Here is a 56,029-nt window from a genome sequence, read left to right as displayed (position 1 = left end):
GTGCTGGAAGTCGAGCTGCAGGCCGTGTTGACCCAACGCAGCCAAAGGCTCACCTGGCAGACGCTGAAAGACAGCGACGCCTGGCAGCTGGGCTGGAAATAGTGCCCCCAATAGCCTCGATTAAACTTGTACAAAAAAATTGACTTGTACACCTTTGAATCTATGATGAAGTCATGTTGTACAGAATTAACTATCTGTACAGGTTTAGATTCGAGGTGCGCCGATGTCCGACACGACCGTGAAACCAAAAATCGCCATCAGCGCCTGCCTGATGGGGGCCGAGGTGCGTTTCAACGGCGGACACAAGCAATCGGACCTGTGCAGCCGTACCCTGACGGAATACTTCGATTTCGTGCCGGTGTGCCCGGAAGTGGCGATCGGGCTCGGTATTCCCCGGCAACCGATTCGCCTGGTGGGCGATGCCAACCAACCCGAAGCCGTCGGCACCACTCACCCCGAACTGAACGTCACCCGTCCGCTGGCCGATTACGGCATGAAGATGGCCGCCGAGCTCAATGACATCTGCGGCTACATCTTCATGCAGAAATCGCCGTCGTGCGGGCTTGAGCGGGTCAAGGTCTACCACGCCAACGGTGCGCCGGTCGATGGCGGTGGCCGAGGCATCTACGCCCAGGCGTTCTGTGCGCAGCATCCCGACCTGCCGGTGGAAGAAGCGGGCCGGCTGAACGACCCGGTGCTGCGGGAAAACTTCCTCACCCGCGTGTTCGCCTACAGCGACTGGCAGCAGTTGCGACGTGAAGGCCTGACGCGGCGCGCACTGATCGATTTCCACTCGCGCTACAAATACCTGCTGATGGCCCATCACCCGGTGCAGTACAAAACCCTGGGCAACCTGCTGGGCAACATGGGCCACAGCGATCCGCAAGAACTCGGCCCGCGCTATTTCAGCGAGCTGATGACGGCCTTGAAGCAGTGCGCCACGCGCCGAACCCACACCAACGTGCTGCAACACCTCAGCGGTTACCTCAAGCGAGTGATCAGCGCCGAGGACAAGCAGGAAATGCAGCACCTCATCGGCCAGTACCGTCACGGCATCGTGCCGCTGGTGGTGCCGTTGACGCTGCTCAAACACTACTTTAGGCAGCACCCCGACCCCTACATCGCGCAGCAGGTGTACCTGCAACCGCACCCGGAAAAACTCAGCCTGCGAAACGCCATTTGATGAAAAGCGCCATCGACAGCAGCGCCGGCGAAGACCTCGGCGCCGATTTCAAGAAAGCCCTGGACGAAGGCTGGTTGCCGATCCGCGAGGTCGCCCGGCAGACCGGGGTCAACGCCATCACGCTGCGCGCCTGGGAACGGCGCTACGGCCTGATCGTGCCGCAACGCACGCCCAAAGGGCATCGGTTGTTCAGCGCCGACCACGTGCAACGGATACAGATGATTCTCACCTGGCTCAATCGCGGCGTGGCCGTCAGCCAGGTCAAGCATTTGCTCGATACACCCGAGGCGGCCAGCGCTCCGGTGGAAAACGACTGGCAGGTGCTGCGCAATGCCCTGCTGCACGCGATCACACAATTGAACGAGCGCAGCCTGGATGACAGCGTCAATCAGGCCATCGCGCTGTACCCGCCGCAAACCCTGTGCGAACACCTGCTGATGCCGTTACTGGCCGACCTCGAACAGCGCTGGCAAGGCCAGTTCGGCGCGCAGATGGAGCGGGTATTCGTTCACTCCTGGCTACGCAGCAAGTTCGGTGCGCGGGTTTATCACAACAACCGTCAGTTGCGCAGCGCACCGCTGCTGTTGATCAATCACTCGGAGCGGCCACTGGAGCCGGGCCTGTGGCTGACCGCGTGGCTGATCAGCAGCGCCGATTGCCCGGTGGAAGTGTTCGATTGGCCGCTGCCGGCGGGCGAACTGGCGCTGGCTGTCGATCATCTGCAAGCGCGCGGCGTGCTGCTGTATTCGAGTATGGCCATCAACCTGTCGCAGTTGCCGAAGCTATTGAACGGCGTCAACTGCCCGAAAATGATCGCCGGGCCCACGGTGCGCATCCATCACACCGAGCTATCGGCCAAAACCTCCGAGATCGCTGACCTGTCCCTGGCCGAAGATCCATTATCGGCGCATCGGCAATGGGTTCAGCGTGGGCTTTTCTGAAATGAGCGCAGACACCCCCATGCAACTGATCTGGCTGCGCAGTGACCTGCGCCTGCATGACAACACCGCCCTCTCGGCCGCCGCAGGTCGCGGCCCCTGTGTCGCGGTTTATCTGCTGAGCCCTGAACAATGGCAGGTCCATGACGACGCGCCGTGCAAGGTGGATTTCTGGCTGCGCAACCTCGGCGAGTTGAGCCAGGCGCTCGACAAGCTGAACATCCCGTTGCTGATCCGCACAGCGTCCCACTGGGATGACGCACCGGAGGTTCTGCTCAAGCTCTGTCGCCAACTGGATATCAAGACGCTGCACGTCAACGAGGAATACGGCGTCAACGAAAGTCGCCGCGATGCGGCGGTCGCCGAGTTGCTCGAACGTCATGACATCGGCTTTCAGAGCTACCTTGACCAGTTGCTGTTCGCCCCCGGTACCGTGCTGACCAAAACCGGCACCTACTTTCAGGTGTTCACCCAGTTCCGCAAGGTCTGCTACGAGCGTCTGCACCATTCTCTGCCGGGGCGGGTGAACGCGCCCGGGCGGCAATCGAAGCTGAAGATCGACAGCGACGACATTCCCGCGAGCGTCAAAGGCTTCAAGACACCCGGCGACAGCTTGCGTGCCCTCTGGCCTGCCGGAGAGGTCGAGGCAAAACGACGTCTGGACAGCTTCGCCGACGAACAGATCGACTATTACCAGAGCGAGCGCGACTTCCCGGCCAAACCCGGCACCAGCCAACTGTCGGCCTACCTGGCGGCGGGGGTCATTTCGCCCCGCCAATGCCTGCATGCCGCCTTGCAAAGCAACCAGGGCGAATTCGAAAGCGGCAAGGTCGGCGCGGTCACCTGGATCAACGAATTGTTGTGGCGCGAGTTCTACAAACACATTCTGGTGGGCTATCCGCGTGTCTCGCGGCACCGCGCCTTCCGCCCGGAAACCGAAGCACTGGCCTGGCGCAAGGCGCCGGAGGAGTTGCTGGCCTGGCAAGAGGCCCGCACCGGGCTGCCGATCATCGACGCTGCGATGCGCCAACTGCTGGAAACCGGCTGGATGCACAACCGCCTGCGCATGGTCGTGGCGATGTTCCTGACGAAGAACCTGCTGATCGACTGGCGCGAAGGCGAGCGTTTCTTCATGCGTCACCTAATCGATGGCGACCTCGCGGCCAACAATGGCGGCTGGCAATGGAGCGCGTCCACCGGCACCGATTCGGCCCCCTATTTCCGGATTTTCAACCCGCTCAGCCAGTCGGAGAAATTCGACCGCGAAGGCCTGTTCATCAAGCACTGGCTGCCGGAACTGGCAGGGCTGAACAAAAAAGACGTGCACAACCCGGCCAATCTCGGCGGGCTGTTCGGGGTCGCCGACTATCCCTCGCCGATCGTCAACCTCTCGACGTCCCGAACACGTGCGTTGGCCGCGTTCAAGAACCTGCCGTCACGCCAGGAAACCGGAGAGCGCCATGAGTGATTTCCTGCGCCAGTTCGCCCGGCAGTTTGCCGAGCTGAACAAAGACAACCTGCAGCGTCTCGACCAGTTGTACAGCAGCGATGTGCACTTCACCGATCCGCTGCATGACGTGCAGGGGCTCGGTGATCTGCGGCGCTATTTCGAGGCGCTCTATGCCAACGTCAGTGAGCTGCGCTTCGACTTCCATGGCTTCGACCAGATCGCCGAAGGCGAAGGTTATCTGCGTTGGGTCATGAGTTATCGCCATCCGCGCCTGGCCGGTGGCCGGCTGATTCGGGTCGACGGTTGCTCGTACCTGCGCTGGCGGGACAAGGTCTATCGGCATCGGGATTACTTCGATGCCGGCGCCCTGCTTTATGAGCATTTACCCGTGCTGGGCAGGGCCATTGCCTGGCTGAAAAGGAGAATGGGATGAGTCGTACACCTCCGAGACGCTATTGGTTGACCGGTGCCAGCAGCGGGATTGGCGCCGCGCTGGCCGAAGAAATACTGAAGTCCGGTGCTCAACTGGCCGTCAGTGCACGCTCCGTCGCACCGCTGAAAATTCTCTCACAGCGCTATCCGGGGCAAGTGCTGGTAGTGCCCGGCGACCTGACCAACAGCCAGGCCGTGCGCGAAATCGGCGAGGAAATCGCGCAATTCTGGGGTGCGCTGGACAGCGTGATTCTCAACGCCGGGACCTGCGAATATGTCGATGCCCGTCAGTTCGACGCGTCGATCATCGAGCACGTGGTGCGCACCAACCTGCTGGCCAGCAGTTACTGCATAGAGGCGGCCTTGCCCCTGCTGCGTAAAGGTGTCGCGCCGCACCTGGTGGGGGTCGCCAGTTCAGTGACCTATCTGCCGCTGCCCCGGGCCGAAGCCTACGGCGCCTCGAAAGCCGGGCTGCGCTACCTGTTCGAGTCCCTGCGCCTGGACCTGGCGCCGGAAGGCATCGAGGTCACCGTGGTCAGCCCGGGTTTCGTCGACACCCCCCTGACGGCCAAAAACGACTTTCCCATGCCGCTCAGTTGGCCAGTGGGCAAAGCCGCGCGCCACATCTTCAGCAAACTCAAGAATCGGCCTCTGGAGATCGCGTTCCCGGCGCTGTTCATGGCCGCGCTCTGGCCGCTGTCGAAAATGCCCAACGGGGTGAAATACGCCATCGGCAAACGCATGGTCCGCAGCAGCCCGCCGATCAAGGACCCGATATGAACATCGCCATCATCGGCAGCGGGATCTCGGGGCTGACCAGTGCTTATCTGCTCAATCGAAACCACGAGATCACCCTGTTCGAGGCCGATGCCCGGCTCGGCGGCCACACCCATACCGTGGACGTATCCGTCGATGGCCGGAATTATTCTGTGGACACCGGTTTCATCGTGTTCAACGACTGGACTTACCCGAACTTCATTCGCCTGCTGGGGCAAATAGGCGTGGGCTTCAAGCCGACGCAGATGAGCTTTTCGGTCACCGACCCCGAGACCGGCCTGGAATACAACGGCAACAACCTCAACAGCCTGTTCGCGCAACGCCGCAACCTGTTCTCGCCAGGGTTCCTGGGCATGCTGCGGGACATCCTGCGCTTCAACAAGCAAGCGCCGCTGGACCTCGCCGAAGGCCGGATCGCCGCTGATACCAAGCTGGGTGACTACCTGGCCGCCAACGGCTACGGCGAACGCTTCACCCTGCACTACATCGTGCCGATGGGCGCGGCGATCTGGTCCATGTCGATGGCCGACATGCTCGGTTTTCCGCTGCAATTCTTTGTCCGTTTCTTCAAGAACCACGGCTTGCTGTCGGTCAGCAATCGCCCTCAATGGTGTGTGATCGAGGGTGGTTCAAGCGCCTACATCGAGCCCTTGAGCCGGTCGTTCAAAGAGCGGATACGCCTCGATTGCCCGGTAACGCGGGTCGAGCGCTCGGTCGATGGCGTGGTGATCCACAGTGCCGCCGGCAGCGAGCGTTTCGACAAGGTGGTGTTCGCCTGCCACAGCGTCGAGGCGCTGAACCTGCTGGCCGACCCGAGTGCCGCCGAGCAGTCGATCCTCGGTGCCCTGCCCTACGCCAACAACGAAGTGGTGCTGCACACCGACACGCGCTTGCTGCCCTCGAGGAAACTGGCCTGGGCCAGCTGGAATTACCGCCTCGGCGGCAGCGGTCATACCCGGGCCGCCGTGACCTACAACATGAACATTCTCCAGGGCCTCGAGAGCGACACGACGTTCTGCGTCAGTCTCAACCAGAGCGCCGGGATCAGCCCATCGAAAGTGCTGCACAGATTCACCTACGCCCATCCGCAATACAGTGTGACGGCAGTGGCCGCCCAGCAACGCTGGGAAGAATTGAACGGTGCGCTGCATACCTATTACTGCGGGGCCTACTGGGCCAACGGCTTTCATGAAGATGGTGTGGTCAGTGCCTTGCGTGTGGCCGGCTCATTGGGGGAAACCCTGTGAACAGCGCACTCTACAGCGGCTGGATCCGCCATCGGCGATTCGCCCCCCGGCAGCATCAATTCCGTTACCGGATCGGCCTGCTGTACCTGGATCTCGACGAGCAGGAGGCGGTGCTCGGATTATCGCCACTGGCCGGTAATCGGCGCTTTTCAGCGTTTTCCTTTCGTGAAACCGATTACCTCAAGGCCTATACCGGCACCGGCATGCGCCTGATCGATGCAGTGCGCGAACAGGTCCGCCAGGCGATCGGCCATGCACCGCAAGGCTCGATCTGTCTGCTGACCCAACCGCGCAGCTGGGGTTTGGCATTCAACCCGGTGAGTTTTTTCTACTGCTACGAAGTGGATGGCCAGTTGGCGGCGATACTCGCCGAAGTCACCAACACCCCCTGGCGCGAGCGCTATCACTACGTACTGCCGGCCAAGGCTCCTGAAAACCTGCACGATTTCCACCAGCACTTCGCCGTGGCAAAGGCCTTCCATGTGTCGCCCTTTCTGCCGCGTGATCTCGAGCACCACATGAGCTTCAGCCCCGTGGCACGCAAACTCGGCGTGCACATGGCCGACTGGCAGGGTGACCTGAAGCTGTTCGACGCCACGCTCAACCTCAAACGTGAACCGCTGGATCGCGCCCACCTGCACCGCTACCTGAGGCGCTTTCCGTGGATGACCGCGAAAACCGGCCTGGCGATCTATTGGCAAGCCATGCGCCTGCTGTTGAAACGGGTTCCGATCTTTTCCCATCAGGCTGCCGATGGCAGCTTCCAGACCGCCACCGTCACGCCCAAGGATCACCGCCATGAAATCCATTAGCGTCTCGGCCAGAACCAACCTGCTCGCCCTCAACGGTTTGAGTGGCTCGCTGCTGCGCCGCTGTGTCCTGCGCCAACTGGCGCACCTCAGGCATGGACAACTGGTGATCGTCGAAGACGGCGAGCGACTGGTGTTCGGCACTCCAGGCCATTCCCTGCTGGGTGAAATCCAGGTCCTCGACCCTGCCGTCTGGGGGCTGGTGGCGAGCAATGGCTCGATCGGCGCGGGAGAAGCCTATATCCATGGATACTGGAGCTCGCCCGACCTGACCGCCGTGGTCCGGGTATTCGTCAGCAACCTTGAGGTGCTGGACGCCCTGGAAGGTGGCCTGGCCAAGCTCGGTCGGCCGCTGGTTCAGGGGTTGCACTGGCTCAACCGCAATACCCGCGAGGGCTCGCGCAAGAACATTGCCGCCCATTACGACCTGGGCAATGACCTGTTCGAACAGTTTCTCGACCCGACCATGATGTATTCGGCCGCGCAATTTCGCAGCCCCGAGGACAGCCTGGAACAGGCGCAGTTGAACAAGCTGGAGCGGATCTGCCAGAAGCTCGACCTGAAACCGAGCGACCACTTGCTGGAAATCGGCACCGGCTGGGGCAGCATGGCACTGTACGCGGCCCAGCATTATGGCTGCAACGTAACCACCACCACGCTCTCCAGGGAGCAGTACGCCTTTACCGCCCGACGCATCGAGGCGCTGGGGTTGCAGGACCAGGTGACGCTGCTGCTCAAGGATTATCGCGACCTCACCGGGCAATACGACAAGCTGGTGTCGATCGAGATGATCGAAGCCGTGGGGCATCGATTCCTGCCCCTGTACTTCAAGCAATGCGCGCACCTGCTCAAGAGCAATGGCCTGATGCTGTTGCAGGCGATCACCATCCGCGAACAGCGTTATGAACAGGCCAGGAACAACGTGGATTTCATTCAGCGCTACATCTTCCCCGGCGGCGCCCTGCCGTGCGTGCAGAAGATGCTGGAAATCGTCAGTCGCGACACCGACATGAACCTGCTGCACATGGAGGATTTCGGCCTGCACTACGCGCGAACCCTGCGCCTGTGGCATGAGAATTTTCGCCGTGCCCAGGGGCGCTTGCGTGAATTGGGCTACGACGACGGCTTCCTGCGGCTGTGGGAGTTTTACCTGTGTTACTGCGAGGGCGGCTTTCTGGAGCGCACCATCGGAACCGCCCAGTTGCTGCTGGCCAAACCTGCAGCGATGCCGGCACCGCTGCTCGGCCGCTTCGATGCCTGAACGCCTGGCCAATGCCCTGCTGTTCCAGCTCGGCTGGTTTGCCTGCGTGTTGGGGGGCAACAGTTTGTGGTTGTTGGTGGCGCTGGGGATCATGGTGGTTCATCTGTTGTGGATAAGTTGCTGGGCAGATGAAGGCCGGTTGATCCTCAGCGTGGTCCTGCTGGGCACCGCCGTCGACAGTGCATTGCGCTGGCTGGGGGTGTTCGAATTCAACGATGTCGCGCCGCTGATCCCCCTGTGGCTGATGCTGTTGTGGGCACTGCTCGCCACCACCTTGCGCCATTGCCTGCAATGGACCGCCAGCCCTTGGTGGCTGGGGAGCGTGCTGGGTTCCGTGGCGGGCCCGTTGTCGTATTACGCCGGAGGGGAGCTGGCCGGCGTGCAGTTTCCCTATGGGCAGTGGCCGACGCTGATCGGCCTGGGCTTGCTGTGGTCCTTGCTGTTTCCCACCCTGCAGGTGATGGCCCGCCGGCTGGCACCCAGCCTGCCATCGCGCTAAGCGTCCGTCAGAGCTTTCACACAGCAGTGATCGACTGCCTTACACTGCGCGCCATGAAAACCATCCCCCACACGCAAATCGTCGAACCGGCGATCACCTGCTCGACGTGCGCAGCCTGTTGCTGCCAGCTCGAAGTCATGCTGATCACCGACACGGGCGTGCCCGAACGTTTCATCGACACCGATGATTGGGGTGGGGAAGTCATGCGGCGCCTGGACGACGGCTGGTGTGCCGCGCTGGACCGCGACAGCATGATGTGCACGATCTACGAGCAACGCCCGCTGATCTGTCGGGAATTCGAAATGGGTGCACCGGAATGCATCGAGGAGCGCCAGGGGATTGCCACGGCGTATCGCTGATTCTTAAGTCAGCCTACAAGAAATGTGGGAGCGGGCTTGCTCGCGAACGCGGTGTATCAGTCGATACAATGGCGACTGATACGCCGCATTCGCGAGCAAGCCCGCTCCCACTTTGACCACTTAAAGCTTTACAACGGCATCGTGTAGTGCAGCGCGTAGCTTTCCACACCGTCGTTGTTGCTGCTCAGACCGGCGTTGGAATAGTGAGTCGCGCGAATGCCGACCTCATGTCCGCCCGCGAAGCGCAGACCGAACCCCAGACGATCCTCGAACTGGAAAGACTGGCCGATGTTGTTGTCTTCGAGTTTGGTGTCGGAGAAAAACGCGACACCGATCCCCGCCTCGATGTAAGGCTTGACGTTCTGGCCGGCGAACTCATAAACGAACACCGGGGAGAACGACAGGCTGTTGTTGCTGGAGGTCTTGTCGCCGTCCCAGTAGGTGTAGGCGCCGCTCCAGAAACCGGTCAGGCGACCGACGTCACTCTGCAGCCAGCTCTGGTCCCAGTCGAATTGCATGCCCAGTCGGTAGGTCATGGTCGAATCGCTCGTCTGGCCGACCGAAAACTCCACACCTGCCGCCTGTGCGGTAAAGCTTTGCCCCATCAGTGCGGCCGCAATCGCGGCCAAGCAGAATAGTCTCTTCACTAGAAACATCCCTATTGATCATTTCGTTAAAGTTTTTTTTGAAGCCCAAACCGTCAAGCTATAGAAGTCGGCGGTTATTCAGAAGTTCAGCCCTACTACACGTTATTTCACATTTTTTTTACAAACTGAAGCTTCGCACAATTCCGCTCGAATTCCACAGCATGGGTAACACGTTCTGAAATTGCAGCGGATCGGCGCTTGTCCAGAACTGCGCCGCACTGGCCGGGCCATCGGCGAGCAGGTCGCGCTCGGACAACAGCCGCTGCAACTGCCGCGCCACCGCAGCACCGGTGTCGATCAGGCTGATGTCCTCGGGGATCATCTGCCGCAACAACGGCTTGAGGAAGGGGTAATGGGTGCAGCCGAGAATGATCGTGTCGCAACCGGCCGCCAGCAGCGGCCCGACATAACTGGCCAGCAACTGGCGCAGGGCGGGACTGTGCAGGTCACCCTTTTCAATCAGTTCGACCAGCCCCGGGCACGGCTGGGTGATCACCCGCACGTCCGTGGCGAAACGATCGAGCAGCGCGGCGAACCTGGCACTCTGCAAGGTGCCGGTGGTGGCGAGCACGCCCACCACGCCGCTGCGGGTGGCGGCGGCGGCCGGTTTGACGGCGGGCTCCATGCCGACGATGGGCCACTGGGGATAATCACGGCGCAGATCGGCAACGCCAGCGACCGTCGCCGTGTTGCAGGCCAGCACCAGGGCCTTGGCGCCCTGCTCCTGGAAGAATCCAGCCATCACGCTGCAGCGTTGGCGGATGAACTCCGGGGTTTTCTCGCCGTAGGGAACATTGCCGCAATCGGCGACGTACAGCAGCGTTTCATTGGGCAGCAATCGCTGGATTTCGGCCAGCACCGACAGCCCTCCGACGCCGGAGTCGAACACGCCAATCGGCGCTTCACGCATGTTTCGGTCCACAGACGCCACAGCCCGGATCACGCTTGACCCGCAACTCGCGGAAGCGCGAGCCCAGCGCGTCGATCAACAACAACCGTCCCACCAGCGGCTCGCCGAAGCCGGCCAGCAGCTTCAGCGCTTCCAGCGCCTGCAGGCTGCCGACCAGGCCCACCAGCGGCCCGATCACCCCGGCTTCGCTGCAGGTCAACTCGGCTTCACTGCCGTGCCCGTATAGACAGTGGTAGCACGGACTGTCCGGCCGCCGTGGATCGAACACCGACAATTGCCCTTCAAGACGGATTGCCGCGCCGCTGACCAGGGGTTTGCCGGCGGCGACGCAGGCCGCGTTGACCGCCTCGCGGGTAGAAAAATTGTCCGAGCAGTCGAGCACCAGGTCCACTGCCGCCACGACGGCGGCCAGTGAATCCTCGTCCAGGGCCGCCCGATGGGCGATCGACTGGATCTGCGGGTTGATCGCGCTCAGCCGAGCGACCGCCGAGTCGACCTTGGTCTGGCCAATGCTGTCGGTGTCGTGGATGATCTGGCGTTGCAGGTTGGTGAGGTCGACGCTGTCGAAGTCCGCCAGATGCAGCTCGCCGACACCCGCAGCGGCGAGGTACAGCGCCACGGGAGACCCAAGCCCACCCAGGCCGACGATCAATACGCGGCTCTGTTTCAGGCGCAGTTGGCCATCGACATCGACGTGCTGCAGCAGAATCTGCCGACTGTAGCGCAACAATTCCTCATCATTCAGCACGGCAGGCGTCCCAGACTGATGCGTTGATGACCGCCCAGATCGGTGCGGCTGTGGACTTCGTCAAAACCACGGCTGAGCAGCAGATCGCGCACGGCCTCGGCCTGATCGTAACCGTGCTCGAGCATCAGCCAGCCACCCGCTTCGAGGTGATCCGGGGCCTGAGCGACGATCAGGCGCAGATCGTCAAGCCCGTCGAGGCCGGCGACCAGGGCACTGGCGGGTTCGAAACGCACGTCACCTTCCACCAGATGGGGATCGGCCGAGGCGATGTAAGGCGGGTTGCTGATGATCAACTGGAAGCGCTGATCTTGCAGCGCGCTGAACCAATGGCTGCTCAGCACGGTGGCGTTGTTCAACTGCAAACGCTGGCGATTGCGCTCGGCCAGGGCCACGGCCTCGATCACCCGGTCCACCGCCGTGACCTTCCAGGCCGGGCGCTCGCTGGCCAGCGCCAGGGCAATGGCCCCCGTGCCGGTGCCAAGGTCGAGGATTCGGGCGGGTGTGGCCGGCAACAGTTCCAGCGCGGCCTCCACCAGCAATTCGGTGTCCGGGCGCGGAATCAGCGTATGCGGCGCGACTTCCAGGTCGAGCTTCCAGAAACCTTGCTGGCCGAGAATATAGGCCACGGGTTCACCGCCACGGCGGCGTTGCAGGTACTCGGCGAATTTCAACGCCGCGTCGCTGGGAACGATGCGCTCCGGCCAGGTGTGCAGGAAGCTGCGGGACTTGCCCAACGCTGCGGCCAGCAGCAGCTCGGCATCCAGGCGCGCCGTCGGCGAGTCCGGCAGGTCGGCGGCACGCAACAGGCTGGCAATGATCGTCATTCGATGGCCGCCAGTTGATCGGCCTGGTATTCGGCCAGCAAGGGTTCGATCACCGCGTCGACGCCGCCCGCCAGGATCTCGTCGAGGGAATAGAGCGTCAGGTTGATCCGGTGATCGGTCACCCGGCCCTGTGCATAGTTGTAAGTGCGGATGCGCTCGGAGCGGTCCCCCGACCCCACCAGCAATTTACGCTCGCTGGCGATGGCGTTCGCCGCCGCACTGGTCTGCTGGTCATTGAGCTTGGCCGACAGCCAGGCCATCGCCCGGGCGCGGTTCTTGTGCTGGGAGCGTTCTTCCTGGCACTCGACGACGATGCCGGACGGCAAGTGCGTGATGCGAATCGCCGAGTCGGTCTTGTTGACGTGCTGACCCCCGGCGCCGGAAGAGCGGTAGGTGTCGATACGCAAATCCGCCGGGTTGATCTCGATGGCTTCCTGCTCGTCCGGCTCCGGCAAGACCGCAACGGTGCACGCCGAGGTATGGATGCGGCCCTGGGATTCAGTGGCCGGCACCCGCTGTACGCGGTGCGCACCGGATTCGAATTTCAGCTTGCCGTAGACGTTCTCGCCTTCGACCCGGGCGATGACTTCCTTGTAGCCGCCGTGCTCGCCCTCGTTTTCCGAGAGAATCTCCACCCGCCAGCCACGCCGCTCGGCGTAACGCGAATACATGCGGAACAGGTCGCCGGAGAAAATCGCCGCCTCGTCGCCGCCGGTGCCGGCGCGAATTTCGAGAAACACATTGCGCCCGTCATTCGGGTCCTTGGGCAACAGCAGGCGTTGCAGCCGGGCTTCGATCTCGACCAGTTGCTCCTTGGCTTCGCGGACTTCTTCCACGGCCATTTCGCGCATGTCGGCGTCGCTGTCCTTGAGCAGCGCCTGAGCGCCCTCGAGGTCGGCCTGGACCTTGAGCAACTGTTTATAGGTCTCGACGATCGGTTCGACTTCCGCGTATTCCTTGGAATAGGCACGGAATTTGGTCTGATCGGAAATGACCTCGCCATCGCCCAGCAAGGCGGTCAATTCCTCGAAACGGTCCTGGAGCACGTCCAGCTTATTGAGCAGTGACGCTTTCATTGCGGTTTTTTATCCGAAAAGCTGTTCGATGAGCCCTCACCGAGGGCAAAGAGTTCCTGGGCCATGGCCAGTGCATCGAGGCGACCTTCGGCAGAGAGCTTTTTCAATTGAACGCTGGGGGCGTGCAAGAGTTTATTGGTCAGGCCGCGCGCCAGTTGCACCAGCACCTCTTCGGCGCTGCTGCCGTTGGCCAGCAAACGCTGGGCCTTCTGCAATTCTTCGTCGCGCAGGCGCTCGCTCTGTTGACGATAGGCCTTGAGCACATCCACCGCCGCCAGCTCACGCAGGCGCACCATGAAATCCTCGGCGCCCACCGACACCATTTCTTCTGCCGCTTGCGCGGCACCCTGGCGGCTCTTGAGGTTTTCCGCGACCACTTCGTGGAGATCGTCGACGCTGTAGAGGTAAACGTCGTCCAACTCGCCGACTTCAGGCTCGATATCCCGTGGCACGGCAATGTCGACCATGAAAATCGGCTTGTGCTTGCGCAGCTTCAGGGCACTTTCCACCGCGCCCTTGCCGAGGATCGGCAACTGGCTGGCGGTGGAACTGATGACGATGTCGCTGCGCACCAGCTCGGCGGGGATATCCGACAGCAGCACCGCATGGGCGCCGAACTGCTCGGCCAGGATGCTCGCGCGCTCGAGCGTGCGATTGGCAACGACGATGCGCTTGACCCCCAGATCATGCAAATGGCGGGCGACCAGGGTGATGGTCTCGCCGGCGCCGATCAGCAAGGCCTGGCTGCGCTGCAAGTCGCTGAAAATCTGTTTCGCCAGGCTGACCGCGGCAAAGGCCACGGACACCGGATTTTCACCAATCGCAGTGTCGGTGCGCACCTGCTTGGCGGCGTTGAACGTTGCCTGGAACAGGCGCCCGAGCAACGGCCCCACGGTACCGGCCTCCCGGGCCACGGCGTACGCCGACTTCATCTGGCCGAGAATCTGCGGTTCGCCCAGCACCAGCGAATCGAGGCCGGAAGCCACCCGCATCATGTGACGAACTGCCGCATCATCTTCATGCACATAACTGCTCGCCCGCAGCTCATCCAGGCTCAGATGATGATAATCGGCCAGCCAGCGCAGCACGATATCCGCCGACAGCTGATCCTGTTCTATATAGAGTTCACTGCGATTGCAGGTGGAGAGGATCGCAGCTTCGCGGCTGTCGGTGAGTCGGCAGAGCTGCTGCAAGGCCTCAACCAGTTGCTCAGGGGTAAAGGCCACGCGCTCGCGGACGTCTACTGAAGCAGTCTTGTGGTTAATACCGAGTGCAAGGAAGGCCATTCAAAGTCGCTGATGGTGACGTGAAGCCGGCAATTGTCCTACTTCGACACACCGAGAACAACTACTCCATTTCTATTGACCCAGTAGGCCACGTCCCGGTTTGCGAGCGGTTCTCGTTTACACCACGCCTCCACCCGCCAGGTCCCGTGCAAATGGGAAATTGGTCGGGCGGTTATGTTTGCTCGAAGGCTTGTGTCATGATGATCCGACCGCAGGTTAGTCGTCCTCTTCCTATATGAATAGATCTTCCGCGTTGCTCCTCGCTTTTGTCTTCCTCAGCGGCTGCCAGGCCATGGCACCCGTTTCGTCGGACGGTACGCCGCCGGTCGAAGACAGCACTCCGGCTCCTGAAAAGCCCAAGGTCTACGGCTCGTTCAGCGAAGAAACCGTCTTCAGCCTGTTGAGCGCTGAACTGGCTGGCCAGCGCAATCGTTTCGACATTGCCCTGGACAACTACGTGACCCAGGCCATCAACACCCAGGATCCGGGCATCTCCGAGCGGGCATTCCGCATCGCCGAGTACCTGGGCGCCGACCAGGCTGCCCTCGATACGGCGCTTATCTGGGCGAAAAACGCACCCGACGATCTCGAGGCGCAGCGGGCCGCCGCCGTGCAACTGGCGCGCGCCGGACGCTACGACGACTCCATGGTCTATATGGAGAAAGTCCTGCTGGGCAAAGGTGACACGCATTTCGACTTCCTCGCCCTGTCCGCGGCCGATACCGATCAGGAAACCCGCAACGGCCTGATGAAGAGTTTCGACCGCCTGCTGCAGCGTCACCCGAACAACAGCCAGCTGATTTTCGGCAAGGCGCTGCTGATGCAGCAGGACGGTGACAGCAAGGGCGCCCTGGCGCTGCTGGAAGACAATCCGCCGGAAGAAGGCGAGATTGCGCCGATCCTGCTGCGCGCCCGCCTGCTGCAAACCCTGGGTCGTGGCGACGAAGCGCTTCCGCTCCTGAGAAAGAGCATCAAGCAATACCCGGACGACAAACGCCTGCGCCTGACGTACGCACGCATGCTGGTCGAACAGGACCGCATGGACGATGCCAAGGCCGAGTTTTCCAGCCTGGTTCAGCAATACCCGGAAGATGACGAGCTGCGTTACTCCCTGGCGCTGGTCTGCCTGGAAGCCAAGGCCTGGGAAGAAGCCAAGGGTTACCTGGAAGACCTGATCGCCCGGGACAGCCACGTCGATTCAGCCCACCTGAACCTGGGCCGCATCGCTGAAGAGCGCAACGATCCACAGGGCGCGCTGATCGAATACGCCCAGGTCGGGCCAGGCAACGATTACCTGCCGGCGCAGTTGCGCCAGGCCGACATCCTGATGAACAACGGCAAGACCGCCGAAGCGCAAAGCCGCTTGGCCGCCCAGCGCGACGAGCAGCCCGATTACGCGATTCAGCTGTACCTGATCGAGTCCGAAACCCTGTCTGCCAACAAACAGGAGGACAAGGCCTGGGGCGTGTTGCAAAAGGCCCTGCAGCAATACCCGGACGATCCGAACCTGCTGTATACCCGCGCCATGCAGGCGGAAAAACGCAATGACCTGGCGCAGATGGAAAAGGACCTGCGCCTGATCATCAAGCGCGATCCGGACAATGCCATGGCACTGAACGCCCTCGGCTACACCTTGTCCGACCGTACGACGCGCTACTTGGAAGCCAAGGCCCTGATCGAGCAGGCCCACCAGATCAACCCGGAAGACCCGGCGGTACTCGACAGCCTCGGCTGGGTGAATTTCCGCATGGGCAACCTCGACGAGGCCGAAGCGCTGCTGCGCAAGGCACTGGAGCGCTTCCCCGACCAGGAAGTTGCCGCCCACCTGGGTGAAGTCCTGTGGAGCAATGGCAAGCAACGCGAAGCCCGGCAGATCTGGAGCAAGTTCCTTGCCGAGCACCCCGACAGCCCCATCCTGCGCGAGACCATCAAGCGCCTGACCGGATCAGAGACTCTTTAAGATTATGTTTTTGCGCCACTTCATCGTTTTCAGCTTCATCGCCCTGCTCGCCGGTTGCGCGGGCTTCGGCGCCCGTGAGTCGGTTCAGGGCCAGGGCAACCAGGCCCAATGGCGCGATCACAAGGCGCAACTGACCGGTATCGATGGCTGGCAGATCAACGGCAAGATCGGCATTCGCGCCCCGAAAGACTCGGGCAGCGGCACGTTGTTCTGGCTGCAGCGCCAGGATTACTACGACATCCGCCTCTCCGGCCCCCTGGGCCGTGGCGCGGCGCGGTTGACCGGTTCCCCCGGCAAGGTGTCGCTCGAAGTCGCCAACCAGGGCCGCTATGAAGCGCCGACCCCGGAAGTGCTGCTCGAAGAACAACTGGGCTGGAACCTGCCGGTGTCACACCTGAACTGGTGGGTCCGCGGGCTTCCGGCGCCGGACAGCAAGAGTCTCCTGACCCTGGATGCCGACAGCCGCCTGGCCAACCTGGATCAGGATGGCTGGCAAGTCGAATACCTGAGTTACACCGAACAGAACGGCTACTGGCTGCCCGAGCGGATCAAGCTGCATGGCGCCGACCTTGATGTCACCCTGGTGATCAAGGAATGGCAACCGCGCAAGCTGGGGCAATGACATGACGCCCCCGCGCCTGACCCTGCCCTCCCCGGCCAAGCTCAACCTGATGCTGCACATCCTCGGGCGCCGTGAAGACGGTTACCACGAGCTGCAGACGATTTTTCAGTTCCTCGATTACGGCGATGAAATCACCTTTGCCGTACGCGACGATGGCGTGATTCAACTGCACACCGAATTCGAAGGCGTCCCCCACGACAGCAACCTGATCGTTCGTGCGGCGAAAAAACTTCAGGAGCAATCCGGTTGTTCGCTGGGGATCGACATCTGGATCGAAAAAATCCTGCCCATGGGCGGCGGAATCGGCGGCGGCAGTTCAAATGCCGCGACGACTTTGCTCGGCCTCAATCACCTCTGGCAACTGGGCTGGAACGAAGACAGACTGGCCGCGCTGGGCCTGAGCCTGGGCGCCGACGTCCCGGTTTTCGTGCGTGGCCACGCGGCTTTCGCCGAGGGCGTAGGGGAGAAACTCACCCCGGTTGACCCCGAAGAACCGTGGTATCTCGTACTTGTTCCGCAAGTATCTGTAAGTACAGCAGAAATTTTTTCAGATCCACTGTTGACACGTAACTCTCCTCCCATTAAAGTGCGCCCCGTTCCCAAGGGAAACAGTCGAAATGACTGCTTACCGGTGGTAGCGAGGCGTTATCCAGATGTTCGTAACGCTTTGAATTTGTTAGGTAATTTTACCGAAGCAAAACTCACCGGAACTGGAAGTTGTGTGTTTGGGGGCTTCCCAAGCAAAGCTGAAGCTGATAAAGTCTCGGCCCTTCTTACAGAGACCCTTACAGGGTTTGTAGCAAAAGGAAGCAACATTTCGATGTTGCATCGCAAGCTGCAAAGTCTGCTCTAAAGGAACCGAGTACTGGGTACTCGTTGCAACAGATACAGGGGCGTCGCCAAGCGGTAAGGCAGCAGGTTTTGATCCTGCCATGCGTTGGTTCGAATCCAGCCGCCCCTGCCATTTTCCTATACTCATCCAGGTATACCCTCAGCCTTCAGGTACTGCGCGTGTCCAAGATGATGGTCTTTACGGGGAACGCTAACCCCGATCTGGCTCGGCGTGTCGTACGTCAGCTGCATATCCCTCTCGGTGACATCTCTGTCGGAAAATTCTCCGACGGCGAAATTACTGCCGAGATCAATGAAAACGTCCGCGGTAAAGATGTCTTCATTATTCAGCCGACTTGCGCTCCGACCAACGATAACCTGATGGAACTGGTCGTGATGGCTGATGCCTTCCGCCGCTCCTCGGCTACTCGTATCACTGCTGTTATTCCTTACTTTGGTTATGCCCGTCAGGATCGCCGTCCGCGTTCCGCACGTGTGGCTATCAGCGCGAAAGTCGTGGCTGACATGCTGACCGTCGTTGGCATCGATCGTGTTCTCACGGTTGACCTGCACGCTGACCAGATTCAGGGTTTCTTCGATATTCCGGTAGATAACATCTACGGCTCCCCGGTTCTGGTGGATGACATTGAAGATCAGCGCTTCGAAAACCTGATGATCGTGTCCCCGGACATTGGCGGCGTCGTGCGTGCACGTGCCGTTGCCAAATCCCTGGGCGTGGACCTCGGGATCATCGACAAACGCCGTGAGAAAGCCAATCACTCCGAAGTGATGCATATCATTGGTGATGTCGAAGGGCGTACCTGCATCCTGGTCGATGACATGGTCGACACTGCCGGTACCCTGTGCCACGCAGCCAAGGCCTTGAAAGAGCATGGCGCTGCCAAGGTGTTCGCCTATTGCACGCACCCTGTGTTGTCGGGTCGGGCGATCGAGAACATTGAAAATTCCGTGCTGGACGAACTGGTGGTGACCAACACCATCCCGTTGTCCGCTGCAGCACAAGCCTGTGCGCGTATCCGTCAACTGGATATCGCACCGGTCGTTGCCGAAGCGGTCCGCCGCATCAGCAATGAAGAATCGATCAGCGCGATGTTCCGTTAAGGGCCCTGCCCTTCTCGAACCTCCCGTTGACGAAATGCGCCCCGCCCTGGCATTCCTGCCGGGGCGGGGCTTTTTTGCCCATACCGTGTCCGGCGCTGGTCGCAAACGCCAACCGGTAATGGCTATTTTGGAGATACAAAATGACTGACTTTACTCTGAACGCTCAAGCGCGTACTGACCTGGGGAAAGGTGCGAGCCGCCGCCTGCGTCACGCTCTGAACATCCCTGCCGTGGTATACGGTGGCAACAAGCCTGCTGAATCCGTGACCATCCTGGCCAAGGAAATCGCCAAGCTGTTCGAAAACGAAGCGGCCTACAGCCACGTGATCGAGCTGAACGTCGACGGCACCAAGCAAAACGTCATCGTCAAAGCCATGCAGCGTCACCCAGCCAAGCAATTCATCATGCACGCTGACTTCGTGCGTGTTGTTGCTGGCCAGAAACTGACTGCCAAGGTTCCGGTTCACTTCATCAACGAAGAAGCTCCGGTCAAGAAAGGCGGCGAAATCTCTCACGTTGTGAACGAGATCGAAGTGTCCTGCGAAGCCAAGGACCTGCCTGAGTTCATCGAAGTCGACCTGGCCAACGCCGAAGTCGGTTCGATCGTTCACCTGTCCGACCTCAAAGCCCCTAAAGGCGTTGAGTTCGTTGCTCTGGCACACGGTGATGACAAGGCTGTTGCCAACGTTCACGCTCCACGTGTTGCTCCAGAAGCTACCGAAGAAGGCGCTGCAGAGTAATTTCACTCTGTTCGCCGGAGTGACGGAAACATCGCGGACTGGAACGTAGCGAGAAAGCGGGCGGGAACGCGGAGTTTACATTCATGGTAAATGAGCATTGTTCGTCCACTTTCGCCGCTCTCCCGGGTTGCGGCGATGTGATCCACCACTTCAAGGAAGGGCCCCTATCGTGACTGCCATCAAACTGATCGTTGGCCTGGGAAATCCAGGCGCTGAATACGAACAGACCCGGCACAACGCAGGGGCCCTTTTTGTTGAGCGCATCGCGAACGCACAAGGTGTCAACCTCGTGGCTGATCGCAAGTATTTCGGCCTGACCGGGCGCTATTCGCATCAGGGTCAGGATGTTCGTCTGCTCATTCCCACCACCTACATGAACCGCAGCGGCCAGGCTGTCGCGGCACTCGCCGGATTCTTCCGCATCAAGCCTGAAGAAATCCTGGTGGCGCATGACGAACTCGACCTGCCTCCGGGCGTCGCCAAGCTCAAGCAGGGCGGCGGCCATGGCGGTCACAACGGGTTGCGCGACATCATCGCGCAACTGGGCAATCAGAATACCTTCTACCGCTTGCGGCTTGGCATCGGCCACCCGGGCGTAGCCAGTATGGTTTCAAATTTCGTCCTGGGTCGCGCGCCTCGCGCCGAACAGGAAAAACTCGATGCCAGCATCGACTTTGCCCTCGGCGTGCTGCCGGATATCCTCGCCGGGGAATGGAACCGCGCGATGAAAAACCTGCACAGCCAGAAGGCCTGACTCTTATCCGAGGGGAAACACCATGGGATTCAATTGCGGCATCGTCGGCCTGCCTAACGTCGGCAAGTCCACCCTGTTCAACGCCCTGACCAAATCCGGGATCGCGGCCGAGAACTTCCCCTTCTGCACCATCGAGCCCAACAGCGGGATCGTACCGATGCCGGATTCGCGTCTGGATGCCCTGGCAGCCATCGTCAATCCGAAACGCATCCTGCCGACCACCATGGAATTCGTCGACATCGCGGGCCTGGTCGCCGGCGCGTCGAAAGGTGAAGGCCTGGGCAACAAGTTCCTGGCCAACATCCGTGAAACCGACGCCATCGCCCACGTGGTCCGCTGCTTCGAAGACGAGAACGTGATTCACGTCTCCAACAGCGTCGACCCGAAACGCGACATCGAGATCATCGACCTGGAACTGATCTTCGCCGACCTCGACAGCTGCGAGAAGCAACTGCAGAAAGTCGCGCGCAACGCCAAGGGCGGTGACAAGGATGCAGTCGCTCAAAAGGCCCTGCTCGAGCAATTGATCGCGCACTTCACCGAAGGCAAGCCTGCACGCAGCCTGATGAAGAACATGAGCGCCGAGGAAAAGGCGATCATCAAGGGTTTCCACCTGCTGACCACCAAGCCGGTGATGTACATCGCCAACGTCGCTGAAGACGGCTTCGAGAACAACCCGCACCTGGACGTGGTCAAGGCCATCGCAGAAGAAGAAGGCGCGGTGGTTGTACCAGTCTGCAACAAGATCGAAGCGGAAATCGCCGAGCTGGATGATGGCGAAGAAAAAGACATGTTCCTCGAGGCCCTGGGCCTGGAAGAACCTGGCCTGAACCGCGTGATCCGCGCCGGCTACGAAATGCTGCACCTGCAGACCTACTTCACCGCCGGTGTCGAAGAAGTCCGCGCCTGGACTGTCCGCGTCGGTGCCACCGCACCACAAGCCGCTGGCGTGATCCACACCGACTTCGAAAAAGGCTTCATCCGCGCCGAAGTGATCGCCTACAACGACTTCATCCAGTTCAAGGGCGAAGCCGGTGCCAAGGAAGCCGGTAAATGGCGCCTTGAAGGCAAGGACTACATCGTCAAGGACGGCGACGTGATGCACTTCCGTTTCAACGTCTAAACGCTTTACCCATGAAAAAGCCGCGTTCGATACGCGGCTTTTTTGTGCCTGCGTTTTACCCACTGTGGGAGCCGATCAGGCCTTTTGGGTTCTTGGCAGGAAAATCGCCAGCACGCCGAACAACGGCAGGAACGAGCACAGGAAGTACACGTACTCGATGCCGTGGATGTCCGCCAGATGCCCCAGCAATGCCGCGCCAATCCCGCCGAAGCCGAACATCAGGCCGAAGAACACCCCGGCGATCATCCCGACATTGCCCGGCACCAGCTCCTGCGCATAGACCACGATGGCCGAGAACGCCGAAGCCAGGATGAAGCCGATCACCACGCTCAGGACGCTGGTCCAGAACAGGTCGACGTGGGGCAGGAGCAAGGTGAACGGCGCCACGCCCAGGATCGAAAACCAGATCACGGCCTTGCGACCGATCTTGTCACCAATCGGCCCGCCGAAGAACGTCCCTGCCGCCACCGCCCCCAGGAACAGGAAAAGATGCAGTTGCGAACTGGCCACCGAGAGGTCGAACTTTTCGATCAGGTAGAAGGTGAAGTAGCTGGTGAGGCTGGACATGTAAAAATACTTGGAGAACACCAGCAAGCCCAGCACCACCAGTGCACTGATGACCCGGGCTTTCGACAAGCCATGGGTGGCCGCCTGGCCCTGCTTGAGCTTGAACAGGTTCAAGTGATTGGCGTACCAGCGACTGATGCGATAGAGCACGAACAACGCAAACACCGCGAACAGGCCGAACCACGCCACGTGGCCCTGGCCGAATGGAATGATGATTGCCGCCGCCAGCAACGGACCGAAGGCCGAGCCGGCGTTGCCGCCCACCTGGAAGGTCGATTGCGCCAGGCCGAAGCGTCCGCCCGAAGCCAGCCGGGCAATGCGCGATGCTTCCGGGTGGAAGGTCGATGAGCCGATGCCGATCAATCCGGCCGCCAGCAGAATCAACGGGAAGTTGCCGACCACCGACATCATCAGGATGCCGATCAGGGTGCACACCGTCCCGGCCGGCAGCAGCCAGGGCTTGGGATGGCGATCGGTGTGGTAGCCGACCCACGGCTGCAACAGCGACGCCGTCAGTTGGAACGTCAAGGTGATCAGGCCGACCTGGGTGAAGGTCAGGCCGTAGTTTTCCTTGAGCATCGGGTAGATCGACGGCAGCACGGACTGGATCAGGTCGTTGATCAAATGCGCCAGCGCCACGGCGCCGATGATGTGCATGACCAAGGGGCTGCTTTGCGGGGGCGCGGACGCCGGCGTCGCGCCGGTCTGGGCGTTGCTGATAGCCATGGGAATTTCCGAACGACAGATGGGTGCACAGAGGCAGGTGCGTCAATGTGCCATTTTTCGGTGCAGCAGCGCCAGCCTCTGTAGGAGCGAGCATGCTCGCGATGGACTACCAGGCACCGCTGGGCACCTGACTGCCCGCGTTATCGTTCACGACCATCGCGAGCATGCTCGCTCCTATAGACAACACGAGGTTCCGGCAGGTAATAGCGCTTCGCCATGGTCTGAATCTTGCCTTGTTATTCGCTTCAACGCGGTGCCCTTACAAAGGGCACCGAGAATGGGAATTTTCGCTACAGAGCCGGCCTACAGAGCTGACGAGGGTGAATTTCCGAGGCCTTTAAAAGGGGCACGAGTCGCGGCCGTAACGGCTTCGACGCACGCCAATGGTGCGTGGTGACCAAAGGAGTCGTGGGGCATGCAGGCTTTTTTATCTCCGGGGATCGGGTTGTTGGGCCGTTTCGGCTTCGCCCGCAAATTTCAGTTGCTGTTCCTGCTGTTCATTCTGCCGCTGGCGGGCAGCCTGCTGATGATCGGCCAGGACTACCGCGCCAAATTGAGCCTGATCTCCGGTGAACGCGCCGGCGTGCGGCAACTGCTTGCACTCGACACGCTGGATAACCTGCTGTCCGCCCAGCGCGACCGCGCCGCCCGCTGGCGCGCCACCGAAACCAATCGCCAGCCGACACCCGCGACCGTCGCGGCCATGACGGCGTTTGACGCCGTGCAACCCGCCATCGTCCAGGCCACCTCGGACCTGGGCCAGGCCCTGCAAACCGAAGGCGCCGAGGGCGAGACCCTGACCCGTTATCAAGCCCTGCAATCCGCGCTCAACGGCCTCGACTCGAAAAGCCTGAGCAGCGTCGGCTGGTGGCCGGACGGCTATGACCGGTTCACCAATGCCTTGAGCGCCCTGCAAGCTCTGCGCGAACAGATCGCCATGGACAATCGGCTGACCCTCGCGCCCTGGCTGGAAACCTACCTGCTGACGCAAATTTCCACCCAGCACGCGCCGGACCTGATCGAGCGCGTGGGCCGTCTGGCCAGTGTCGGCCAGGCCTCGGTGGTGTCCGGGCAATTCACCCTGCAGAGCCGCCTGCAATTGCGCGACCTGCGCAGCCGCATCGGCGACGCCCGCGAACAGCTTGTTAAAACTGCTGGCCTGTTGGAAGCGCGCCTGCCCAGCGAACTGCAAGCCTGGGCCGGGCAATACCATGACAGCCTGAAAAACCTCGACGCCGAACTCAAAGTGCTCGATGACGGCGTGTTCGGCGGCAGCATCCAGCTCAAGCCCGAGGAGTTCGAGCGTGGTCTGGACGCCCTGCTCGGCGACCTCGCGACGCTGCGCCAGCAATCGCTGGTCTCGCTCGATCAGCGCCTGGATTACTACCACGGTTCGGCGATCCGCCAATTCATTGTGGTCGCCATCATCTTTGGCTGCCTGCTGCTGGCCGCCCTGTACCTGTTCGTCTGCCTGCAAGCCTCGATCCGTCGCAGCGCCAGCGGCATTACGCTGCTGGCCGAGGCCCTGCGCGACGGCAACCTCAGCCTGCAGGTCCCGGTTGAAGGGCGCGACGAGCTGGCGGCGATCAGCACTGCGCTCAACGTCGCCGTGGTGCAGCTGCGCAACAGCCTGCTGGGGGTCGATCACGAAACCCTGCAACTGAGCAATGCGGTACGCACCCTCAATCACCATTCCAGCGGTGCCTTGAGCGAAGTCGAAGCGCAGCAGTTGCAGATCAGCCAGATCGCCGCCGCCGCGACGCAATTGGCCGCGACGTCCCAGGGCGTGGCCCAGAGTTGCGAGCAGGCCTCCGGCAGCGCCCAGCATACCCAGCGCATTGCCGCCGACAGCAGCCGCGACAGCCAGCGCACCACCGCGAGTATCCAGCAGCTCAATCAGCGCTTGAACGATACGGCGGCGGCCCTCGGGCGCGTCAGCGAACAAGGCCAGCAGATCCAGCTGGTGGTCGACACCATTCGCGGGGTCGCCGAACAGACCAACCTGCTCGCGCTCAACGCCGCCATCGAAGCGGCGCGCGCCGGTGAACAGGGCCGGGGGTTTGCGGTGGTCGCCGATGAAGTGCGCAGCCTGTCGCAACGCACCCAGTCCTCCACTGCGCAGATCGCCGGCACCGTCGACAGCCTGCGCAATACCGTGGATGAAGCCGTGAGGTTGATGGAGGCCGCCTGCGGCCAGGCGCAGACCGACGCACAGGCCGTCACCGGCCTCGGCGAGCGCTTGGGCGAAATTGCCAATGCGGTGCAGAGCGTCACCGACACACTGACGCAGATCGCCACAGCGGTGGACGAGCAAGCCAGCACCGCCGATGAAGTCAGCGGCAATATCCAGCAGGTCGACCAGGCCGCGGTGCGTCTGCTCGAAGGGGCACGGGCGGTGAATCTGGCGGCAGACACCTTGAGCCATGGCAGCCAGGTGCTCAGCGAGAACACCGGACGGTTCCGCCTCAACTGAGGCAAGGCGGTTTCAGGCGCGGATCACCGCTTGCGGGAAATCCTGCTCCAGCTCCGTCCTGAGCCACTGAATGAACCACGACACGTCCGCCGAGAGTTCGGCGGATGGCGTCAACACGCGGTAGCTTTCCAGTTTGACTTGCGCGTCCAGCACCCGCACCAGCGCACCACTGCGCAGTTCTTCGCGCACCAGCACTTCGTTGGCCAAGGCGATGCCCTGCCCGCTCTCGGCCACCGACAAGGCGTGATCATTATTGACATACAACATGTCCGAGTTGAGGTGCGCATCCAGATCGTAGGCGGCAAACCACAGGTTCCACCACTCGCCGTCGTCGACATGGATCAGGTTGTGCTTCACCAGGTCGGCCGGCCCCTCGATCGGCCCGACGCTCGCCAGGTAGTCCGGGGTGCAGATCGGAAACACCCGTGGGCAGATCAGGCTGACGCGCGAATGGGCATACTGCCCGTCCAGGCCGTAGACGATCCCGAGGTCGGCGCTCTTGCCATCGACATCGGTGAAGGTGGAGTTGGGCTCGATGGCGAACTTGAGGCCCGGGCGCAAATGACGCATGCCCTCGATTCGCGGCATCAACCAGCGCTTGGCGAACCCCGGCACCACCATGATGCGCAACCAGCGCTCGGCTTCCCTGGGGCGAACCTCCTTGCCGGCCTCGATCATCAGTTGCAGGGCCGCCGCAATCTTGCGGTGATACTTCTCGCCTGCCGACGTCAGGGTCACACCCCGGGAAGTACGCTCGAACAGTTGGACACCCAGCCAGTCCTCCAGCAATTTCACATGGCGGCCGATCGCTGGCTGGGTCACGTGAAGCGCTTTGGATGCCTCGACATAGCTGCCCAGGCGGGCCGCTGCATCAAAAGCACGCACCGCGTTCAAGGGCGGCAAACGATGATCAGCCATGTTCCGGGCGCCCCTGATATTAAATTATTTAACAGCTCGTATAATAAAATTGAAGTTTCGCCCCCGCAACCCCTCACTGATAATCCAGGCACAGCAAAACAAAAAACAGCTGGCTCACGACGCTTTTACACATCTCGATCCTGCCCAAAAAAATAATATCCATGGCCAATGGCATTGCTGGTTCGAGCAGGTCTTGAGGCGATGGGGGAATCGGAGGTAACGCATGAATGCTGTGCATTCGCTGCAAACACTGGCGGTGTCGATCCGCTCGGTGCGCAAAGTCTACGGTGATCCACAGACCGGTCCGGTGGCGCTGAAAAGCATCGACCTGGACATTCGCGACAACGAATTCTTCACCCTCCTTGGCCCTTCCGGCTGCGGCAAAACCACACTCCTGCGGATGATCGCCGGCTTCGAATTCCCGACCCAGGGCGAAATTCTGCTCTATGGCGAAAACATCGCCGACCGCCCGCCGTTCGAGCGTCCGGTCAATACGGTGTTTCAGCACTACGCCTTGTTCCCGCACATGACCATCGCCGAGAACCTGGCCTTCGGGCTCGAATCGCATCCGATGGGCAAGGTCATGAACAAGGCCGGGATTGCCGAGCGCGTACGCGAGATGCTGGCGCTGGTGCAGATGGAGCGCTTCGCGAATCGCAAGCCGGCACAACTGTCTGGCGGCCAGCAACAACGCGTCGCGCTGGGGCGAGCCCTGGCGCCGCATCCCAAGGTGCTCCTGCTCGACGAGCCGCTCTCGGCCCTCGACCTCAAGCTGCGCCAGGCCATGCGTGAAGAACTCAAGGCCATCCAGGCCAAGACCGGCATCACCTTCATCTTCGTCACCCATGACCAGGAAGAAGCGTTGACCATGTCCGACCGCATCGCCGTGCTGTCCGAAGGTGAAGTGCAGCAGGTCGGGCGTCCGGAGGACATCTACGAACGCCCGCGCAATCGCTTTGTCGCCGACTTCATCGGTGAAACAAACTTCATCGAAGGCACGGTCACGCGGGTCGAAGACGGCCAGGCCTGGTTCGCCGGCCCCGCCGGGCATCCGCTGCCGGCGCAACCGTACAGCGAGGTCCAGGTCGGCGCCAACGTCGCGCTGTCCGTACGCCCGGAGCGCCTGCACCTGGTGCCCGTCGCCAGCGAGGGCGCGCTGCCCTGCCGGATCGAGGCGCAGATCTACCTCGGCACCGACCTGCAATATCAGGTCAGCCTGAGCGATGGTTCGCGGCTCACCGTGCGCACCCCCAACAGCGTCGATCGCAGCCTGCGCTTTGCCGTGGGCACCCAGGCCGGTCTGTTGTTCGACAACGGCAGCGCCAGCGTCCTGCACGATTGAGCCCGAGGATTTGCCATGCATGCTTTACCGATCGCCAACACCCTGGAGCGCCGTCGGGCCTTCCAGAGTTTTCTCGGGGTCAGCCCCGCGCTGATCGCCATCGGCCTGTTTCTGATCGTGCCGATCCTGATCGTCATCGGTTACTCGCTGATGGAGGCCAACCCCTACGGCGGGGTCAACAAGGTCTTCAGCAGCGACGCCTACACCTCGTTGCTGTTCGAACGACAACTGGATGACAGCCTGGCGTTCGCCGACTCCTACCTGCTGATTGCCTTGCGTTCCATCGGCATCGCCGGGCTGACGACCGTCATCACCCTGCTGGTGGGTTTTCCAGTGGCGGTGTGGCTGGCGATGCAGCCGCCCCATCGGCGTGGCCTGTTGATCTTCCTGATCACGGTGCCGTTCTGGGCCAACCTGCTGATCCGCACCTACGCCTGGATTCTGCTGCTGCGCAACACCGGGGTGATCAACAACAGCCTGATGGGGCTCGGGCTCATCGACCAGCCGTTGCAACTGCTGTACACCGACGGCGCGGTGTTGCTGGGGTTGGTCTACACCTACGCGCCCTTTGTGGTGCTGCCGATCTACGCGACGCTGGAGAAGATGGACATCCGCCTGCTGGAGGCGGCTCAGGACCTGTACGCCGGGCGGATACGCACCCTGCGCAAAGTGGTGCTGCCGATTGCCAGGCCGGGAATTCTCGCCGGTGCCATCCTCACGTTCGTGCCGTGCCTGGGGGCAATGATCGCGCCGGAACTGCTCGGCGGCGGCACCCGCATGATGCTCGGCAACCTGATTTTCCGGCAGTTCAGCGACGCCCGAAACTGGCCTTTTGGTGCGGCGCTGTCGCTGGTGCTGATGGCCGCCGTGATGCTGGTGCTGACGGTGTATGCCTTGCGCGCCGAGCGCCAGCGCATCGCCAAGGGAGGTGCATGATGCGGCGTCCATTCAATACAAACCGCTTGGGTGTGCAGGATTTTCCAGGCTTCGGCGGTTTCAGCTTCCTGTTCTACCTGTACCTCTACGCGCCCATCGTGGTGCTGGTGGTGTTCTCGTTCAATGCCAACCAGTCCGCGACCGTGTGGACCGGCTTCAGCCTGGACTGGTACCGGGCAGCGTTCGCCAACCAGGCCTTGCGCCAGGCGGCGGGCAACAGTCTGTTGATCGCGGTGTGCGCGAGCATGATCGCCACGGCGATTGCCACCCTCGCCGCCCTCGGCACCTCCCGGGGCGCGAAATTCAAGGGGCTGCAACTGTCGATGGGCGCCATCATGTTGCCCCTGGTCTTGCCGGAAATCGTGGTCGGTGTCGCCACCCTGGCGTTGTTTTCCACCGTCGGCCTGTCCCTGGGCTACGGCAACCTGATCATCGCCCACACGGTGTTCTGCATCCCCTTCGCCTACCTGCCGATTCGCGCACGACTCAACGACATGGACCTGTCCCTGGAGCAGGCATCGGCCGACCTCTACGCCGGCCCGTGGCGAACCTTTCGCAAGGTCACCCTGCCGTTGTTGATGCCGGGGATTTTCTCCGGGCTGATGCTGGCGTTCATCGTGTCCCTGGATAACTTCGTGATCTCGATGATGGTTTCCCAGGCGGGCACCACCACCCTGCCGATCTTCATTTTCGGCCTGTTGCGCATGGGCGTGACACCCGACGTCAACGCTGTGTCGACGCTGATCCTGGGCGTCTCGGTGCTGTTCGTCAGCCTCTCCTATCTGCTGGGAAAAAAGCACAACTGAACCTTTCAAGTACTGTGGGGAAATAGCATGAGCAAGTTGATTGCAAGCATCGGGACCTCGTTGTTACTCACCCTGGCCGGACAGGTCCAGGCCGCTGAAAAGCTCAACGTGGTCAGTTGGAGCGGCTACTTTTCGCCGGAGATTCTCGCCAAGTTCCAGAAGCAGACCGGCATCGAAGTCACCGTGGACGCCTATGACTCCAACGAAACACTGCTGGCCAAGCTCAAACAAGGCGGCGCCGGTTATGACGTGGCGATCCCGTCGCACCAGTTCATTCCGATCCTGATCAAGGAAAACCTGCTGGAACGCTTCGACCCGGTCAAGGAGCCCTACTACGCCGGCGTTGCCGACAACCTGAAAAAGCCGACCTGGGACCCGGAAGGCGGGTATTCGGTGCCCTTCATCTGGGGCACCACCAGCGTGGTGCTCAACACCGAACGCTACAAGGGCCCGACCGACAGCTACAAGGTGCTGTACGAGCCGCCGGCCGAGTTGCAGGGGCGGATCAACATGTTCGATTCGGTCAGCGACGTGATCGACATGGCCAGCCTGTACCTGAACATTCCGCTGTGCAGCGAAGACCCCAAGCAGATGCAGCAGGTGCTGACCTTGCTCAAGGCGCAGAAACCCTTCGTCAAGACCTACAGCTCCAAGGCCGGCTCGATTCGCGAGAACCTGGCCTCGGGTGAAATCGACATGTCGACGTTCTGGGGTGGCTCGTCGATGCGCGCCCGGGAAATGAAACCGAGCCTGAAATACCTGTACCCGAAAGAAGGCGTGCTGGCCTGGGTCGACAACATGGTGATCCCCACCGGCAGCAAGAACCCGGCGAACGCCAAGGCGTTCATCAGTTTCCTGAGCCAGCCTGAAAACGCGGCCATGACCCAGAACTTCCTCAAGCACCAGAGCCCGATCAAGGGCGTGGAGCCGTTCCTCGACGCCAGCCTCAAGGACGCTCCGGAACTGCACATTCCCGAAGGCACCCCGGTGGTGTTCAGCAAGACCTGCGGCGAAGGCGCCATCCGCCTGGCCGACCGTCTCTGGACCAACCTGATGCGTTGATCTCTACCGCCCCGTCCCGCGACGGGGTGTTTTTCCAGCCGTCCGAAAGGCAGCGTTGCAATGACTTCTAACAACATCAGCGAACTGGTCCTGCTGCAGGCCCATGAACTCGCCGAACGCATTCGCTTGCGCCAGGTGTCCTGCCGGGAAGTGATGCAGGCTTACCTGGCCCATATCGACCGTTTCAACCCGGCGATCAATGCGCTGATCAGCCTGCAGGCGCCAGAGGACCTGCTGGCCCAGGCCGACCGGCGCGACGCCGAACTGACGCGGGGCGACTACCGTGGCTGGATGCACGGCCTGCCCCATGCGGTCAAAGACCTGTCGCTCACCCAGGGCATCCGCACGACACTGGGTTCACCGCTGTACAAGGACTTCGTCCCCGACCGCGATGGCATCATGGTCGAGCGGCTCAAGGCCGCCGGTGTGATCATCATCGGCAAAAGCAACACCCCGGAATTCGGCCTCGGCTCGCAAAGCTACAACCCCTTGTTCGGCGCCACCGGTTGCGCCTATGACCCGAACAAGACGGCGGGCGGCAGCAGCGGCGGCGCGGCGGCGGCGCTGGCCCTGCACCTGGTGCCGGTGGCGGATGGCAGCGACATGATGGGCTCGCTGCGCAACCCGGCGGCGTTCAACAACATCTTCGGGTTTCGCCCCTCCCAGGGCCGCGTGCCCTTCGATGACAGCGCCGACCTGTTCATCGATCAGCTCGGCTACGAGGGCCCCATGGCCCGCAGTGTGCGCGATGCCGCCCTGTTGCTGTCGGTACAGGCCGGCGGCGATGCACGCGCGCCGCTGTCCATCGCCGAATCCGGCAGCGCCTTCGCCGCGCCACTGGCGCGCGACTTCAAGGGCACGCGCCTGGGCTGGCTGGGCGACTTCAACGGCTACCTGCCGATGGAAAAAGGTCTGCTGGCGCTCTGCGAAAAAACCTTCGGCGATTTCGAAAGCCTCGGGTGTCACGTCGAAGCGGTACTGCCGGATTTCGCCCCTGAGCAGATGTGGAGCACTTGGCGGACCTTGCGCCACTGGATGGTCGCCGGTTCTCTGGGCGCGACCTATGCCGATCCACAGAAACGCGCCCAGTTGAAGCCCGAAGCCTGCTGGGAAGTCGAACACGGCTTGAAACTGTCCGCCAGTGACGTGTTCAACGCCTCCGTGCAACGCAGCAACTGGTACCGGGCGATTTCGCGGTTGTTCGAGCAGTTCGACTACCTGCTGCTGCCGAGCGCCCAGGTCTTCCCGTTCGACAAGACTCTGCCATGGCCGACTTCGATCGAAGGGGTGACCATGGACACCTATCACCGCTGGATGGAAGTCGTGATCCCGGGCACCTTGTCCGGTTGTCCGGTGGCGAACGTGCAGGCCGGTTTCAACGCCAACGGTTTGCCGATGGGCCTGCAGATCATCGGCCGGCACCAGGCTGATTTCGCCGTCCTGCAACTGGCCCACGCCTACGAACAGGCCAGTCGCTGGTTCCAGCGCTGTCCTTCGCCGTTATTAAGCGGTGGATTTTGATAAACGGTTGATAGCGTAGATAAATTTTTTGAGAAAGCGCTTGACGCCTATTCGTTTCCCGCGAATAATGCGCGCCACTTGGCTACATAGCTCAGTTGGTTAGAGCATAGCATTCATAATGCTGGGGTCCGGGGTTCAAGTCCCTGTGTAGCCACCAAGTACTAAAAACGGCTTACCGAAAGGTAGGCCGTTTTTTTATGCCCAAAGAAAACTGCCTGCGCCAACCGCCATGGCGCAGGCGCGCAGATCAATGGACGAAGAACACCTTCCCCCCTTTGGTTTGCGTCCCTGCCTGTCGGCCGATAAAGTCCCCTGACCTTATCCAAGGACGGAGTGCCTTAACGTGATCTCAGCCCTTCATCTGAATCGCCATCGTCTGTCAGCCCTTGGGCTGATCGTCTGCATGTCAGCGCTCACCGCGTGCAATGCCCCGCCGACTTCGACCTTGCCAGTGGCACCGGAAGCCGCCTCCGGCTTTCGCACCGACCTGCAAACCCGCCACGCCACCCGGCACATGGCCGCCGCCGCGAACCCGCTCGCCGCCGAAGCCGGTCGCGCGATGCTGCGTCAGGGCGGTTCGGCGATCGATGCGGCCATTGCGATGCAGGCAGTGCTGACCCTGGTCGAGCCGCAATCGTCGGGCATCGGGGGCGGCGCCTTCATCGTGTTCTGGGACGGCAAGGCCGTGCGCACCTTCGACGGCCGCGAGACCGCGCCGGCCGGCGCCACCGAGAGGCTTTTTCTGCAGGCGGACGGGCAACCGATGCCGTTCACCCAGGCGCAGATTGGCGGTCGTTCCGTGGGCACACCGGGCGTGCTGCGGGCGTTGGAACTGGCCCACAAACACTACGGACGCCTGCGCTGGGCGCAGCTGTTCGAGCCCGCCATCCAGCTCGCCGAGCAAGGCTTCCCCCTTTCACCCCGCCTGCATTCGCTGATTGCCGCCGATTCGTCGATGTCGCGTTCGCCGGACATGATGGCGTATTTCCGCAACGCCGATGGCAGCGCAAAAGCCGTTGGCACGCGCCTGAAGAACCCGGCGCTGGCTGCCGTGTTCAAACGCATCGCCAACGAAGGTGCCGATGCCTTCTACAAAGGCTCCATCGCCGAGGAAATCGTTGCCAAGGTTCAAGGGCATGCCAATCCCGGCAGCCTGTCGCTGAGCGATCTCAGCGGCTATTCGGCCAGGGAGCGAGCGCCGCTGTGCACCGACTACAAACGCTGGCAGGTGTGTGGCATGCCGCCGCCCTCCTCGGGGGGGATCGCCGTGGCGCAGACTCTCGGCACCTTGCATGCCCTGGAAACCCGCGACCCGCGCTTTGCACTGGCACCGCTGAAACCGCTTCAGAGCACAACACCCGCCGGCATCGAACCGGCACCGCAAGCCGTGCACCTGATCTCGGAAGCCGAGCGCCTCGCCTATGCCGATCGGGCCCTGTACGTGGCCGACAGCGACTTCGTGCCGGTCCCGGTCAAAGGCCTGGTGGACCCGACCTACCTGGCCAGTCGCGCCGCCCTGATTGGCGAGCGCAGCATGGGCACCGCCCAACCCGGCACCCCGCCGGGGATCCAGGTCGCCTACGCGCCGGACCGCTCGCCCCTGCGCATTTCCACTTCGCAAGTGGTCGCGGTCGATGACCAGGGTGGCGCCGTGTCGATGACCACCACCGTCGAATCCGCCTTCGGTTCACACCTGATGGTCCAGGGCTTCCTGCTCAACAATCAGATGACCGACTTCTCGTTCATCCCCGAAGAAAACGGGCACAAAGTCGCCAACCGCGTCGAACCCGGCAAACGCCCGCGCTCCTCGATGGCGCCCACCCTGATCTTCGACCGCCAGAGCGGCGAATTCCTCGCCACCCTGGGCTCTCCCGGCGGCTCGCAGATCATCGAGTACGTCGCCAAATCCACCATCGGCCTGCTCGACTGGCAGCTCGACGCGCAAACCGCCATCAACCTGCCCAACTTCGGCAGCCGCAACGGCCCGACCGAACTGGAACAGGGTCAATTCAGCCCGCACTTGATCAAGGCACTGAAGGACAAGGGTCACAGCGTCAGCGAGATCGACATGACCAGCGGAACCCAGGCGATTGTCCGGGTCAGGGATGCCCAGGGCAAAGCGTCCCTGGCAGGCGGCGCCGACCCGCGGCGGGAGGGGGAAGCGCTGGGGGATTGAATTCTTTTTCAGGATTTTGAAGGGGCTTACCGGGGGGTAGGCCTTTTTAATGTGCCGTTTCATACCACGGCCACTTGCACGAATTAAAGCACCGGACGATGCCCGGGACCTGAAACTTCCCGCGGTCGCCATCAGTCAGTGCTAATGCACCGTCCATTTGAGTATCGGTGGCAGGAAGAGGCCCCCATGCACGCTGACCCGAGTCGCCGAAATGCCCTATCGCTGGACGGGCTCAATTTCTTCCTCGCCGACGTGCGCGACGGCCTGGGGCCCTACCTGGCAATCTATTTGCTGGCCGTGCATCACTGGGAGCCCGCAAGCATCGGTCTGGTCATGACCATTGCCGGGGTTGCCGCGCTGCTGGCTCAGACGCCAGCCGGGGCGCTGATCGACAGGACGCGACGCAAGCGTGAAGTGATTGTGGTCGCAGCACTCCTGGTCACGGTCAGTTGTCTGTTGCTGCCGTTCATTTCCGGGTTCTCGCTGGTGACCATCACCCAGGCGCTCAGCGCCGTCGCCGCCTCGGTGTTCGCCCCCGCGATTGCGGCGATCTCACTGGGCATCACCGGGCCTCGCGCCTTCACCCGACGCACCGGTCGCAACGAAACGTTCAATCATGCCGGTAATGCCGTTGCAGCCTTGCTGGCGGGCGGAGCGGCTTACCTTCTGGGTCCGGTGGCGGTGTTTTACCTGATGGCTGTCATGGCGCTGGCCAGCGTGATAGCCATCAGCTTTATCTCACCACAGGCGATCGATCACGAGGTGGCGCGCGGATTTGATCCCGAGGCTCCGGCGCAGGGGGAAAGTCCTTCGGGGTTGAGCGTGTTGTTGCACAACCGCCCCCTGCTGGTGTTCGCCATCTGCTGTGGACTGTTCCATCTGGCGAATGCGGCAATGCTGCCGCTGGTGAGCCAGAAACTCGCACTGGTGAATCTGCAGATGGCGACGCCGCTGACATCCGCGTGCATCGTGGCCGCTCAGTTGGTCATGGTGCCGGTGGCACTGCTGGTGGGATGGAAAGCCGATGCCTGGGGCCGCAAACCGCTGTTGCTCGCAGGCTTTCTAATTCTGCCGCTGCGCGGGGTGCTCTATGTGCTGTCGGACGATCCCTATTGGCTGGTCGCGGTGCAACTGCTCGATGGGATTGGCGCCGGAATCTTCGGCGCGCTGTTTCCTGTGGTGGTCAAGGACCTGACCCATGGCACAGGGCGTTTCAATATCAGCCTGGGCGCCCTGTCGACGGTGTTCGGCCTAGGGGCTGCACTGAGTAACGGCCTGGCCGGCTTGGTGGTTCAGCAGGCCGGTTACAGCGCGGCGTTCCTGACCCTGGCGGCGGTGGCCGCTGCGGCGTTTGCATTACTGCTGCTCGCCATGCCGGAAACCTTGAGTCGCAGCCCTGCGCGGCCCCATCAGCAGGCCACTGAAGTGAATGCGGCGATCTGAACACCACTCAACGATTGGCCACCAGGTGCGCACCGAACAGCAGGTAGCAACTGCCGGCGAAGCGATCCAGCCATTTGCGCGAACGCTCGTAGCCCTGCGCCATCCGGCGACTGGAAAACAGCAGCGCCACGCTGCAATACCAACTGAAAGACAAGGTCGCCATGGTCAGGACCGCCAGCGCCAGCAAGCTCGGCGGCACCACGGCGGGCATGGCCGTGGCGAAGATGGTGGCGACAAACAGCGCTGCTTTCGGGTTGGTCATGTTGCCGAGAAAACCCTGGCCGTACACCGACCACAGAGTGCGCTCCACTCCGCCCATCAGGCGGGGATCGCCGGCAACGATGGGCGGTTTGCGCTTGAACTGTTTCAGCCCCAGGTAGATCAGGTAACAGCCACCGGCAATCTTGAAACTCAGGTACAGCATCGGTGCCGCGCTGAACAGCGACTTGATGCCCAGGCCACCTGCCAATCCCCACATCACTGTGCCGGTGGCCACGCCCAGGGCGGCGACGACGCCGTGACGCTTGGAATGACTGGCCGCCAGTTGCGCGACGTTGAAAAAATTGGGGCCCGGCGTCACCACAGCGACCGTCCAGAGCAGCGCTAGCGACAACAGGGGGGCGGCGTAGCCCAGGTAGGTAAGCTCCATGCAGCGGGACTCCTTTCGTTGCTTCAGAAGATGCGTCACACAGTGCAACATTTGCCTTTGATTTTCTACGGGTGCAGTCCTTGCTGCGGTCGCAAGACAGTGGGTCGCTCAGTGGGTTAACGTAGTGCGTATCACCCCGACGACCCCGCTTCCCATGGCCAGCCCCTCCCCGCGCAATGACTGGTTCCACCGCGCTCCCGATGTCGCCGGGATGCAGCGCTTCGAGGCTTTTTTCGCCGGCCACGGCTACGACATGCACCGCCACGACACCTACGCCATCGGTCACACCCTGAGCGGCGTGCAGCGTTTTCAGTATCACGGTAGCTGGCGCCACAGCTTGCCCGGCGGGACGATTGTGCTGCATCCGGACGAAGCCCACGATGGCGAAGCCGGGACCGACAACGGTTTCCAGTACCGGATGATGTACATCGAACCGGCCCTGATCCAGCAGATGCTCGGCGGCCAGCCGCTGCCCTTCATCAGGAACGGGATGTCGAACGACCCTCGCTTGTTCGCTGCCAGTGCCGTACTGCTGCGCAGCCTCGAATGCCCACTGGAGCCCCTGGAGGCGCAGGATGCGCTGTTCGATCTGGCGCAGGCCCTGAACAGCGTTGGCGGTGCCCCTGCCGCGCGCCATCACTTCGACTACCTGGCCGCCGAGCGCGCCCGGGAGTACATGCACAGCGCACTGGATCGCACGGTGACGCTGGAAGAGCTGGCGCATCATAGCGGACGGGATCGCTGGAGCCTGTCGCGGGATTTCCGCCTGTTGTTCGGCACCAGCCCCTATCGCTACCTGACCATGCGCCGCCTGGACCTGGTCCGCTCGTTGCTGATACAGGGCCAGCCACTGGTCAACGCAGCGCTGATCGCCGGCTTCACCGACCAGAGCCACATGACCCGCCAGTTCAGCAAGGCCTTCGGGTTATCGCCGGCGCGCTGGATGAAAATGCACCGTCGCTGAGTCACGCACAATCGTTCAAGAAACCCGCCGACCGGCTGGCTACCGTGGTTGCACGAACAACCATGGGAACCGTTTCATGAACACTTACCAAAGCCTGAACTTCGCCGACAAAATCGCCCGGATCGACCCGCACTGGAGCCCCCGCGTCATCGCCGAGATGAACGACTACCAGTTCAAGGTCGTGAAGTTGCTGGGGGATTTCATCTGGCATGACCACGCTGACACCGACGAAGCCTTCATCGTGCTCGAAGGCCAGTTGCGCATCGATTTTCGCGACGGGCACGTACTGGTGAATGCCGGCGAACTGTACGTGGTGGCCAAAGGGATCGAGCACAAGCCGTCCGCCGCGCAGGAGGTCAAACTCTTGCTGATCGAACCCCGGGGCGTGCTGAACACTGGCAGCGAAGGCGGTGAGCGCACGGCGCAGAACGACGTCTGGATCTGAGACCGAGGCCGGTACGGCCCCTGACTCTTGCCGTCGATCTACGCCCGGCGGACAGTGATCAACTCGACAGCTGATTGGCGAACTGGCCGACGGCATTCACCACTTTCTGCGCGCCGTCCTGGATCTCGACAATCACCGTGCCGGCTTCCGCCGCCAGCGCCAGGCCCTGTTCGGCCTGGAGCTTGCCCTCGGTCATCAGCGACACGGCATTGCGCGCCATGTCCTGGTTCTGACGTACCACCAGGACGATCTCATCCGTGGCCTGGCTGGTCCGCGAGGCGAGTTGCCGAACCTCGTCCGCCACCACCGCGAAACCGCGTCCCTGCTCACCGGCGCGGGCGGCTTCGATGGCGGCGTTCAACGCCAGCAGGTTGGTCTGTTCGGCGATGCCGCTGATGGTCTTGACGATGGTGCCGATCACCAGCGATTGCTCGTTCAACGCTTCGATACCGTCGCCGGCGGTTTGCATGTGTTTGGCCAGGTCGCGCATCACGTTGACCGCCTGGGTCACCACGGTCGTGCCCCGCTGCGCACTCTGGTCAGTGTGTTGCGAGGTGCCGTAGGCAATGTTGGCCGCCTCGGCGACCGCCAACTCCTGGTTGACCTGATCCGTGATCACGGTGGCGAATTTCACCACTTTGTAGAGTTTGTTGTTGGCGTCGATCACCGGGTTGTAGGACGCCTCCAGCCACACATCCCGTCCATGGCTGTCGACACGCTTGAAGCGCCCGGCCACGAACTCGCCGGCGTTCAAGCGACGCCAGAAATCCTGATACTCGGGGCTGTTGTACTCCTGCGCGTCGCAGAAGGTGCGGTGATGTTTGCCCTTGATCTGCGCCAGGCTGTAACCCATGGCGTTGAGGAACCGGTCATTGGCCGTCAGCACGTGGCCTTGCAGATCGAACTCGATCACCGCCGTCGAACGCACCAGCGCGCCGATCAGGTTTTCGTGTTCACGCGAGGCCTCGATCGTGCGGGTGAGGTCGCTGGAAAAAATCGAGAAACTTCTGATCTTGCCATCCGAGGACCGCACAGGCTGCAGGATCGAACGCAACCAGGCTTCCTGGCCATTGCCCCGCAACAGGCGCACCGCCCCGACAAAATGCTCGCCACGGGTCAGCGCTTGTTTGAAGCGCAGGTGGAACTCGTTGGACTTGACGTGGGCCGGCACGAAGTCCTCGAGCGGGCGGCCGACCAGGTCGTGCTCCGTATAGAGCATCTCACTGATGAAATTCGGGTTCACCGATTGAATCCGTGCATCGGCGTCAAGCGTGAAGACAAGCATCTCGCTTTCGAGGCTTTCCTTCACTTGCTTCAGGCAGGAAAGTTCTTCGCGAAGATCCGACAGTTCTTGCTTCAAGCGTTTGTTGAACATGGGAAAGCACCGATGGCAGGAATGGAAAGCGGCTTACAGCCTAGCCATCGGCATTCGCGGTATTTTCTGAAGCCTACTTCAGGATTGTCCGACAGAAAGCGCGTTACAACGGCAAGCGTCGACCTGACTTCAGATGACACCGGCCGCCGGACAACTGGCGGTTTTCGGCAGCCGTGTCCCGAAATACAGGGCGCTGCTCACGCCCACCGCGCCCATCACGGTGCAGAAAATCACGCAGATCCACGGGCTCCAGGGCATCAGGCCGATCAACAACAGCGGCGTGATGCTCGCCCACGCGGCGTAGGCGATGTTGTACGTGAAGGAAATCCCCGAGACACGAACCCGAGCCGGAAACAGGTTGACCATCACCGACGGCACCGCGCCGACCACGCCGCAGCCGAGCCCGGCAATCGCGTACGCCAGACCGGTCCAGTGGCCGCCGATGATCAGGCAGGTGTAAAGCAGGCCAATGCCCAGCGGCAACAGCAGGCTGTACAGCATCACCGTGCGCCAGGCACCGATGCGGTCGACGAGCAAACCGGCCAGCACGCAACCGATGTTCAGAAACACAATGCCCAGGGCACTGAGCGCGAAGGTGTGGCTGGCGGTCATGCCGAAGGTTTTCTGCATCATGGTCGGCGTGATGACCACGAACACCACCACTGCGGAGGTCAGGACACAGGTGAGGATCATGGCCGGCAGAATCGCCAGACGATGTTCACGCAATACCGTGCGCAATGGCAACTCGACTGCGGCCTCGCGTTTGGCCTGCATGGCCATGAACACCGGAGTCTCACTGAGCCAGCGACGCAGCCACACACCTATCACGCCAAACACGCCCCCCAGCAGGAAGGGGTAGCGCCAGGCGTAATCGAGGATTTGCTCCGGGGTGAACGCCTGCGCCAGGAAAGAAGCGGTCAACGCGCCAATCAGGTAGCCGAAGGTCAGCCCCGCCTGCAAAAAGCCCAAGGCGTAACCGCGATGCCCGGCCGGCGCATGCTCGGCGACGAACACCCAGGCGCTCGGCACCTCGCCCCCGACGGCGGCCCCCTGCAAAATGCGCAGGGCCAACAGCAGCAGCGGCGCGAAATAGCCGATCTGGGCGTAGGTCGGCATGATCCCGATCAGCAGACAGGGTAGCGCCATCATCAGAATGCTCAGGCTGAACACCTTCTTGCGCCCCAGCCGGTCGGCGAAATGCGCCATCAGGATCCCGCCCAGTGGCCTGGCCAGGTAACCGGTGACGAAAATCCCGAAACTTTGCAGCAGACGCAGCCACTCGGGCATTTCCGGCGGGAAAAACAACTGGCTGAGGGTCAGGGCGAAAAAAACGAAGATGATGAAATCGTAGATTTCCAGCGCGCCGCCAAGGGCCGCAAGACCAAGGGTCTTGTAGTCCGAGCGGCTGAACGGTGCCGGGCGCGTTTCGTTATGGGCAGTCATCAAAAGAACTCTGGTGCAGGCATAAATCCAAGGCGCCCATGGTCTACGCAAAAGTGCCTGCGGACAACCCATTAGACCAAAGTCCCGAAACGCTAAAACTTCGTCACAAAACATGACCGATTGTTTTACTGTGATCACCTGTCCAGACGGGCCCTTGCAGCCCTGAAGACCATGACAAACATAAAAATCGAGGTATTCCTGTGGCCGCTGATATCGAAGATACCCGCTCCGCCCGCTTTGCCCTTCGCTGCTCCAACTTTGCCGAACGCTGGTTCCCCGACTCCTGGGTGTTCGCCGCGCTGGCGGTGATCATCGTCGCCGTCGCCACCCTGTTCATGGGCGCCAAACCCACCGACGCCGCCATGGCCTTTGGTGACGGCTTCTGGAGCCTGATCCCGTTCACCATGCAGATGGCGTTCGTGGTGATTGGGGGTTATGTCGTGGCCAGCTCGCCGCCGGCGGTGAAGCTGATCGATCGACTGGCGCGAATCCCCAAAAACGGCCGCTCTGCCGTCGCCTGGGTCGCCCTGATCTCCATGGTCGCGTCCCTGCTGAACTGGGGCCTGTCGCTGGTATTCGGCGGCTTGCTGGTGCGTGCCCTCGCCCGTCGAACCGACCTGAAAATGGATTACCGTGCAGCCGGCGCCGCCGCCTATCTGGGCCTTGGTGCCGTGTGGGCCCTGGGCCTGTCGTCGTCGGCCGCGCAATTGCAAGCCAACCCGGGCAGCCTGCCGCCGTCGATCCTGTCGATTACCGGGGTCATCCCGTTCACGCAAACGATCTTCCTTTGGCAGTCCGGCGTGATGCTACTGGCGCTGATCGTGATCTCGCTGATCATTGCCTACGCGACCGCGCCGGGACCGAAATCGGCCCGTGATGCCCAGGCCTGTGGCGTCGACCCGAGCTTCAACCTGCCGCCACTGCAACCACGCACCCGTCCCGGCGAATGGTTGGAACATAGCCCGCTGCTGACCATCGTGCTGGTGCTGCTGGCCGCCGGATGGCTGTTCCACGAGTTCTCGACCAAACCGGCAATCACCGCGATTTCCGGGCTGAACACCTATAACTTCCTGTTCATCATGCTGGGCGCGCTGCTGCACTGGCGCCCGCGCAGCTTCCTCGATGCGGTGGCACGCGCGGTGCCCACCACCACCGGTGTGCTGATCCAGTTTCCGCTGTATGGCTCGATCGCGGCCCTGATGACCACCGTCAAAGGCACCGACGCGCAGACCCTGGCGCACCACATCTCGACCTTCTTCGTGCAGATCGCCTCCCACGACACCTACGCGCTGCTGATGGGCGTGTACTCGGCGATCCTCGGGTTCTTCATTCCGTCGGGCGGCGGCAAATGGATCATCGAGGCGCCCTATGTGATGCAGGTGGCCAACGACCTCAACTACCACCTGGGCTGGGCCGTGCAGATCTACAACGCGGCGGAGGCACTGCCAAACCTGATCAACCCGTTCTACATGCTGCCGCTGCTGGGTGTGCTCGGCCTGAAAGCGCGGGACCTGATCGGCTTCTCCTTCGTGCAACTGCTGGTGCATACACCGCTGGTGCTGTTTTTGCTCTGGGCGCTGGGCACGACACTGACTTACACGCCGCCCGTGATGCCATAAAGGCTGTTGATTGCACCCGCGTCAGCTCGGGTGCAACTCGTCCTACAGACCCGTTCGATTGCGCCTGACATCAACCTCGGGCGCGTCCTATCTCTTGCCCGTGACGCGTTGAGTAGACTCCGACAGCTCAACCCTTCAACGCGTCAACAGCACTGACCGAGGATGACTTCGAACATGTCTTTAATATCAAAAACGCTGGAAGAGATGCTTAACGAAATCTATGCCGATGGCAGGGTTTCGTTTACCGAATACCGGAAACTGCGCGATGACGCGGACCGGCGAATGGACGCCGTGGTCCGCGAGTTTGGCCTGCACAACAACCTGACCGCCCTGCAAAAGGCCATGGACGTGGTGATGCAACTGGCGCAGACGTCCATCATCGATGCGAAAAAAGCCAAGCTGTCCGATACCGGCGAGGCCATCGTCAAGGATGCTGTCTTCGCACAGGTCGAGTACCTGCGCGCGGGCACCCATCTGGCCCTGAAGCTGCTGTAACGCTTCAACCCTCGTCCGGCTCGCGGCCAGGTGACGGCGAGCCGGCACTTCTGTGCGACGCAGTTGATCCACTATGCTGTGCATCTCCTACCAACGGGATCGAGCTGAAAAGGATCTGAGCATGTTGAAACTCGCTGGACTGACTCTTGCTGCCCTCACCCTGAGCACCGCCGCCCACGCCGCCACCGACCTGAGGCTGGGCAGTACCGAACGCGTCACCCGGCTGTTCGCCTATCCCAATAACTGCAACGTGATCTGCTTTCGCAACTGGACGCTGGAACAAACCGTCGAGCACTACCTGACGCAAAGTGCGCAGCGCGATGGTTATGCCGACGCGAAGGTGCTGGTCAAGACCGATAACGGTCAGCTGCACGCCGAAATCACTGGCGTGCCCAGCGGCTATGCAAAGCCTTTGGCAGCGCTGCTCGATGCGGGCGACCTGGCCTACACCGGCGCCAGCAAACTGAACGCCGATGGCAAGTGGGCCTATAACTGGTACCTGTTCCTGCCGTTGGGCATGGCCCTGGAAAACCGTAGAAGCGTCGAGTTGCTGCACTTCCCGCCGGACTATTCGTTGACCCAGGCGCAGGACTACCTGAAGTCGGCCACTACCGATCGCTGGGCTTCGCTGTTGACGGTCAACGGCGTCGCTACCGAACAGACACCGGCCTACCAGACCATCATCGACATCGCGCCGATTGCCGCGCCCTCCAATGCGGGCAAGGATCTGGAAGGGGTCTACGACTACTTCAAGGACTACCAGACCACCATGGTCAAACAACTCAGCCAGAACGCCAGCGGCACGGCGTTGCCCATGGTCGCCTTCGGCTCGCCCGTGCGCACCTGGATCAAGCAGCAATACGGGCCGACCGTGAACGTGCTGGGCCTGGTCAGCATCAACCCGACGGGAGCGCTCAAGGTGCCGGTGCTGGGTGCCAACCACCCGAGCTACATCTGGTACGCCGCCGATCCGGCCAGCTACACCGGCAAGGATGCCCAGGCCCAGGCGGATGCCGCCGGCCTGAAAACCATGGGTCAGGACTTGAGTGCGGCGTGCTGGCAGGCCGCCATGGCCCGCGATCTGGACAGCAATCCCGATCTTGAACTGAAAAGCTGCACCCAGACCTGGCAAGTGGCCCAGGCGGACAAGACCTGCCAGCTGTTCTACACCTCGATTCGCAACCTGACGCCCGCGCAAGCCTCGGCCAAATGCGCATCGGCACCGGTCAAGGTTCAACTCAAGCAACTCAAGGCTCCAGCGCCAGCCACCGCGATCCCGGTGGAAGCGCACCTGTAAGCCAACGGGCGCGCATTCCCGTGTAAGTCCAGGCTGACAGGGGAATGCGCCGATTTCTCCTGTCAGTTATGACAGTAGACCGAAGGGCTTATTTGCGAGAGGCTTGGGCCACACCCATGTGCCGCAGGGTTGACAGGATGTCAGCTGAAGGAGGTCGCAGCACGCAGCCAACAGGGACCGTTATGACAACCCAGACGCGACAGCCGGTGACCAGAACGCCGCCCGACGGTATCTATCCCTTCAGGGAGCTACCCGTCTACAGGGGTTTCCCGTCCAGGAATGATTTCGAAATCATCTACAACGCCAGGGGCTTCCCGGTCGGAGTCACGGCCCTGCGCGACTTCCTGCGCCTGGGCCGAATCTGCCGGGTTTCCGGGCAACTGCTCCCCTACCGCTGTTCGCACACCCGCCAGCTTGCGCCGGGAATCCATGTCTACGACCCGTTCTTCTGCAGCCTGCTTAACCACAGTTGCGACCCTACCGTGTTTCTCGACATGGCTGATTTGTGGTTATGGGCGCTGAAGGACATCAGCAAAGGCGACCGCTTGACGATGGATCTCGCCACGACCGAAGACAAACTGCAGCGCCAGTTCGCCTGCCGCTGCAGTTGTCCGAATTGCCGAGGCTGGATCACCGGCTACGACGAAATGCCGAATGCCAATGGCCAGCTGTTTTTTCGCAACTGGCGTCGTCCCCGCTTTGGCTGAAGGGGTTTACTGAGCGTCGAGCGGTCGCAGGCGGTACTGCGGCGGCAACTGTTCGAAGCCACTGATAGTCGCATTGAGGCTCTTCCAGCGACCGTCCTTGATGCCGTAGATGCAGCCGTGAATCGACAGCTTCTGCCCACGGTGCCAGGCATTCTGCACAATGCTGGTGTGCCCGACGTTGGCCACTTGCTGGATGACATTGAGTTCGCACAGGCGGTCGACCCGTTCTTCCTCGGTCGCCAGAGCGGCCAGTTCTTCGCGTTTTTCATAATAAAGATCGCGAATGGAGCGCAACCAGCCATCAATCAGGCCGAACTGACGGTCCTGCATGGAGGCCCGTACGCCACCGCAGCCATAGTGGCCGGTGACGAGGATGTGCTTGACCTTGAGCACGTCGACCGCGTACTGGATCACCGACAGGCAGTTGAGATCGGTGTGCAGCACCACGTTGGCCACGTTGCGGTGGACGAACAGGTCGCCAGGCAGCATGCCAACGATCTCGTTCGCCGGCACACGGGCATCGGAACAGCCGATCCACAGGTACTCAGGTGTCTGCTGACGAGCCAGTTTGGCGAAAAAATCAGGATCTTCCTTGGTGATCGCGTCAGCCCAGCGCGCGTTGTTTTCAATCAGATCTTGTAATTCGTTCATGCATGAAGCCTCGATAATGGTGCGCTGGTTTGACAGACAACCGCCCGTCGGGGTCACGCATCCGATGCAGAATGCCGCTGATGCATTTTACCGGTGTTCCACGTCGGTGGAATTCTGGGCAGCCCAGTGGGTCCACCGAAGTAAGGACCACAGTATGAGGAATTGCCATGACTGATTCACGACGTCCGTACGATGCGGTGCAACCGGAGCCCATCGACGACAACGAAGACCGCATGGGCTCGATGCATGAGCTGGATTTCGATGAGGAAGAACCCAGCGCCAGAATCGGTGATGAACTGCCGGAATCGGAACGCCGACAAAAACTGCCGGAGGAACGGGGGCGTGAAGCGGGCATGACCGGCGCATCGACGCCTGACCATGAATCAACCGACGACGACCTGAGCCCGGAGACCTTGATACGTGAAGATGGCGCGCGGGATGCGCACGAGGCGGGTGAGGACCGTCGCGCCGACTGGGATTTGAGCATCGTCGATGAGGATGACATCGGCGGGGGTAACGGGCTGGATGAAGAAGAACTGGCGCGGCGCGACCCTCTGGATGGGAATCGATAGCCCGCCATCGCGAGCAGGCTCGCACCCACATTCTGTCTGCCACAGGACTTCATTGTGGCAGCGAGCCTGCTCGCTATGCGTTGTGAAGCCTATGGCACCAGGGTGCAGGCCATGACCACGGCATCCTCACGCCCACCCACCGCCGGGTAGTAATCCCGGCGCCGGCCAATCTCGTTGAAGCCAAAGCGCTCGTAGAGCCGAAACGCCGAGCGATTGCTGTCGCGCACTTCCAGGAAACACTCCCGCGCCTCGGCTTCGCAGGCGATCGACATCAGGTGTTCGAGCAGGGTCAAGCCGAGGCCCCGGCCCTGGTTTTCCGGCTTGACGGTAATGTTCAGCAGGTGCGCTTCATCGAGGATGATCTGCACCACACCGTGCCCGACCTGCTGCGAACCCTCGAACATCAGCCAGATCTGGTATTTACCCAGTCCGTCGAGAAAAATGCCGCGAGTCCAGGGGTGGCTGTACGCCGCATATTCGATTTTCAGCACAGCGTCGAGGTCAGCCTCGGTCATCGGGCGAAACGTTACAGCGTCATTCATTCGATTCTTTCCAGCGCGCCATCAGCCGACGCATGGCTTGCCAGACATCAGCCTTACGCTGTGGCTCTTCCATTAACAATTCGAGGCCGGGCAGAGCCCAGACCGAGCCCAGGCCGTCGACCTGGAGCTCGCGGTTGAACGATTCGGCATTGGCCTCACCGGCGAAACGCACCGCCGGCAGACCGATCAGCCAGACGCAGACACAGGGCGCATCTTCCAGCCGGGCCGAGAGAAAGCCCTGCACGAAGTCGCGCGCCGCGTCCGGGCCCTGGTCCATCGTGCCTCGGGCCAGCAACGGCCAGCGCACCGGTTCACCGACAATCTGCGGGCTGTCCGGCAAACCGGCGGCGCGAAGCATGTCCTTGAGCAGCAGGTAGGCCGGATCGCGACTCTGGAAGGACTCCCCTGTGGGTAACTCCACCAGCAGCAGGCAACGGCCGGCGCGCAGCAGTTGCAGGGCGAATCGCGGCGGCGGTACGACCGGGGCCTTGACCGCGACCGGGGCCTCCTCTTCCTCGACCTTCGCGTTGGTACGAGTGCTGGCCAACGTTGGCCGGGGCACCTCGATCTTCACCCGCTCGGCCGGTTTGACCACGGGTGCAACGGGCGTTTCGGCCACAGGCGCCGGCGCAACCGGAGCTTCGGCCAGCGGCGCAGGCATCTCCAGCAACTCGGGCCGCGAAGGGGCGGCGAAGGGCAATTCAGTACGCGGCAGCCAGTTGACCACCTGCATGGCGGTCAGATAGGCACGGCGACGAGACTCGATAAGCAAAGGTCGGCCACTTGTGGATAACTAAAGTGCGCTGATTCTACCGCCCTTCGCTCAAGATCGCCCGCGCTGTTGATCGACAGGCTGCACCCGACAGCCTCTGCACCGATGAAAAATGGCGACAGCCCGTCCCGAGAGTGAATCGACATGGCTGCGATGCAGTACAATCGCGGCTTTTAATCGCCAACCAGCCGGCCATTCCGATGATCGAACCCAAGCGCGTCTTGCGCGCCCTCGCTGAACACTGGGCACTTCTGGAGCCACTGTGCGAGCACTTCGACCAAGGCACACTGAGCCTCAACGAACTGCGCGCGCAACTGGCCACCCAGCAGATCGACAGCACGCCGCAGGACATCACCCACCTGCTGGACGTGTGGATCCGCCTCGACATCCTGGTTCCCGTGGCGAAAAGCCCGAACCGTTTCGAACTCAACGCACAGATCCATGATTTCCTGGCCTACCTGCGTCGCGAGCACCGCCTGGGCCTGTGCCTGGAAATCGAAGCCTACCTGCGTCACCTTGAACGCCTGGCCGGTTACATCCAGGACGCCTTCGACGTGCGCGACGGTCACGACCTGGCGCGCCAGCTGCGCCTGCTCGACATGCGCGTACGCGATGTGCTGAAGAAACTCGCCAACGACGAACAGGCCCTGGTGGCCGTCGCCGAACGGGCGAAGACCAGCGACCGGCAGATTCCCTTGCGCCAGCGTTACGCCGAGGTGCTGGCGACCTGGGACGAATACGTCGAACCGATGATTCAACTGGTGAACGCCGACGGCGCCTTCGAACAAGGCGTGCGCAAGGTCGAGACCGTGCTGCTGAAAATGCTCACCGAGCAGCAGCGCCTCGGGCATCTGGTCGATGACGACATGCTGCTGCGTACCCACGCACGCATCCTCGAAATGCAGACCAGCGCCCAGTTGACCTTGCGTCACGCTCGCGAGCTGTTGCTGCCACTGCGTGAGGAAGCCCGTCGCCACAACGCCGTGACCCGAGGCGCCGCCCTGGCGCTGTCGGCCATCCGCCGCAAGGGCATCGACGCGGTGCCGCAAGCAGCGATGCCGATGTTCACCCGGCCGCAAAGCACCTTCCTCGGCAGCGCCAGCCAGGTCGAAGCCTACGTCTATGCGCTGGCCCGCTTCGAACCGAAACCGGCCCGTTTCCCCAAGGCCCACAAATCCCATACGGGCGGCAGCGCGCCGCGCGCACCCCGCACCGTGCGGGAAATGCTCGAGCGTTGCGAAGACGCCCTGCCGATGCCGGACCTGATGACCTGGCTGCTGGAGCAGGAACCGGACGGCGCGACCGACGAATTGCTCTACTGGTTCTCGCGCCTGTCGCGGGAGAAACGCTTCAAACGCGAGCGTCTGGAACGCCGCGACTACCACACTCACGAGCACCAGGTCAGCCTGCGCTCCTTCGCCCTGCTCTCGGCCCGCGACACCGCCGCCGAGGATTCTGCGAGCACTCCCCATGCATCTTGATCTATCCGAACTGTCCCAGCTGGCGCCGATCTTTCGCGAGCTGTTCAAGGGCTATCACGTCAGTCGCCGCGATCCGGAGCTGTACGCCCAGTTGTCGAACTTCCAGGACCAGTACCGCACCCTGTTCAAGGCCCTGGGCTTTGAGCTGGTCTGCGACACCCGGGGTTTCTACTACTTCGTGCCGGACCTTGCCGCAGCGGCGGTAAACAAGACCGCGCAACGCCTGGCGCTGTTCACCTTCATTCTCGTCGAACACCTGGCCGACCAGGGCCGTGACCCGATCGCCGTGCTCGACGGCGGCAGCCTCGGTCGCGACGAATTGCCGTCGCTGCTGGAAAAGTACCGCGACCTGTTCATTCAGGCCGAGGTCCAGACCCAGGAAGAACTCGAAGAAAAAATCATGCGCCGCATGACTCAGCTCGGTTTCGCCAGCGAAGACAACGGTGTCTACCGTTTCCTGCCGCCGATGCACCGCTTCCTCGACGTCTGCCTGTCGGTCCAGCAGGACCGCGACCTGGCCGCCAGCCTGCACAGCGTGCTGCCGTTGCCGGCGCCGGTGTTGATCGATGAGGACAGCGATGAAAAACTGCTGCAAACCGATGATCCGCTGGACTTGAGCGAATTTGACGCAGAGAGCGTCGAGGAAAGCGAAGAAGACGCCCTCGCCCGCGCCATTGCCGAAGAACAGGAGACCGACGCATGAGCAAGGAACGCTACGGCATTCGCCGCTTCGCCCTTTTGAACACGGCCGGTTACAGCCTGGGCCTGTTCCCGCTGGAAGAACCGCTGTCGGTCTACGGCGCCAACAACCTCGGTAAATCCGCGTCGATCAACGCCTTGCAGTTCCCGATCCTGGCGCGCATGTCGGACATGAGTTTCGGCAAGTACAGCCTGGAACAATCCCGGCGCTTCTACTTCGCCTCGGACACCAGCTACATCCTCGTCGAAGTGTCGCTGCCCCACGGCCCGCACGTGATCGGCGTCGTCGGTCGCGGCCCGGGCGGTGGTTTCGGTCACCAGTTCTTCGCCTATGCCGGCAAGCTGGACCTGGCGCATTACCAGAAAAACGACACCTGCCTGCGCCAGAAAGAACTGTTCACCAACCTCGAACGCGAAGGCCTGAAAGCCTACGAGCTCAAGCCGGATGAATTGCGGCGCTTGCTGGTCGGTGGCCACACGTCGATTCCCCTGGACCTGACCCTGATCCCGCTACGCTCCACCAGTGAACAGAGCCTGAAGACCTTCCGCGCGCTGTTCATCAACCTGCTGCACATGCGCGAAATCACGGCGGCCAAGCTCAAGCAGCTGTTCCTCGATGCCTTCGAACACAGCCTGCGTTCCGGCAGCGTCGATTACATCGCCGCGTGCGAGGAAGCCTTCCGCGATGTCCGGCGCATGGAGCAGGACTACAACTCGCTGGTCACCGCCGGCCCTTTGGTCGAAGCCCTGTCAGCAGGCGTAGCCCAGCGCAACATCCTGCGCGGCAAGCTGCACCGGATTTCGCCGGTGCTCGACTCGTTGCTGGGCACCTGGTCGGACTACGCCAGTGCGCGCAAGGAAGAGCTGACCCTTCAGGCCGAGCACTACCGCAACGAACAGGACGCCCTGCAAAACGATCAGCGCAGCGGCACCCAGGAACTGATGCGCCTGGAGCGGGAAATCAGCGGTATCCAGCGCTGGCTGGGCGAACTCTCGGTACTGAAGAACCGCTTCGCCCTGGTCGACGACGTCAAGGTGCTGGAGCAACAACTGCTCGCGGCCAAGGACGCGCACGACGAACTGGCCGGTGCGCTGGCACAATCGCGGCAGTTCTCTGCCGAAGATCTGGACGAGCGCCTGCGGGATCTGGAAAAACGCCTGAAGTCGGTCAAGCAGCAACTCGATCATGCCGACAACAACAGCTATGCACGCCTGCGCGAAGAGTTCTCCCAGCAGGACGTCGAGCGCCTGATGCGCCTGTTCAACAGCGCGCTGTTCAGCCTGCCGCTGGGCGAGCATGGGATCGCGCTGGACGAAGACGGGCAGTGGGTCAAATCCATGGAGCTGATCCTCGACGGCTTCAAGGGCGAGCGCTTCGAAGTGCCGGGCCTGTCCATCGACCTCTCGCACATCGAACCTCCAGCGCTGCAAGCCCTGGCGGACCGTGCGGCGTTGCGCGATCAGAAAGAGCGTCTGGAAAAAGAACTCAAGCAACTGAAAACCCAGCAAGCCGTGGCCGCCGACCGCGCGGCGAGCAAGACCCAGACCGAAGCGCTGTACCAGCAAGTGCTGGATGCGCAGAAAGCCCTGGAAGATTTCCGCCGCTCGCAGACCCTGAGCGCCGAAGAAGGCGACAAGCTGGAGCAACTGGCGCAGATGGAAGCCGCGCAGGACGAGTTGAAACGCTCCAGCGATGCGTTTACCGAACGCGTCCAGCAACTGTCGGCCAAGCTGCAACTGGTCGGCCGCCAAATCGGCGACATGGAAGCCAAGCAACGGACCCTCGACGATGCCCTGCGTCGCCGTCAGCTGCTGCCGGCGGACATGCCGTTCGGCACACCGTTCATGGACCCGATCGACGACTCCATGGACAACCTGCTGCCGCTGCTCAATGACTATCAGGACAGCTGGCAAGGCCTGCAACGCAGCGACGGCCAGATCGAGGCGCTGTACGCCCAAGTGCGCCTCAAGGGCGTGGCCAAGTTCGACAGCGAAGACGACATGGAGCGTCGCCTGCAACTGCTGATCAACGCATATGCACACCGCACCGACGAAGCCCTGACCCTGGGCAAGGCTCGTCGCGCCGCCGTCACCGACATCGCCCGGACCCTGCGCAACATCCGCAGCGACTACGACAGCCTCGAGCATCAACTGGCGCTGTTCAACCGCGAGATCAACAAGCGTCAGGTGTCCAACCTGCAGAGCTTCCGTATCGTGCTCGCACCGAACAAGGAAGCCCTCAAGCACATTGACCAGATCATCCACAGCGCCGGCCAGTACGAAGAGGGCGAAACCCTCTCCGTGTTCGACCTGAGCCAGAGTGCCGAGCAGGACAACAAGAACGAAGAGGCCAAGGAATACCTGGCGCGCCTGGTGGCGGCGAACCACAACCAGCTCGGGCTCAAGGACCTGTTCGAGCTGGCGTTCGAAATCACCAAGGTCAACGGCCAGCCGGTGATTCACACCGACATCGACGGTGCGGCGTCCAACGGCACGACGATGACCATCAAGGCGCTGACCAACATGTACCTGTTGCTCCACTTGATGGACCGCGACCAGGCTGGCCGCGTGCGCTTGCCGTACTACCTCGACGAAGCGGCCGACATCGATGAGAAGAACCAGGCCGCGCTGCTGGAAACCAGCCTGCAACTGGGCTTCGTGCCGATTCTGGCCAGTGTGAAACCACAGGTCTGCGCCAGTGTCGCGATCGACCTGGAAGGTGGCAGCGGGCCGAGCGGCATCTACATCGACGAGGCGGACTGGAAGTACATCCGTCGCCATGACGAGGTGAAGGCTGTGGTTCGCGTGGAGTCAGATGAACCGGAGCTGGATGCGGTCTGATCCGCGTTAGTCGCCGGCAATGAAAAGGCCGCGATCCATCTGGATCGCGGCCTTTTCGTTTGCGTCGTCTTGAGGGCTGAATCACACCTGTGATTCCTGTGGGAGCGGGCTTGCCCGCGATGAGGCCCGCCCTGCCACCCACAATCTACTTGCCGAGCGAAATCTTCGGCGCCCAGGTCAGCCATTCATCCTCGAACTTGTCGAACAACGGGAATGTCTGCTCCGGTCTTGCCGGTCCTCCCATGCGGTCCCCGTCCGGAGTGGCAAACGCAATGCCGCCCTGCAACAGGGTCTCCAGCGATTCGGTGCGCACCGTCGCGCCCTTGAACAGGCCGTAGTCGAAACCGAAACCGCTGGTGTTCCAGAAACGCGTGCCACTGCGCACCAGCGGCGCGTACTTCGGCTCGATCAGGATATGCACCAGCACGCGATCCGCCGTCTGGCCCAACTCATAGCCAGTGACCTTGCCGACGGTGACCTCGCGGTAGGTCACCGGCACACCGACCTTCAACGATCCACGGCGAGCCGCGCTCAGCACCAGGCTCAGACCGTCTTCCGGCTTGACCAACTCGGGTGGCGTGGCCAGGGCGACGAAATTCTTTTGCGGCCCCGCGCTCTTGGCGGCGGGCTGGACTTCGATGTATTGACCCGTCACCAGGGTTTCCAGATTGGACGTCTTGATCAGGCCCAGCTCCGGCTTGACCACCCAGAACTGACTGCCGACCCGGGCGATACGCTCCGGCACCTCGGTAATGCGCGCGGTCAGCAGCACCGATTGCAGGTCATCGCTGAGATCGACATCTTCGACCTTGCCCACATCCAGGCCTTTGAACCGGATGGGCGTGCCACTGCGCAGGCCGTCGGCGCGATCCACCTTGATCGTGACCACTTCGCCTTTCTGATTGGCTTCGTCATGGTTGGCGAACAGGCGGAAACGCGGAATACGCTTCTGCAAGGGCGCTTTCGCTACAGGCGTCTCGAACGCGATACCGCCCGCCATCAGGCTTTGCAGCGATTCACTCTTGACCTGGATGCCGCCGGTCAGCCCCCCCGTGAGCGTGATGCCACTGGCGTTCCAGAAACGGGTCGAAGCGTTGACCAGACCTTCATATTCCTTCTCGATGTGGACGCCAATCACCAACTGCTTCTTGGTCCGCGAAAACTGATAACTCTGTACCGAGCCCACCTTGACCTGCTTATAGAGAACCGGGCTGCCGACATCCAGCGACCCCAGGTTCTCCGTGAACAACACCAGGTGCAGGCCCGGTGAGCGCAAATCAAGCGGCGGCGCCTTGGCGCGGGCGATGAACTCACGTTGCGGCGTGGCGCCTTTGTCGCCCGGACGCACGGCGATGTAGTTACCCTTCACCAGGGCTTCCAGGCCGGTGATACCCGCCAGGGAAATCGAAGGTTTGACCACCCAGAACTGCGTGCCTTCGACCAGATAATCTTCGGCCAGCGGGTCCAGGGTCAGCTCGGCCGAAGCACCGGACAGATCAGGATCGATCTTCAACGCTTTCAGGTTGCCCACCTGAATGCCTTTGTACATCACCGGGGTACGACCGGCCTGCAACCCTTCGAAATCGCTGAGTTTGACCTTGACCCGAATCCCGGCCGCCGCCGCGTCGAAATCTTCGTAGAGACGGAACGGCAGGCTCGGATCGGTGGGAGGGCTGTCCTTGCGGTTCTCCGGGGTGGCGAAGGCAATACCGCCGGCGACGATGCTGGCCAGGGACTCGCTGCGCACCTTCACACCAGAGAGGTTGGCGTCGATGCTGATGCCGCTGGCGTTCCAGAAACGCGTGTGTTTACGCACCAGCTTGGCGTAGGTCGGCTCGATGAAGACTTTGAGTTCAACGGTACTTTGATCGTCGGACAGCACGTAGCTTTTGATCTGACCCACCCTGATCTGTTTGTAGAACACCGGACTGCCACGGTTCAGCGAACCGAGGCGATCAGCCTTGATGGTCAGGTGCAGGCCCGGTTGCGCATCTGAAAGCGGTGGCTCCTCGGCCAATGCCTTGAACTTGCGCGTGGGCTCTCCTTCCCCCGGGCTGATCGCGACATAGTTGCCCGAGACCAGGGTTTCCAAGCCGGAAATACCGGCCAGGGTCACACTCGGTTTGACCAGCCAGAAACGGGTGCTGGTGCGCAGGTATTGCTCGACGTCCTTGTTCATTTCAACGGTGGCGATCACCGCCTTGGAAGCGCCTTCGTCATCGAGCTTGAGGGCTTTGACCTTGCCCACCGACATGCCTTTGTAGACGATTTCCGTCTTGTTGGCCTGGATACCCTCACCGCTTTCGAAACGCACCTGAATCTCGATGCCGGTTTCGTTATAGGCACGCCAGCCGAGCCAGCCACCGATGATCAGGGCAATCAGAGGCAACACCCAGATCGCAGACCAGTTGGAAGCCGGTCGGGTTTTCGCTGTAGGCAGATCAGTCATGGTCGTCGTCCGACTCCGTGTTATCCCAAATCAGTCGGGGATCGAAAGTTACTGCGGCAAGCATCGTCAGAATCACCACACTGGCGAAAGCGATGGCGCCAAGATTGGCTTCGACACTGGCAAGCCGTCCGAAATTCACAACGGCCACCAGGATGGCGATCACAAAGATATCGAGCATCGACCAACGGCCGATGAACTCGATGAAGCGGTACATCCAGATGCGCTGTCGCGCCGAAAGCGGTTGATGGCGTTGCACCGAGAACAGCAGCAACGCGATGCCCACCAGTTTGAAGGTCGGCACCAGAATACTGGCGATGAACACCACGGCGGCGATGGGGATCATGCCGTGCTGAACCAACTGGATCACACCCGACATGATGGTGCTGGGATCGCCCTGACCCAGGGAGGTCACTGTCATGATCGGCAGGACGTTGGCCGGTATGTAGAGAATCGCGGCCGTGATGAGAAGCGCCCAGGTGCGCACGATGCTGTTTGGGCGACGGGCATGAACCAGCGCACCGCAGCGGGTGCAGGTCTGTTCGTCGGTGTCAGGCTCCTGCCGGTTCAGCTCGTGGCATTCGGTACAAATCAAAATGCCCGCATCAATCGCCCGCATGGGCATCCTCTCCTGATAAAGCCTGCCAGATCTGGTGGGGGGACATCACCACTTCCAACCAGACCTGGACCAACAACAATCCGACAAAACACGCCAGACCAAGGCCGACGGTGAGTGCAGCCATATCGGCCAGCTTGACGATCGCCACCAGTACGCCCATGAAATAGACCTCAAGCATGCCCCAGTCGCGCATGTGGTGATAAATGCGATAGAGCAACAATCCGTAGCTGCGACCGATGTCGAAGCGAATGCTCAGCAACACCGTCAGCTGACACAACAATTTGAGCAGCGGGATGGCCATGCTGCACAGGAAAACGACGACCGAAATTTCTGTCATGCCGCTGTTGAACAGCCCGAGAACGCCACTCCAGACGGTGTCTTGCGCGGATTGCCCGAGGAGATTGAGCTGCATGATGGGTAAAAAGTTCGCCGGGATGTACAACAACAGCGCAGCAATGACCAAGGCCAGGCTGCGTTGAACCACGTTGTAACGATGGGCGTAGAGCTCATAACCACATCTCGGGCACAGCGCCTTTTCGCCATGGGCGAGTGTCGGTTTGCGCATCAGCAGATCGCATTCATGGCACGCGACCAGGTCGTCCAGCGGTAGTTCTGACAGCCCGGAGGCGTCAACTGGATCTGACATAAAGGCACTGGCTCCGATAGATTCGACTCATTCTAATGTCATGAGACCAAAATAACTGTGCAAAATTGTGCGGGGTTGATGAGCTTTTATGACGCGCAAAAACAAAACCCCTACCTGCATGCGCAGATAGGGGTTTCGGAATTTAATCTTGACGATGACCTACTCTCACATGGGGAAACCCCACACTACCATCGGCGA

At 61.7% G+C, this 56,029-nt stretch carries 52 protein-coding genes, 2 tRNA genes and 2 pseudogenes (1 of these 56 cut by a window edge); 38 read left to right on the top strand and 18 right to left on the bottom strand.

The features are described 5' to 3' along the window. From QIW53_RS23095 to QIW53_RS23045, 11 genes are all read left to right on the top strand, one after another. A protein-coding gene (locus tag QIW53_RS23095) for a TIGR02450 family Trp-rich protein (protein ID WP_371051890.1) crosses the window boundary here: on the top strand, positions 1-102 show its final stretch. It extends 114 nt beyond the left edge of the window; 102 of the gene's 216 nt are visible here — the last part of the coding sequence; the start codon falls outside the window, past its left edge; its stop codon occupies positions 100-102. Between the two features lie 121 nt (positions 103-223). Continuing rightward, the gene (locus QIW53_RS23090; protein ID WP_371051889.1) at positions 224-1,183 is read left to right on the top strand and encodes a YbgA family protein; all 960 of its coding nucleotides are present in this window, start codon (positions 224-226) and stop codon (positions 1,181-1,183) included. Continuing rightward, positions 1,183-2,124 (top strand): MerR family transcriptional regulator, encoded by a 942-nt coding sequence (locus QIW53_RS23085; protein ID WP_371051888.1) that lies wholly within the window; start codon positions 1,183-1,185, stop codon positions 2,122-2,124. The genes QIW53_RS23090 and QIW53_RS23085 overlap by 1 nt, the downstream gene beginning before the upstream one ends. Before the next feature lie 19 nt (positions 2,125-2,143). Next, positions 2,144-3,589 (top strand): deoxyribodipyrimidine photo-lyase, encoded by a 1,446-nt coding sequence (phrB, locus tag QIW53_RS23080; protein ID WP_371051887.1) that lies wholly within the window; start codon positions 2,144-2,146, stop codon positions 3,587-3,589. Further along, a complete protein-coding gene (locus QIW53_RS23075) occupies positions 3,582-4,004 on the top strand; it encodes a nuclear transport factor 2 family protein (RefSeq protein ID WP_371051886.1) in 423 nt (140 codons plus the stop codon). The genes phrB and QIW53_RS23075 overlap by 8 nt, the downstream gene beginning before the upstream one ends. Further along, positions 4,001-4,783, top strand: coding sequence for an SDR family NAD(P)-dependent oxidoreductase (locus QIW53_RS23070; RefSeq protein WP_371051885.1), 783 nt, complete (start codon positions 4,001-4,003; stop codon positions 4,781-4,783). Before QIW53_RS23075 ends, QIW53_RS23070 begins: the two co-directional genes overlap by 4 nt. Then, positions 4,780-6,027, top strand: a complete 1,248-nt coding sequence (locus QIW53_RS23065) for an NAD(P)/FAD-dependent oxidoreductase (RefSeq protein WP_371051884.1) — start codon at positions 4,780-4,782, stop codon at positions 6,025-6,027. The genes QIW53_RS23070 and QIW53_RS23065 overlap by 4 nt, the downstream gene beginning before the upstream one ends. After that, the gene (locus QIW53_RS23060; protein ID WP_371051883.1) at positions 6,024-6,839 is read left to right on the top strand and encodes a DUF1365 domain-containing protein; all 816 of its coding nucleotides are present in this window, start codon (positions 6,024-6,026) and stop codon (positions 6,837-6,839) included. Before QIW53_RS23065 ends, QIW53_RS23060 begins: the two co-directional genes overlap by 4 nt. Beyond that, complete coding sequence (locus tag QIW53_RS23055; RefSeq protein WP_371051882.1) at positions 6,826-8,097, top strand: class I SAM-dependent methyltransferase; 1,272 nt, start codon at positions 6,826-6,828, stop codon at positions 8,095-8,097. Before QIW53_RS23060 ends, QIW53_RS23055 begins: the two co-directional genes overlap by 14 nt. Then, complete coding sequence (locus QIW53_RS23050) at positions 8,090-8,596, top strand: DUF2878 domain-containing protein (RefSeq protein WP_371051881.1); 507 nt, start codon at positions 8,090-8,092, stop codon at positions 8,594-8,596. The genes QIW53_RS23055 and QIW53_RS23050 overlap by 8 nt, the downstream gene beginning before the upstream one ends. 53 nt (positions 8,597-8,649) lie before the next feature. Then, positions 8,650-8,955, top strand: coding sequence for a YkgJ family cysteine cluster protein (locus QIW53_RS23045; protein WP_371051880.1), 306 nt, complete (start codon positions 8,650-8,652; stop codon positions 8,953-8,955). A gap of 128 nt (positions 8,956-9,083) precedes the next feature. Here the strand turns inward: QIW53_RS23045 and QIW53_RS23040 are convergent, their stop codons facing one another. The 6 genes from QIW53_RS23040 to hemA all read right to left on the bottom strand — a co-directional run bounded on the left by QIW53_RS23040 (position 9,084) and on the right by hemA (position 14,446). After that, a complete protein-coding gene (locus QIW53_RS23040) occupies positions 9,084-9,602 on the bottom strand; it encodes an acyloxyacyl hydrolase (RefSeq protein ID WP_371051879.1) in 519 nt (172 codons plus the stop codon). A 118-nt stretch (positions 9,603-9,720) separates the two neighbouring features. Then, complete coding sequence (gene murI, locus QIW53_RS23035; RefSeq protein ID WP_371051878.1) at positions 9,721-10,512, bottom strand: glutamate racemase; 792 nt, start codon at positions 10,510-10,512, stop codon at positions 9,721-9,723. Continuing rightward, a complete protein-coding gene (locus QIW53_RS23030; protein ID WP_371051877.1) occupies positions 10,505-11,260 on the bottom strand; it encodes a molybdopterin-synthase adenylyltransferase MoeB in 756 nt (251 codons plus the stop codon). The genes murI and QIW53_RS23030 overlap by 8 nt, the downstream gene beginning before the upstream one ends. Next, on the bottom strand, positions 11,254-12,084 hold the full coding sequence (prmC, locus tag QIW53_RS23025) for a peptide chain release factor N(5)-glutamine methyltransferase (RefSeq protein WP_371051876.1): 831 nt from the start codon (positions 12,082-12,084) through the stop codon (positions 11,254-11,256). The genes QIW53_RS23030 and prmC overlap by 7 nt, the downstream gene beginning before the upstream one ends. Continuing rightward, the gene (prfA, locus tag QIW53_RS23020; protein ID WP_371051875.1) at positions 12,081-13,160 is read right to left on the bottom strand and encodes a peptide chain release factor 1; all 1,080 of its coding nucleotides are present in this window, start codon (positions 13,158-13,160) and stop codon (positions 12,081-12,083) included. Before prfA ends, prmC begins: the two co-directional genes overlap by 4 nt. Continuing rightward, the gene (hemA, locus tag QIW53_RS23015) at positions 13,157-14,446 is read right to left on the bottom strand and encodes a glutamyl-tRNA reductase (protein ID WP_371051874.1); all 1,290 of its coding nucleotides are present in this window, start codon (positions 14,444-14,446) and stop codon (positions 13,157-13,159) included. Before hemA ends, prfA begins: the two co-directional genes overlap by 4 nt. Before the next feature lie 235 nt (positions 14,447-14,681). Between hemA and QIW53_RS23010 the strand changes: the two genes are divergently transcribed. The 8 genes from QIW53_RS23010 (at position 14,682) to ychF (ending at position 21,598) form a co-directional block, all read left to right on the top strand. Further along, on the top strand, positions 14,682-16,406 hold the full coding sequence (locus tag QIW53_RS23010; protein WP_371051873.1) for a tetratricopeptide repeat protein: 1,725 nt from the start codon (positions 14,682-14,684) through the stop codon (positions 16,404-16,406). Positions 16,407-16,410: 4 nt separating this feature from the next. After that, positions 16,411-17,028: a lipoprotein insertase outer membrane protein LolB gene (gene lolB, locus QIW53_RS23005; protein ID WP_371051872.1), complete on the top strand. Its 618-nt coding sequence runs from the start codon at positions 16,411-16,413 to the stop codon at positions 17,026-17,028. Position 17,029: 1 nt separating this feature from the next. Continuing rightward, a complete protein-coding gene (ispE, locus tag QIW53_RS23000; RefSeq protein ID WP_371051871.1) occupies positions 17,030-17,881 on the top strand; it encodes a 4-(cytidine 5'-diphospho)-2-C-methyl-D-erythritol kinase in 852 nt (283 codons plus the stop codon). A 36-nt stretch (positions 17,882-17,917) separates the two neighbouring features. Next, positions 17,918-17,992 (top strand) — tRNA-Gln (locus QIW53_RS22995). Positions 17,993-18,039: 47 nt separating this feature from the next. Beyond that, the gene (locus QIW53_RS22990) at positions 18,040-18,981 is read left to right on the top strand and encodes a ribose-phosphate pyrophosphokinase (RefSeq protein WP_003171603.1); all 942 of its coding nucleotides are present in this window, start codon (positions 18,040-18,042) and stop codon (positions 18,979-18,981) included. Between the two features lie 140 nt (positions 18,982-19,121). Beyond that, the gene (locus QIW53_RS22985; protein ID WP_371051870.1) at positions 19,122-19,721 is read left to right on the top strand and encodes a 50S ribosomal protein L25/general stress protein Ctc; all 600 of its coding nucleotides are present in this window, start codon (positions 19,122-19,124) and stop codon (positions 19,719-19,721) included. A 169-nt stretch (positions 19,722-19,890) separates the two neighbouring features. Further along, positions 19,891-20,475 (top strand): aminoacyl-tRNA hydrolase, encoded by a 585-nt coding sequence (pth, locus tag QIW53_RS22980; RefSeq protein ID WP_008037207.1) that lies wholly within the window; start codon positions 19,891-19,893, stop codon positions 20,473-20,475. A gap of 22 nt (positions 20,476-20,497) precedes the next feature. After that, positions 20,498-21,598, top strand: a complete 1,101-nt coding sequence (gene ychF / locus QIW53_RS22975; RefSeq protein WP_371051869.1) for a redox-regulated ATPase YchF — start codon at positions 20,498-20,500, stop codon at positions 21,596-21,598. Positions 21,599-21,673: 75 nt separating this feature from the next. On the opposite strand, the gene QIW53_RS22970 is transcribed toward ychF, so the two are convergent. Then, complete coding sequence (locus QIW53_RS22970; RefSeq protein WP_371051868.1) at positions 21,674-22,891, bottom strand: MFS transporter; 1,218 nt, start codon at positions 22,889-22,891, stop codon at positions 21,674-21,676. A gap of 415 nt (positions 22,892-23,306) precedes the next feature. Here QIW53_RS22970 and QIW53_RS22965 point away from each other — a divergent pair, with 415 nt between their 5' ends. Then, entirely contained in the window at positions 23,307-25,364 is a 2,058-nt protein-coding gene (locus QIW53_RS22965) for a methyl-accepting chemotaxis protein (RefSeq protein WP_371051867.1), read from the top strand. Positions 25,365-25,376: 12 nt separating this feature from the next. Here QIW53_RS22965 and QIW53_RS22960 read toward each other — a convergent pair whose 3' ends face one another. Continuing rightward, a complete protein-coding gene (locus QIW53_RS22960) occupies positions 25,377-26,282 on the bottom strand; it encodes a LysR substrate-binding domain-containing protein (protein WP_371051866.1) in 906 nt (301 codons plus the stop codon). A 223-nt stretch (positions 26,283-26,505) separates the two neighbouring features. Between QIW53_RS22960 and QIW53_RS22955 the strand changes: the two genes are divergently transcribed. The 8 genes from QIW53_RS22955 to QIW53_RS22920 all read left to right on the top strand — a co-directional run bounded on the left by QIW53_RS22955 (position 26,506) and on the right by QIW53_RS22920 (position 35,568). Continuing rightward, complete coding sequence (locus QIW53_RS22955; RefSeq protein WP_371051865.1) at positions 26,506-27,624, top strand: ABC transporter ATP-binding protein; 1,119 nt, start codon at positions 26,506-26,508, stop codon at positions 27,622-27,624. 15 nt (positions 27,625-27,639) lie between these two features. Further along, positions 27,640-28,560, top strand: a complete 921-nt coding sequence (locus QIW53_RS22950; protein WP_371051864.1) for an ABC transporter permease — start codon at positions 27,640-27,642, stop codon at positions 28,558-28,560. Next, positions 28,557-29,366, top strand: coding sequence for an ABC transporter permease (locus QIW53_RS22945; protein ID WP_371051863.1), 810 nt, complete (start codon positions 28,557-28,559; stop codon positions 29,364-29,366). Before QIW53_RS22950 ends, QIW53_RS22945 begins: the two co-directional genes overlap by 4 nt. Positions 29,367-29,393: 27 nt before the next feature. Next, positions 29,394-30,428, top strand: a complete 1,035-nt coding sequence (locus tag QIW53_RS22940) for an ABC transporter substrate-binding protein (RefSeq protein WP_371051862.1) — start codon at positions 29,394-29,396, stop codon at positions 30,426-30,428. Between the two features lie 60 nt (positions 30,429-30,488). Beyond that, the gene (locus tag QIW53_RS22935; protein ID WP_371051861.1) at positions 30,489-31,949 is read left to right on the top strand and encodes an amidase; all 1,461 of its coding nucleotides are present in this window, start codon (positions 30,489-30,491) and stop codon (positions 31,947-31,949) included. A gap of 80 nt (positions 31,950-32,029) precedes the next feature. Beyond that, positions 32,030-32,106: transfer RNA gene (locus QIW53_RS22930), tRNA-Met, on the top strand. Between the two features lie 186 nt (positions 32,107-32,292). After that, on the top strand, positions 32,293-34,125 hold the full coding sequence (gene ggt / locus QIW53_RS22925; protein ID WP_371051860.1) for a gamma-glutamyltransferase: 1,833 nt from the start codon (positions 32,293-32,295) through the stop codon (positions 34,123-34,125). A gap of 186 nt (positions 34,126-34,311) precedes the next feature. Beyond that, the gene (locus tag QIW53_RS22920; RefSeq protein ID WP_371051859.1) at positions 34,312-35,568 is read left to right on the top strand and encodes an MFS transporter; all 1,257 of its coding nucleotides are present in this window, start codon (positions 34,312-34,314) and stop codon (positions 35,566-35,568) included. Positions 35,569-35,575: 7 nt separating this feature from the next. Here QIW53_RS22920 and QIW53_RS22915 read toward each other — a convergent pair whose 3' ends face one another. Beyond that, on the bottom strand, positions 35,576-36,217 hold the full coding sequence (locus QIW53_RS22915; RefSeq protein ID WP_371051858.1) for a LysE family translocator: 642 nt from the start codon (positions 36,215-36,217) through the stop codon (positions 35,576-35,578). A 154-nt stretch (positions 36,218-36,371) separates the two neighbouring features. Between QIW53_RS22915 and QIW53_RS22910 the strand changes: the two genes are divergently transcribed. Together QIW53_RS22910 and QIW53_RS22905 are read left to right on the top strand one after the other, a co-directional pair. Then, positions 36,372-37,181 (top strand): AraC family transcriptional regulator, encoded by an 810-nt coding sequence (locus QIW53_RS22910; RefSeq protein WP_371051857.1) that lies wholly within the window; start codon positions 36,372-36,374, stop codon positions 37,179-37,181. Between the two features lie 76 nt (positions 37,182-37,257). Further along, positions 37,258-37,626 (top strand): cupin domain-containing protein, encoded by a 369-nt coding sequence (locus QIW53_RS22905; RefSeq protein ID WP_371051856.1) that lies wholly within the window; start codon positions 37,258-37,260, stop codon positions 37,624-37,626. Positions 37,627-37,684: 58 nt separating this feature from the next. On the opposite strand, the pseudogene QIW53_RS22900 reads toward QIW53_RS22905, so the two are convergent. The 3 genes and pseudogenes from QIW53_RS22900 to QIW53_RS22890 all read right to left on the bottom strand — a co-directional run. Then, positions 37,685-38,119, bottom strand: a pseudogene (locus tag QIW53_RS22900) (methyl-accepting chemotaxis protein); the annotation flags it as partial. Between the two features lie 111 nt (positions 38,120-38,230). After that, positions 38,231-38,911 (bottom strand): annotated as a pseudogene (locus tag QIW53_RS22895) (PAS domain-containing protein); the annotation flags it as partial. Between the two features lie 219 nt (positions 38,912-39,130). After that, entirely contained in the window at positions 39,131-40,444 is a 1,314-nt protein-coding gene (locus QIW53_RS22890) for an MFS transporter (protein WP_371051855.1), read from the bottom strand. Positions 40,445-40,644: 200 nt separating this feature from the next. On the opposite strand from QIW53_RS22890, the gene QIW53_RS22885 reads away from it, so the two are divergent. From QIW53_RS22885 to QIW53_RS22870, 4 genes are all read left to right on the top strand, one after another. Then, positions 40,645-42,063, top strand: a complete 1,419-nt coding sequence (locus QIW53_RS22885) for a short-chain fatty acid transporter (protein ID WP_371051854.1) — start codon at positions 40,645-40,647, stop codon at positions 42,061-42,063. 174 nt (positions 42,064-42,237) lie between these two features. Continuing rightward, positions 42,238-42,558 (top strand): hypothetical protein, encoded by a 321-nt coding sequence (locus QIW53_RS22880; RefSeq protein WP_371051853.1) that lies wholly within the window; start codon positions 42,238-42,240, stop codon positions 42,556-42,558. A 121-nt stretch (positions 42,559-42,679) separates the two neighbouring features. Then, complete coding sequence (locus QIW53_RS22875; RefSeq protein ID WP_371051852.1) at positions 42,680-43,855, top strand: hypothetical protein; 1,176 nt, start codon at positions 42,680-42,682, stop codon at positions 43,853-43,855. 182 nt (positions 43,856-44,037) lie between these two features. Further along, positions 44,038-44,562 (top strand): lysine methyltransferase, encoded by a 525-nt coding sequence (locus QIW53_RS22870; RefSeq protein ID WP_371051851.1) that lies wholly within the window; start codon positions 44,038-44,040, stop codon positions 44,560-44,562. Positions 44,563-44,568: 6 nt separating this feature from the next. Here QIW53_RS22870 and can read toward each other — a convergent pair whose 3' ends face one another. Next, complete coding sequence (gene can, locus QIW53_RS22865; RefSeq protein ID WP_371051850.1) at positions 44,569-45,213, bottom strand: carbonate dehydratase; 645 nt, start codon at positions 45,211-45,213, stop codon at positions 44,569-44,571. Between the two features lie 167 nt (positions 45,214-45,380). Here can and QIW53_RS22860 point away from each other — a divergent pair, with 167 nt between their 5' ends. Further along, positions 45,381-45,785: a serine kinase/phosphatase gene (locus QIW53_RS22860; RefSeq protein WP_201196922.1), complete on the top strand. Its 405-nt coding sequence runs from the start codon at positions 45,381-45,383 to the stop codon at positions 45,783-45,785. Between the two features lie 89 nt (positions 45,786-45,874). Here the strand turns inward: QIW53_RS22860 and rimI are convergent, their stop codons facing one another. Together rimI and QIW53_RS22850 are read right to left on the bottom strand one after the other, a co-directional pair. Then, positions 45,875-46,327: a ribosomal protein S18-alanine N-acetyltransferase gene (gene rimI / locus QIW53_RS22855; RefSeq protein WP_201196924.1), complete on the bottom strand. Its 453-nt coding sequence runs from the start codon at positions 46,325-46,327 to the stop codon at positions 45,875-45,877. Further along, a complete protein-coding gene (locus tag QIW53_RS22850; protein WP_371051918.1) occupies positions 46,320-47,060 on the bottom strand; it encodes an energy transducer TonB in 741 nt (246 codons plus the stop codon). Before QIW53_RS22850 ends, rimI begins: the two co-directional genes overlap by 8 nt. A 239-nt stretch (positions 47,061-47,299) precedes the next feature. Here QIW53_RS22850 and mksB point away from each other — a divergent pair, with 239 nt between their 5' ends. Genes mksB through mksF form a run of 3 tightly spaced genes read left to right on the top strand, consistent with a single transcriptional unit; the run spans position 47,300 to position 52,120 of the window. Then, positions 47,300-48,580 carry an Mks condensin complex protein MksB gene (mksB, locus tag QIW53_RS22845; protein ID WP_371051849.1) on the top strand — a complete coding sequence of 427 codons (1,281 nt, stop codon included), beginning with the start codon at positions 47,300-47,302 and terminating at the stop codon, positions 48,578-48,580. After that, on the top strand, positions 48,570-49,283 hold the full coding sequence (gene mksE, locus QIW53_RS22840; RefSeq protein WP_371051848.1) for an Mks condensin complex protein MksE: 714 nt from the start codon (positions 48,570-48,572) through the stop codon (positions 49,281-49,283). The genes mksB and mksE overlap by 11 nt, the downstream gene beginning before the upstream one ends. Continuing rightward, a complete protein-coding gene (mksF, locus tag QIW53_RS22835; RefSeq protein ID WP_371051847.1) occupies positions 49,280-52,120 on the top strand; it encodes an Mks condensin complex protein MksF in 2,841 nt (946 codons plus the stop codon). The genes mksE and mksF overlap by 4 nt, the downstream gene beginning before the upstream one ends. Positions 52,121-52,265: 145 nt before the next feature. Here the strand turns inward: mksF and QIW53_RS22830 are convergent, their stop codons facing one another. From QIW53_RS22830 to QIW53_RS22820, 3 genes are read right to left on the bottom strand one after another with little or no spacing between them, the layout of a single operon-like run. Next, the gene (locus QIW53_RS22830; protein ID WP_371051846.1) at positions 52,266-54,569 is read right to left on the bottom strand and encodes a PqiB family protein; all 2,304 of its coding nucleotides are present in this window, start codon (positions 54,567-54,569) and stop codon (positions 52,266-52,268) included. Next, positions 54,562-55,185, bottom strand: a complete 624-nt coding sequence (locus QIW53_RS22825; protein ID WP_371051845.1) for a paraquat-inducible protein A — start codon at positions 55,183-55,185, stop codon at positions 54,562-54,564. Before QIW53_RS22825 ends, QIW53_RS22830 begins: the two co-directional genes overlap by 8 nt. Further along, a complete protein-coding gene (locus QIW53_RS22820) occupies positions 55,172-55,831 on the bottom strand; it encodes a paraquat-inducible protein A (protein ID WP_371051844.1) in 660 nt (219 codons plus the stop codon). Before QIW53_RS22820 ends, QIW53_RS22825 begins: the two co-directional genes overlap by 14 nt. Between the last annotated feature and the right edge of the window lie 198 nt (positions 55,832-56,029).

The organism is Pseudomonas fluorescens, from assembly GCF_041354075.1.
GTDB classification, from domain to species: domain Bacteria; phylum Pseudomonadota; class Gammaproteobacteria; order Pseudomonadales; family Pseudomonadaceae; genus Aquipseudomonas; species Aquipseudomonas fluorescens_CE.
Note: the sequence above shows the minus strand (reverse complement) of the source record. Positions and strands in the feature narration are given on the sequence as shown.

What these genes read in the sequence shown, in the direction of transcription:
- QIW53_RS23090 (WP_371051889.1), top strand. Translation starts at nt 224, where the DNA reads ATGTCCGACACGACCGTGAAACCAAAAATCGCCATCAGCGCCTGCCTG.
- QIW53_RS23085 (WP_371051888.1), top strand. Translation starts at nt 1,183, where the DNA reads ATGAAAAGCGCCATCGACAGCAGCGCCGGCGAAGACCTCGGCGCCGAT.
- phrB (WP_371051887.1), top strand. Translation starts at nt 2,144, where the DNA reads ATGCAACTGATCTGGCTGCGCAGTGACCTGCGCCTGCATGACAACACC.
- QIW53_RS23075 (WP_371051886.1), top strand. Translation starts at nt 3,582, where the DNA reads ATGAGTGATTTCCTGCGCCAGTTCGCCCGGCAGTTTGCCGAGCTGAAC.
- QIW53_RS23070 (WP_371051885.1), top strand. Translation starts at nt 4,001, where the DNA reads ATGAGTCGTACACCTCCGAGACGCTATTGGTTGACCGGTGCCAGCAGC.
- QIW53_RS23065 (WP_371051884.1), top strand. Translation starts at nt 4,780, where the DNA reads ATGAACATCGCCATCATCGGCAGCGGGATCTCGGGGCTGACCAGTGCT.
- QIW53_RS23055 (WP_371051882.1), top strand. Translation starts at nt 6,826, where the DNA reads ATGAAATCCATTAGCGTCTCGGCCAGAACCAACCTGCTCGCCCTCAAC.
- QIW53_RS23050 (WP_371051881.1), top strand. Translation starts at nt 8,090, where the DNA reads ATGCCTGAACGCCTGGCCAATGCCCTGCTGTTCCAGCTCGGCTGGTTT.
- QIW53_RS23045 (WP_371051880.1), top strand. Translation starts at nt 8,650, where the DNA reads ATGAAAACCATCCCCCACACGCAAATCGTCGAACCGGCGATCACCTGC.
- murI (WP_371051878.1), bottom strand. Translation starts at nt 10,512, where the DNA reads ATGCGTGAAGCGCCGATTGGCGTGTTCGACTCCGGCGTCGGAGGGCTG.
- prmC (WP_371051876.1), bottom strand. Translation starts at nt 12,084, where the DNA reads ATGACGATCATTGCCAGCCTGTTGCGTGCCGCCGACCTGCCGGACTCG.
- prfA (WP_371051875.1), bottom strand. Translation starts at nt 13,160, where the DNA reads ATGAAAGCGTCACTGCTCAATAAGCTGGACGTGCTCCAGGACCGTTTC.
- hemA (WP_371051874.1), bottom strand. Translation starts at nt 14,446, where the DNA reads ATGGCCTTCCTTGCACTCGGTATTAACCACAAGACTGCTTCAGTAGAC.
- QIW53_RS23010 (WP_371051873.1), top strand. Translation starts at nt 14,682, where the DNA reads ATGAATAGATCTTCCGCGTTGCTCCTCGCTTTTGTCTTCCTCAGCGGC.
- lolB (WP_371051872.1), top strand. Translation starts at nt 16,411, where the DNA reads ATGTTTTTGCGCCACTTCATCGTTTTCAGCTTCATCGCCCTGCTCGCC.
- ispE (WP_371051871.1), top strand. Translation starts at nt 17,030, where the DNA reads ATGACGCCCCCGCGCCTGACCCTGCCCTCCCCGGCCAAGCTCAACCTG.
- QIW53_RS22985 (WP_371051870.1), top strand. Translation starts at nt 19,122, where the DNA reads ATGACTGACTTTACTCTGAACGCTCAAGCGCGTACTGACCTGGGGAAA.
- ychF (WP_371051869.1), top strand. Translation starts at nt 20,498, where the DNA reads ATGGGATTCAATTGCGGCATCGTCGGCCTGCCTAACGTCGGCAAGTCC.
- QIW53_RS22970 (WP_371051868.1), bottom strand. Translation starts at nt 22,891, where the DNA reads ATGGCTATCAGCAACGCCCAGACCGGCGCGACGCCGGCGTCCGCGCCC.
- QIW53_RS22965 (WP_371051867.1), top strand. Translation starts at nt 23,307, where the DNA reads ATGCAGGCTTTTTTATCTCCGGGGATCGGGTTGTTGGGCCGTTTCGGC.
- QIW53_RS22960 (WP_371051866.1), bottom strand. Translation starts at nt 26,282, where the DNA reads ATGGCTGATCATCGTTTGCCGCCCTTGAACGCGGTGCGTGCTTTTGAT.
- QIW53_RS22955 (WP_371051865.1), top strand. Translation starts at nt 26,506, where the DNA reads ATGAATGCTGTGCATTCGCTGCAAACACTGGCGGTGTCGATCCGCTCG.
- QIW53_RS22950 (WP_371051864.1), top strand. Translation starts at nt 27,640, where the DNA reads ATGCATGCTTTACCGATCGCCAACACCCTGGAGCGCCGTCGGGCCTTC.
- QIW53_RS22945 (WP_371051863.1), top strand. Translation starts at nt 28,557, where the DNA reads ATGATGCGGCGTCCATTCAATACAAACCGCTTGGGTGTGCAGGATTTT.
- QIW53_RS22940 (WP_371051862.1), top strand. Translation starts at nt 29,394, where the DNA reads ATGAGCAAGTTGATTGCAAGCATCGGGACCTCGTTGTTACTCACCCTG.
- QIW53_RS22935 (WP_371051861.1), top strand. Translation starts at nt 30,489, where the DNA reads ATGACTTCTAACAACATCAGCGAACTGGTCCTGCTGCAGGCCCATGAA.
- QIW53_RS22920 (WP_371051859.1), top strand. Translation starts at nt 34,312, where the DNA reads ATGCACGCTGACCCGAGTCGCCGAAATGCCCTATCGCTGGACGGGCTC.
- QIW53_RS22915 (WP_371051858.1), bottom strand. Translation starts at nt 36,217, where the DNA reads ATGGAGCTTACCTACCTGGGCTACGCCGCCCCCCTGTTGTCGCTAGCG.
- QIW53_RS22910 (WP_371051857.1), top strand. Translation starts at nt 36,372, where the DNA reads ATGGCCAGCCCCTCCCCGCGCAATGACTGGTTCCACCGCGCTCCCGAT.
- QIW53_RS22905 (WP_371051856.1), top strand. Translation starts at nt 37,258, where the DNA reads ATGAACACTTACCAAAGCCTGAACTTCGCCGACAAAATCGCCCGGATC.
- QIW53_RS22890 (WP_371051855.1), bottom strand. Translation starts at nt 40,444, where the DNA reads ATGACTGCCCATAACGAAACGCGCCCGGCACCGTTCAGCCGCTCGGAC.
- QIW53_RS22880 (WP_371051853.1), top strand. Translation starts at nt 42,238, where the DNA reads ATGTCTTTAATATCAAAAACGCTGGAAGAGATGCTTAACGAAATCTAT.
- QIW53_RS22875 (WP_371051852.1), top strand. Translation starts at nt 42,680, where the DNA reads ATGTTGAAACTCGCTGGACTGACTCTTGCTGCCCTCACCCTGAGCACC.
- QIW53_RS22870 (WP_371051851.1), top strand. Translation starts at nt 44,038, where the DNA reads ATGACAACCCAGACGCGACAGCCGGTGACCAGAACGCCGCCCGACGGT.
- can (WP_371051850.1), bottom strand. Translation starts at nt 45,213, where the DNA reads ATGAACGAATTACAAGATCTGATTGAAAACAACGCGCGCTGGGCTGAC.
- QIW53_RS22860 (WP_201196922.1), top strand. Translation starts at nt 45,381, where the DNA reads ATGACTGATTCACGACGTCCGTACGATGCGGTGCAACCGGAGCCCATC.
- rimI (WP_201196924.1), bottom strand. Translation starts at nt 46,327, where the DNA reads ATGAATGACGCTGTAACGTTTCGCCCGATGACCGAGGCTGACCTCGAC.
- QIW53_RS22850 (WP_371051918.1), bottom strand. Translation starts at nt 47,060, where the DNA reads ATGCAGGTGGTCAACTGGCTGCCGCGTACTGAATTGCCCTTCGCCGCC.
- mksB (WP_371051849.1), top strand. Translation starts at nt 47,300, where the DNA reads ATGATCGAACCCAAGCGCGTCTTGCGCGCCCTCGCTGAACACTGGGCA.
- mksE (WP_371051848.1), top strand. Translation starts at nt 48,570, where the DNA reads ATGCATCTTGATCTATCCGAACTGTCCCAGCTGGCGCCGATCTTTCGC.
- mksF (WP_371051847.1), top strand. Translation starts at nt 49,280, where the DNA reads ATGAGCAAGGAACGCTACGGCATTCGCCGCTTCGCCCTTTTGAACACG.
- QIW53_RS22830 (WP_371051846.1), bottom strand. Translation starts at nt 54,569, where the DNA reads ATGACTGATCTGCCTACAGCGAAAACCCGACCGGCTTCCAACTGGTCT.
- QIW53_RS22825 (WP_371051845.1), bottom strand. Translation starts at nt 55,185, where the DNA reads ATGCGGGCGATTGATGCGGGCATTTTGATTTGTACCGAATGCCACGAG.
- QIW53_RS22820 (WP_371051844.1), bottom strand. Translation starts at nt 55,831, where the DNA reads ATGTCAGATCCAGTTGACGCCTCCGGGCTGTCAGAACTACCGCTGGAC.